This window comes from Bradyrhizobium sp. 1, from assembly GCF_023073315.1.
Classification (GTDB): Bacteria; Pseudomonadota; Alphaproteobacteria; order Rhizobiales; family Xanthobacteraceae; genus Bradyrhizobium.
In genome coordinates, this window is sequence record NZ_JADPJH010000010.1 from 56,664 (window position 1) to 113,093 (window position 56,430).

The following is a 56,430-nucleotide window of genomic DNA, read 5'->3' on the forward strand; positions in this document are numbered from 1 at the left end:
AAATGAAGGCGAGAAGGTTCGCGGATGATGCGCAAGACTTCAGTTATCCTCCTCAGCGCGGCCACGGGTGCTGCGCTGACGCTGTTCGTGACCCAGCCGCGCGCGGTGTTCATGGGCTCCAGCGCGCGAGCCGCGACCGCGGACACCTATCGCCAGCTCAATCTGTTCGGCGACGTCTTCGAGCGCGTGCGCTCCGACTATGTCGAGAAGCCCGACGACACCAAGCTGATCGAATCCGCCATCAGCGGCATGCTCACCGGCCTCGATCCGCATTCGAGCTACATGGACGCGAAGAGCTTCCGCGACATGCAGGTGCAGACCCGCGGTGAGTTCGGCGGTCTCGGCATCGAGGTCACGATGGAAGACGGCCTGATCAAGGTGGTCTCGCCGATCGACGACACGCCCGCCTCGCGCGCCGGCGTCATGGCCAACGACATCATCACCAATCTCGACGACGAAGCGGTGCAGGGCCTGACCCTGAACCAGGCGGTCGAGAAGATGCGCGGCCCCGTCAACACCAAGATCAAGCTCAAGATCATCCGCAAGGGCCAGGACAATCCGATCGACGTCACGCTGGTGCGCGACAACATCCGGGTACGCTCGGTGCGCGCACGCATCGAGGCCGACGACATCGCCTATATCCGCATCACCACCTTCAACGAGCAGACCACCGAAGGCCTGAAGCGGGAGGTCGCCAACCTCTCGAATCAGATCGGCGACAAGCTGAAGGGTTACGTCATCGACCTCCGCAACAATCCGGGCGGCCTGCTCGAGGAAGCGGTCACCGTCTCGGACTCATTCCTTGAGAAGGGCGAGATCGTGTCGACCCGCGGCCGCAATGCCGAGGAAACCCAGCGCCGCACCGCGCATGCGGGCGACCTCACCAAGGGCAAGCCTGTCATCGTGCTCGTCAACGGCGGTTCGGCCTCGGCGTCGGAAATCGTCGCCGGCGCGCTGCAGGACCACAAGCGCGCGACCATCGTCGGCACGCGCTCGTTCGGCAAGGGCTCGGTGCAGACCATCATCCCGCTCGGCTCGGGCAACGGCGCGCTGCGTCTGACCACGGCGCGCTACTACACGCCGTCGGGCAAGTCGATCCAGGCCAAGGGCATCGTGCCCGACATCGAAGTGCTCCAGGACGTGCCGGATGAGCTGAAGTCGCGCACCGACACCAAGGGCGAGGCTTCGCTGCGCGGCCATCTCAAGAACGACGGCGACGAGAAGACCGGCTCGCAGTCCTACGTCCCGCCGGACGCCAAGGACGACAAGGCGCTCAAGCTCGCCGACGATTTGCTCCACGGCATCAAGAACAGCGCCTCCGCAGCGCCAACGCCCGGCAGCGACAACAAGGGTACCACGACCGACAAGCCCAAAGCGGCGAACTAAGTCGGCGCGACCCACGCGATCTCCGGAAAAGGGCGGCTCCTCGAGCCGCCCTTTTTGCTTGGAACCCTGACGCCCCCCGGCCTCTCCCGGCCTGCCGCCGCTTGACCCCGGCGTGGTATCGTCGGCCGCAGTGATTCGGGATCGCGCATGACTGAAACGGCCGATGATCTGAGCACCCCGCTCGGACAGGACAAGCCGCGCCGCAAACGCCGGCTGCGGCTGCCGTTCACGGCCATGCAGCTGCTCGCGACCCTGCTCGGCCTGTTCCTGGTCGCCTTTGCCGGCTTTGCCATCTTCAACAAGGATCCGCTCGGCGGCGAGCCGATGACGCGGCTCGCGATCAGCGAGCCCAAAGCGACGGACGAGAAACCGGCTGCCTCCGGCCACGGCCAGGAGATCAAGCCGGAGAGCAAGCACGAGAGCAAGGAAGCGCCGAAGCAGGCGGGCGACCAGAAGACCGTCACCATGATCGACGGTTCCACCGGCACGCGCCACGACGTGGTGATCGGTGGCGATGCCGCCGACAAGGGCGAGGCGGCGGCCGCTTCCGCTCCGCCGCCGGTCATGGCCGGGATCGACCAAAAACTGCTGGAGAAATCGCGCTACGGCATGATCCCGGTGGTCGCCGGGGACATGAAGCCGTTCAACGTCTATGCGGCGGAGGGCGACCGCGCGAAGGCCGCCAGGATGCCGGTGGTCGCGATCGTGATCGGCGGCCTCGGCGTCGGCGCCGCCAAGACCACCGACGCCATCATGAAGCTGCCGCCGGCGGTGACGCTGGCGTTCACGCCTTATGGCTCCGATCCGGGAAAACTCGCCGAGCGGGCCCGCGCCCAGCGCCACGAGATCTTCCTCCAGATCCCGATGGAGCCCTACGACTTCCCGGACAACGATCCGGGGCCGCAGACGCTGCTGACCTCGCTCACCGCCGACCAGAACATGGACCGCCTGTACTGGCATCTGAGCCGGATGCAGGGCTATGCCGGCCTCACCAATTTCATGGGCGCCCGTTTCATCGCGACGGACGCGGCGATGCAGCCGATCATCCGCGAAGCGGCCAGGCGCGGCCTCGGCTTCTTCGACGACGGTTCCTCGCCCCGCAGCATCGCGTCCCAGGCCGCGGCCAGCGCGGCGATGCCGTTCGGCAAGGGTGACATCGCGATCGACGCGGTTCCGACCCCGACCGAGATCGACCGCGCCCTGAACAAGCTCGAAGCGACGGCCCGCGAGCGCGGCGCGGCCGTGGGCACCGCCTCCGCCCTCCCCGTCTCGATCGAGCGCATCGGCGCCTGGACCAAGACATTGAGCGACCGAGGTATCCTTTTGGTGCCATTGACAACCGCGATGCTGAAATCAAAATCCAGCTAAATCAACGGATTGGTTCGGCACGGGTCCGGCGGGGCCGACGTGCCTGCCAGCAGCACGCAAGAGGTCTGGCGGAATGGCGCGTTACGAGGATCTGCCCTACCGGACCTGCGTCGGCGTGATGCTGATCAACACCAAGGGGCTGGTGTTCATCGGCCGCCGCGCCGGCGGCATCGAGCATGTCGACGACGGCCATGTCTGGCAGATGCCGCAAGGCGGCGTCGATCCCGGCGAGGACAATTGGGCCGCCGCCAAGCGCGAGCTCTACGAGGAAACCAGCGTGCGCTCGGTCGAGCGGCTCGGCGAGGTCCCGGACTGGCTGATCTACGACATCCCCCGCACGATTGCTGGACGCGCCTGGAAGGGCCGCTATCGCGGCCAGCGCCAGAAATGGTTCGCGGTCCGCTTCACCGGCAAGGACAGCGAGATCAATGTCGAGAACCCCGGCGGCGGCCACAAGGCCGAATTCGTCAGCTGGCGCTGGGAGCCGATGAAGAACCTGACCGAGCTGATCATCCCCTTCAAGCGCCCGGTCTATGAGCGCGTGGTGAAGGAATTTTCGTCGCTCGTGGACGACTAAATCAAATTGTCATCCCGGGTTCGGTGCTAAGGCATCGCCTGGACTGACGACGAGAGATCCGCGCGTGACAAATGAAAAGCCCTACCGTCCCAATGTCGGGATCGCCTTGTTCAATGCCGAAGGCCGTGTGCTGATCGGCCACCGCTTCAAGGGTGACGGGCCCGAGATCATCCTGCCCGGCCTCGACTGGCAGATGCCGCAGGGCGGCGTCGACGAGGGCGAGGATCTGCGCGACGCGGCGATGCGCGAGCTCTGGGAAGAGACCAGCGTCAAGAGCGCGAGCTATCTTGGCGAGACGGACTGGCTCACCTACGAGTTCCCGCCTTACGACGGACCGCAGACGCATCGGCTGGCGAAATTCCGCGGCCAACGGCAAAAATGGTTCGCGCTGCGCTTCACCGGCAAGGATGACGAGATCGATCCGCTGACGCCGCGCAACGACCAGCCCGCGGAGTTCGATGCCTGGCGCTGGGAGCGGCTCGACCGCGTTCCCGATGTGGTCGTGCCGTTCCGCCGCGAGGTGTATCAGGCCGTGGCGAAGCAGTTTGCGCCCTTCGCAGCCTGAAACCGCGAAAACAACCCCATGCACAGTAGCGATGGGGTTGAAATCGTTAGAGGATTTTCGTCGGAGATTTGCGTGTGAGGCGGCCGCAACTCTCTCCGTTCCCTCCCCCCTTGCGGGGGAGGGTCAGGGAGAGGGGTGCCACACGAGGATTCTTTCGGACATGCACCGGCCTCGGTGCATGATCAACAACGGGCAGCTCTTCCTGGGCTACCCCTCTCCCTAGCCCTCCCCCGCAAGGGGGGAGGGAACCGACCTCCGTCGGCGCGCTAGTGGAGTCTCATTGCATCAGTTCGTCGGCCCCACCGTAAACGGACCGATCGCGATCACGTGGCAATCGCTGTCGTGCTTGACGCAATCGGCGAGCGCTGTGTTGACCGCGGTCTGCTCATCCGCGGCTTTCAAGCCGAGACCGGGGCGGCCTGCGGTACCGACCGCGACGGCGTTCCAGCCCATGGCATCGCCGAGCTTGCGCACGACCTCGTCGCGGGCGTCGGCCACGATGGAGGCGTTGCTGGCGGCATGGAAGAAGCCGGTGATCCTGAGCAAGGTCGGGATCGGCACGACAAAATTATCGTCGACCGCGACGATCATGCAGGCGACGCCGGCGATCGCGCCGCAGGATTCCAGCGAACGCCGCGCCGCATCGTCGGTTGATGGTGCGCCCAACGTCATGAAGTATTGACCGCCCGGGCCGAGCGCGACCGACCGCGATTTTGCCGCCGGCAGAAACATGTTCTCGAGCCGGATCTTGGCGGGATCGCGCACCATCGGAAAATCCTTCGACACGAAGGCCCGCTCGGTCATGGCATCGTGCCGGAAAAAAGGAGACGACGGCATCGGCGGCTTGCCGTGCGTGTAGACGACATTATTGCCGACCGCATAGAGCTCGCAGCGCCGCGGCGACTGCGCGGCATCGGCGCGCTTCTGGCACTGATCGAGCGCGCCGTTGCGCGCGGCCTCCTCGTTCGGCTGGTTCAATGCCGAGCCGGTGAAGCCGGCGATATTGAGCGCGAAGGCCTTGTAGTCGCCCGAGGCGGAATAATCGCCCGCCAGATAGCTGCGGACGCGCTCGTTGATGAACGGCACGCTGTCGGCAGCAAGCTTGCCTGTGAGCTGCGAAGCGGATGGTGACGACGCGGCCATCGGCGCCTTGGCGAGCTGGGTCGGCGCGAGGCTCGGAGCTGGACTCGGCGCCGCAGCCACCGCCGTCGGCGTCGCGCTCGGTGCGGCACTTGGTGTCGCGGCCGGCGTCACTGCGGCGGTGACCGTCTGCTTGAGCTTGGTGTTGTAGAGGAAGCCGGTGACGACGATGGCAACGACCGAGACGATTGCAACCACCAGCGGCCACATCCACACCGGTGCCGCGGCCATCTTGGAAGCCACCTTCTTCACCTTCGGCGTGGAGTAGGTGCCGTCCTCGCGCCGCATCGCCACCATGTAGGCGTGCACGGGCGTCGGGATGTTCTTGACTTCCTGCGCGCCGATATCGGCGAACTGCACCGACAGCTTGTTGGCGACCTGCTCGTGCACGGCGCGCGAGACGCAGATGCCACCGACCTCCGCGAGCCCCTCCAGCCGCGCGGCGATGTTGACGCCGTCACCCAGCAGATCGCCGTTGCGCTCGACGACATCGCCGATGGTGATGCCGATCCGGAACGACATCTGCCGGCTCGGCGGATAGGCCATGTTGCGGGTTCGCAAGCTCTCCTGGATGTCGATCGCGCAGCGCACCGCATCGACCGCGCTCGGAAATTCGGCGAGCACAGCATCGCCGGCCGTGTTGAAGATGCGTCCGCCGGCCTTCGCGATGAAATCGTCGATGACTTCACGGTAGGACGCCAGACGCCGCAGCGTCTCCTCCTCGTCTTCCGCAACGAGCCTTGAATAGCCGGCAATATCGGCCGCGAAAATCGCTGCGATCTTGCGCTTCATCTGCTACCCGCCCTGGAACTTCATCCGCGGCGGCAGAATGCCGCTATCTCCGGCGCGGTGCAACAAAGTTTCAGCGCCCGCCACTTTCGTGACGAGCGCTGAACTTGTTCAGGAATTTCGAGATCGAGCCCCGGAGCAGTGCGCCGGGGCTTAATGCATAGCCGTGGAGTTGAGCTGCTGCTGGATGCTCTTGTAGTGGTCGAGCCGCTCGATGGCGTGATCGAGCTCGCCGCCTTCGTGCTCCTTCAGACCCTCTTCCATCTCCGAGATCGTCGCGGCGAACTGGGCGCGGTCGAGCTCGGCCAGCGACGTCGCGACGTCGGCGAGCACTGTCAGGCCCTTTTCGGAGACTTCGGCGAGACCGCCGAGCACGATGACCTTCTCGTGGCGGCCAGCGGTGGTGATGGTGAGAATGCCCGGGCGGATCGCAGCCACGACCGGGGCATGTCCGGCCAGCACGCCGAAATCACCCTCGACGCCGGGGATGTCGACCTGGTCGACCTCGCCCGAGAATGCGAGCTTTTCCGGAGAGACGAGATCGAAATGGAAGGTGGCCATGGGAAACCTTGCGAATAGCGAATGGCGAATAGCGAGTTGCGAAAAGGAGCAGCGAAACTATTCGCTACTCCCCATTCGCCATTCGCCCCTTAAGCAGCTTCCGCCGCCAGCTTCTTGCCCTTCTCGATCGCCTCTTCGATGGTGCCGACCATGTAGAAGGCGGCTTCCGGCAAATGGTCATACTTGCCTTCGCAGAGGCCGCGGAATCCCTTGATGGTGTCCGCGAGGTCGACGAACTTGCCGGGCGAGCCGGTGAAGATTTCGGCGACGTGGAACGGCTGCGACAGGAAGCGCTCGATCTTGCGGGCGCGGGCCACCGTCAGCTTGTCCTCTTCCGAAAGCTCGTCCATGCCGAGAATGGCGATGATGTCCTGGAGCGACTTGTAGCGCTGCAGCACCTGCTGGACCTGACGCGCGGTGTCGTAGTGCTCCTGACCGACGACGAGCGGCGAGAGCATGCGCGAGGTCGAGTCGAGCGGGTCCACGGCCGGGTAGATGCCCTTTTCCGAGATCGCGCGGTTCAACACCGTGGTCGCGTCCAAATGCGCGAACGAGGTCGCGGGCGCCGGATCGGTCAAGTCGTCGGCCGGAACGTAGATGGCCTGCACCGAGGTGATCGAGCCCTTCTGCGTGGTCGTGATGCGCTCCTGCAGCGCGCCCATGTCGGTGGCGAGCGTCGGCTGATAACCCACGGCCGACGGAATACGGCCGAGCAGCGCCGACACTTCCGAACCCGCTTGCGTGAAGCGGAAGATGTTGTCGACGAAGAACAGCACGTCCTGGCCCTGGTCGCGGAAATGCTCGGCGACGGTCAGACCGGTGAGGCCGACGCGGGCGCGGGCGCCCGGAGGCTCGTTCATCTGGCCGAACACCAGCGCACACTTCGACTTCACGCTCGGATCCGGATTGTGCGGATCGGCGTTGACCTTGGACTCGATGAACTCGTGATAGAGGTCGTTGCCCTCGCGGGTACGCTCGCCGACGCCTGCGAACACGGAGTAACCGCCGTGCGCCTTCGCGACGTTGTTGATCAGCTCCTGAATCAGCACGGTCTTGCCGACGCCGGCGCCGCCGAACAGGCCGATCTTGCCGCCCTTCGCATACGGAGCAAGAAGATCGACGACCTTGATGCCGGTGACGAGAATTTCAGCTTCGGTCGACTGGTCGGTGTAGCTCGGCGCTTCCTGGTGGATGGCGCGCATGCCTTCGGACTGGATCGGGCCCGCTTCGTCGATCGGCTCGCCGATGACGTTCATGATGCGGCCGAGCGTGCCGGCGCCCACCGGAACCGAGATCGGCTGGCCGGTGTCGGTCACTTCCTGACCGCGGACCAGACCTTCGGTCACGTCCATCGCGATGGTGCGCACGGTGGACTCACCGAGATGCTGCGCAACTTCCAGCACGAGGCGGATGCTGCCGTTCCTGGTTTCCAGCGAATTGAGAATGGCCGGGAGATGGCCCTCGAACTGAACGTCGACGACGGCGCCCATGACCTGGGTGACGCGACCGACCGGGTTAGCTGCTGTAGCCATGAAGCTCTCCTTCGAAATTCTTTACTTGAACGACCGTCGTTAGTTCGTGCGTCAGACCGCCTCGGCGCCGGAGATGATCTCGATCAGCTCCTTGGTGATCTGGGCTTGACGGGTTCGGTTGTAGATTTGGGTTTGCTTGCGGATCATTTCGCCGGCATTGCGGGTGGCGTTGTCCATCGAGCTCATCTGCGCGCCGTAGAACGAAGCGTTGTTTTCCAGCAGCGCACGGAAGATCTGCACCGCGATGTTGCGCGGCAAAAGGCCCGAGAGGAGTTCGTCCTCCTCCGGCTCATATTCGTAGGACGTCGACGGCGCGTTCGCCGCCTTTTCTTCCACCACCAGCGGAATGATCTGCTGCGCGGTCGGGATCTGGGCGATCACCGACTTGAACTGCGCGTAGAACAGCGTGCAGACGTCGAACTCGCCGTTCTCGAAACGCGCCAGAACCTTCCTGGCGATGTCCTCGGCATTGGCGAAGCCGAGCTGACGAACGCTGCGCAGGTCGAGATGCTCGACGATCTGCTTGTCGAACAGACGGCGAAGCTGCTCATAGCCCTTGCGGCCGACGCAGAAGAATTTGACGTCCTTGCCCTGCGCCATCAGCGCCTGGGCGCGCTCGCGCGCGAGGCGCACGATCGAGGAGTTGAAGGCGCCGGACAGGCCGCGCTCGCCGGTGCAAACCAGCAGCAAGTGAACCTGGTCCTTGCCGGTGCCGGCCAGCAGCGTCGGCGCGCCGGGCGAACCCGCGGCAGCGCTGGCGATGTTGGAGATCACCGCGCTCATCTTGTCGGCATAGGGGCGTGCAGCTTCCGCCGCCTGCTGGGCGCGGCGCAACCTGGAGGCGGCGACCATCTGCATGGCCTTGGTGATCTTCTGCGTCGCCTTGGTGGAGGCGATGCGGACCCGCATGTCTTTAAGTGAAGCCATTCTTCGTTCACCCCGACGGTTCGACCCTTGCGATCAAACCGCTAGCTTGTCCCTGTCGTCATGCCCGGGCTTGTCCCGCGCATCCAAATCTTCGTCCCCACGCGGTGAGGCGTGAATGGCCGGGACAAGAAGCCCGGCCATGACGGCTCTCTAATTACGCGAAGCTCTTCGCAAAACCCTCGACAACCGACTTCAGCTTGGCGGCCGAGTCGTCCGAGAGATCGCGGCTGTCGCGGATCGCGTTGAGGATCTCGACGTTCTTGCCGCGCAGCAGCGACAGCAGACCGTCCTCGAACGCGCGCACCTTGTTCACCGGGAGCGGATCGAGATAGCCGTTGGTGCCGGCCCAGATCACGCAGACCTGCTCTTCCATCTTCAGCGGCGCGAATTGCGGCTGCTTCAGGAGTTCGGTCAGGCGCGAGCCGCGATTCAGCAGGCGCTGGGTCGAGGCGTCGAGATCGGAGCCGAACTGCGCGAACGCCGCCATTTCGCGGTACTGCGCGAGCTCGCCCTTGATCTTGCCGGCGACCTTCTTGGTGGCCTTGGTCTGCGCCGACGAACCGACGCGCGACACCGACAGACCGACGTTCACCGCGGGACGGATGCCCTGGAAGAACAGGTCGGTTTCCAGGAAGATCTGACCGTCGGTGATCGAGATGACGTTGGTCGGAATGTAGGCCGACACGTCGTTGGCCTGGGTTTCGATGACCGGCAGCGCCGTCAGCGAGCCCGAGCCCTGGTCCTTGTTCAGCTTCGCCGCGCGTTCGAGCAGGCGGGAATGCAGATAGAACACGTCGCCGGGATAGGCTTCGCGGCCCGGCGGGCGGCGCAGCAGCAGCGACATCTGGCGGTAGGCGACGGCCTGCTTGGACAGATCGTCATAGATGATGACCGCGTGCATGCCGTTGTCGCGGAAATACTCGCCCATGGTGCAGCCGGTGAACGGGGCGATGTACTGCATCGGCGCCGGATCCGACGCGGTGGCGGCGACGATGATCGAGTACTCGAGCGCGCCCTGCTCTTCCAGCACCTTCACGAACTGGGCAACCGTCGAACGCTTCTGGCCGATCGCGACGTAGACGCAATACAGCTTGATGTTCTCGTCGGGCTGCGCGTTGAGCGGCTTCTGGTTCAGGATGGTGTCGAGCGCAATCGCGGTCTTGCCGGTCTGGCGGTCGCCGATGATCAGCTCGCGCTGGCCACGGCCGATCGGGATCAGGGCGTCGATCGCCTTGAGGCCGGTCGCCATCGGCTCGCTCACCGACTTGCGCGGAATGATGCCGGGCGCCTTGACGTCGACGCGCATGCGCTTGTCGGCCTGGATCGGGCCCTTGCCGTCGATCGGGTTGCCGAGCGCGTCGACGACGCGGCCGAGCAGGCCCTTGCCGACCGGCGCGTCCACGATGGCGCGGGTGCGCTTGACGGTCTGGCCTTCCTTGATCTCACGGTCGCCGCCGAAAATAACGATACCGACGTTGTCGGTTTCGAGGTTCAGCGCCATGCCGCGCGTGCCGTTCTCGAACTCGACCATTTCGCCGGCCTGGACGTTGTCCAGACCGTAGACGCGAGCGATACCGTCGCCGACGGACAGCACCTGTCCGACTTCGGAGACTTCAGCTTCCTGGCCGAAATTCTTGATCTGGTCCTTGAGGATCGCGGAAATTTCCGCGGCGCGGATGTCCATCAGCCTGCCTCTTTCATCGCGTGCTTGATCGAATTGAGTTTGGTGCGAAGCGAACTATCGATCATGCGGCTGCCAAGTTTCACCACGAGGCCACCGATGATCGAGGGGTCGACATTCACGTTGAGCGCGACGTCCTTGCCGGTCACCGACTTCAGGGCAACCTTGAGGGCGTCGAGATTCTTGTCCGAAAGCGCTTCCGCCACGGTGACGTCGGCCGTCACCTCACCCTTGAACCGGGCGACCAGGGCGCGGTAGGCGCGGATGACGTCACTCACCGCGAACAGGCGGCGATTGGCGGTCAGGACTTTGAGGAAATTGGCGGAGATGCCAGCGATACCGGCCTTGTCCAGCACGGCCGAGAGGGCCCTGGACTGGACCTCGGCCGAGAACACCGGGCTGCGGACGAGGCGCTTCAGATCGGCGCTCTCGTTCAGCAAGGCCTCGAATTTGGCGAGATCGGCTTTGACCTCGTCGACCACTTTCTGGTCGCGGGCCAGTTCAAACAAGGCCGTTGCATAACGGCCGGACACACCGGAAACGGACGTATCTTCTGCAGCCACAGACGTGCTCTTTTTGCTGTCAAACTCGCAAGGGAAAAACCGTCGCCACAAAGCGGCGCCTAGCGATCCAAGCCCTTGGAATTCAAGCGGGACTTCGATTTTCGGCCGACACGGGAGGTGCCGGGTCCGTTAAAATCGCGGCTTTGCTAACATAGCAGGCGCGCACGTGCAACATGACGCCAAATTAAAGGCACGACGTTCTGTCGCCAGTTCGTCGCACTCCACGACGCTTCGACGATGATCCGATGACGACCTGCCACGCCACGGAATTGCCATGCGCCTGACGGCGCCGTCCCGCCCATTCGTTCCTGCCCTCAGCGCATAGCGGCCATGAACACGGATCGCTGAGGCGTGACCGGAGCGGCTTTGCCGACCTTTCCCGAATACTTACCCAATTCTAAACGCGGGATGTGAGGACTTCGTTCTACAGTATTCGCAAGTAATAGACTGGTTAAAGAAACGTTAAAGCGGAAGATTACGGAACATCGGCTGCAATATCGATGCCAGTAACAAGATATTTCATGACGACACAGAACGGATTTACTGCCCAATTCATGCCTCATTGCCCAACCAAACGCCAACCCGCTCACAAACCTACGGGGGCTCCACTGGCCACATATGTGGCAATACTAGCTTAGGGACCACTAAATGCTGTCTTTGAAGACGCTGGGCTCTGTGACCCGGCCGCGTACGGCGATCGCTTTCGTCGCTGCAACTCTCATCGTCGGTGGAACTGCCACCGAAGCTTCCGCCAAATCCCGGCATCACCACCGGACCTCTCACCATCATCACCGCCACCACGCCCAGGCTGACACCAACACGACCTCCGATTGGCGCAATGCCAACGCGTCGATGACGCCGTCGTCGGGCACGGGCCGCAGCTTCTCCGGCATGGCCTCCTATTACGGCAACGAGTCCGGCAGCCGCACGGCTTCGGGCCAGCGCTTCAACCAGAACGCCATGACCGCAGCGCACCGTTCGCTGCCGTTCGGCACCAAGCTGCGCGTCACCCATGGCGGCTCGAGCGTCGTCGTCACCATCAATGACCGTGGCCCGTTCGTGCGCGGCCGTGTCCTCGACCTCTCCACGGGTGCGGCCCGCGCCATCGGCCTTACCGGTGCCGGCGTCGGCCGCGTCACCGCGGAAGTCGTCTCCTAACGCGCGATCAGCGCCTCACCTGAAAAGCGCAATTCTCGTTGTCGTCCGCATGGACATGTGAGCGGCGAGATCAGCGCGGGTGAAACAAGCCCGCCGTCTTGGGGGACGGCGGGCTTTTTCTCTTCGTCATTGCGAGCGAAGCGAAGCAATCCAGAATCTTTCCGCGGAAGCAATCTGGATTGCTTCGTCGCAAGGGCTCCTCGCAATGACGAGGAGAGAGTGTGGCTTCTACAAAAAGCTCTGCGGGTCCACGTCGACCTCGAGCTTCTGATTGCCCTTCGGCTTCGGGCAGACCGCGAGCCAGTTGCGCAGATAGTCCGACAGGTCGAAACCGCGCGCCGATTTCACCAGGATGCGGAAACGATAACGGCCCTTGATCACGGCGAGCGGGGCTTCCGCCGGGCCCAGCACCACCACGCGCTCGTCGCGCGGTGCGAGCGCAACGAGGCGGCGGCCGAGGCCTTCGGCGCTTGGGCGATCGCCGGCCGAGATGATCAGGCTCGCGAGCCGGCCGAACGGCGGATAGAGCGTGCGCTCGCGCAGATCGATCTCGCTGTCGTAAAAAGCCTCGCGGTCGCAGGCGATCAGCGCCTTCATCACGGGATGATCGGGCTGGTGGGTTTGCAAATAGCCGACGCCGCGGCCCTGCTCGCGCCCGGCACGGCCGATCACCTGGTTGAGCAATTGCCAGGTGCGTTCCGAGGCGCGCGGATCGCCGTTGCTGAGACCCAGATCCGCATCGACCACGCCGACCAGATTGAGCCGCGGGAAATTGTGGCCCTTGGCGACGAGCTGCGTGCCGATGATGATGTCGACGCGGCCTTCCGCGATCTCATTCAGTTCCGAGCGCATCGTCTCGATCGAGGTGATGAGATCGCTCGACAGCACCATGGTGCGCGCTTCCGGGAACAGTGCGGCCGCCTCCTCCTGCAAGCGCTCGACGCCAGGCCCGACCGCGACCAGTGATTCCTCCGCCGCGCAATGCGGGCAGGTTTGCGGGCGCGGCATCGAGAAGCCGCAATGATGGCAGACCAGACGCTGGCGAAAGCGGTGATCGACCAGCCAGGCATCGCAGATGGTGCAGGCGAAGCGATGGCCGCAGGCACGGCACAGCGTCAGCGGCGCATAGCCGCGGCGATTGAGAAACAGCAGCGCCTGCTCGCGCTTTTCGATCGCTTTTCTGATCTCGGAGGCCAGGCGCGGCGAGATATAGCGGCCGCGCGCGGGCGGCTCGCGGCGCATGTCGATGGCCTCGATATGCGGCATGTGTTGGCCGCCGAAGCGCGAAGGCAGCGCGATGCGCTGATAGCGGTTCTTGCGCGCGTTGACCTCGGACTCGACCGAGGGCGTGGCCGACGCCAGCACGATCGGAATTTTTGCGATATGCGCGCGCACCACCGCCATGTCACGCGCGTGGTAATGCACGCCCTCGTCCTGCTTGTAGGCCTGGTCGTGCTCTTCATCGACGATGATGAGGCCGAGATTGCCGTAAGGCAGAAACAGCGCCGAGCGCGCGCCGACCACGACCGGCGCAGTGCCTTCCGAGATCGCCGCCCAATTGCGGGCGCGGGTGCGCGGCGTCAGCTCCGAATGCCATTCGATCGGCCGCACGCCAAAACGTTGCGCGAAGCGGTCGAGGAACTGGCCGGTCAGCGCGATCTCCGGCATCAGGATCAGCGACTGTTTTCCGCGACGGATCGCCTCGGCCACGGCTTCGAAATAGACCTCGGTCTTGCCCGAGCCGGTGACGCCGTCGAGCAGCGCGACGTGGAAGGTGCCGTTAGCGGCAAGCGCGCGCAACGTATCGGCCGCAGCGCGCTGGAGCGGCGAAAAATCCGGCTGGCTGAAATCCGGATCAGGGGCTGGCGGCGGTGGCGGCGGCGGCATCGGCTCGACCGTGAGCGTGCCTTCATCGACGAGGCCGTCGATCACGCCGGCGGAGACACCGGCTTCCCTGGCGGCTTCCGACTTGCCGTGCAGCAGCCGGTCCGACAGCACCTCGATCAGGCGCTGCCGTGCCGGCGTCAGCCGTTTGGGGGGATCGCCGGCCAGGCGCACGCCGGCACGGACCCGCTCGAGGCCGAGATTCTCGCCCATCCGCAGGCACATGCGCAGCACCATGCCGCGCGGGCTTAGCGTGTAATTGGCGACCCAGTCGACCACTGAGCGCAGCTCGGGCTTCAACGGCGGAATGTCGAGCTTTTCGCTGACGTCCTTGAGGCGGTTGTGCAGGCGCGGATCGGGATTGGCGTTTTCCGCCCAGACCACGGCCAGCACCTCGCGGGGCCCTAGCGGCACGCCGATGAGATCGCCCGCCTTCAGCTCCATGCCGCGCGGCACCTTGTAGGAATAAGTCTGGTCGAGCGCGACCGGCACCAGCACGTCGACCATGCGGGTCGCGTTGGCGGGGGTGGTCGCGCTGCGGGACGAATGATCCATGGATGGAGAATCGGAACCTGGGGGCCTTGAGGCTAGCGCCGCAGAGCGGCCTTAGCGAACAGTAAACGGGTGTGATGCGATATACTGTGCGGAATCATTACGTCCAGAGCGCATGAGCAAAGCGGCCGCCCCATTGATCGAGCTCGCCAGCGCCGATCCCTCGATCGCGCTGGAGATGACGCGCTGGCTGTCGCATCTCGGCGCCGAGCGGCGGCTGTCGCCGAAGACGCTGGAGGCTTATAGCCGCGACTTGCGGCAGTGCCTGGATTTCCTTTGCGCCCATTGGGGCGAGCGCGTGACGCTCAAACGTTTCGCATCGCTGGAAGCCACCGATATCCGCGCCTTCATGGCGATGCGCCGTGCCGACGACATTGCCGGCCGTTCACTGATGCGCGCGCTGGCGGGCCTGCGCTCGTTCGGCCGATTTCTGGAACGCGAAGGCAAAGGCAAGGTCGGCGCGTTGTCGGCGATCCGCGCGCCGAAGGTGGCGAAGACCTTGCCGAAGCCGCTGCCGATGGCATCGGCAAAGCGTCTTGCGGATGCCGACGAACGCGCTGGCGAAGACCGCGAGACCTGGATCCTGGCGCGCGATGCCGCGGTGATGGCACTGCTCTATGGATCAGGCCTGCGCATCTCCGAAGCGCTCGGCCTAAAGCGCCGCGAGGTGCCGCGCGCCGGCGAAGGCGACGTGCTGATCGTGACAGGCAAAGGCAACAAGACCCGGATGGTGCCGGTGCTGCAAAACGTGCTGGCGCTGGTCGACGAGTATGTGGGGATGTGCCCGTATCCGCTGCCGGCGGAAGGCCCGATCTTCGTCGGCGCCCGCGGCGGCCCGCTCAGCCCGCGCATCATCCAGCTCGCGATGGAGCGGCTGCGCGGCGCGCTTGGCCTGCCCGACAGCGCCACGCCGCACGCACTCCGGCATTCCTTCGCCACGCATCTGTTGTCACGCGGCGGGGACCTGCGCGCGATCCAGGAATTGCTCGGCCATTCCTCACTCTCGACCACGCAGATCTACACCGGCATCGATTCTGAACGGCTGCTGGAAGTCTACGCCAGCGCCCATCCAAGGCGCTGAAAGAGACGCTGAATTGCCGCCAAATCCTGACATCAAGCTGTCATGGCTTGCGTGCCTCTTGCGCGGCGCCTTCGGTTCGGTCAATCGTTACGGAACCGAGGCAGGAGGGAATCATGAGCGCACATGAAAGCATGGAGCATGCCGAGCATGCCGAGCACGCGTCCGGCTCGAACAAGAAGATCGCGCTGCTGATCGCCGTGCTGGCGCTGTTCCTGGCGATCTCGGAGACGCTCGGCAAGGGCGCCCAGACCGAATCGATCAGCAAGAACGTCGAGGCTTCCAACCTCTGGGCGTTCTTCCAGGCGAAAAGCATCCGCCGTACCGTGGTGCAGACCGCAGCCGACCAGGGCAAGCTGATCCTCGGCGCGGCGAGCGACGAGGCCAACAAGGTGGCCGTGCAGAAGCAGATCGAGGACTGGCAGAAGACCGCGCAGCGCTACCGCTCGGAGCCGGAGACCGGCGAAGGTACCGAGCAGCTCGCCGAAAAGGCCAAGCACGCCGAGCACGAGCGCGATGAGGCGACCGCGAAATACCATCACTTCGAGCTGGCGTCCGCCGCCTTCCAGATCGGCATCGTGCTGGCGTCGGCGACCATCATCACCGGCATGGTCGCGCTCGCTTACATCGCTGGCCTGCTGACGCTGGCCGGCCTTGCGATGACCGTGCTCGGCGCGTGGTGGCCGCATCTGCTGCATCTGCACGGGTAGGGTGTTACGCGCACCGCTGTCATGCCCCGCGAAGGCGGGCATCCAGTACGCCGCAGCCTCTCGATTCAATAACGACTGTCTGTGGAATACTGTGATCGCCCGGACAAGCCGGGCGATCACAGTGAGTGTGTGGCAGGCAGCTAGCGCGCCTCGTGCACGCTTTTGCGAAAACGCTGGATCAAACGCAGCGTGCGGGAGGACCAGCCTTCGCCGTTGCCGGCGATCAGCTCGCGGATGCGCCGCTTGATCGGGTCGACCAGCTCCGCGGCTTTTGCCCGCAGCTTCATCACGAGGGCGTAGAGCCGCTCGAACCAGCCCATCTCCATCAGCTTGTCGCGCGTGACGTCGAACACGAAGGCGGTGACGCCGACGCCGAGCAGCTTTGCGAACAGGATGGTGAAGACCGCGCTGGTCCAGTACTCATGCGTGAGCAGCCACAGGCCGACCAGCTTGAGCGGAAACAGCGGGATGACGGGGACCGCGAACACGATCAGCGTCATGGCCGGCGACAGTGCATCGACGCGCTCCGACAGCCATTGCTTGAACCGGGCGAGCGGGATGATGGCGACAACCCGCGCGACGATCGGCTCGAGATGGTCCCACAGCCAGGCTTCGATCAGGAAGATGATCGCCAGCAGGACCCAGACCGGTTGAAGAAGGCGGCGCAGCATGTGTTTCCCGCCCGATTCGGTGCTGGGCGCGTCCCTACATATGGATGGCCCGTTTGCCGACTGCAAGCGCGGCTTCCTTGACGGCCTCCGAGCGGGTCGGATGGGCGTGGCAGGTGCGCGCGAGATCTTCCGCGCTGCCGCCGAATTCCATGAGAACGCAGGCTTCATGGATCATTTCGCCGGCCTCAATGCCGATAATGTGCACGCCGAGCACGCGATCGGTCTTTGCGTCTGCGAGAATCTTCACAAAGCCGTCGGTGGTCTGGTTGACCTTGGAGCGGCCGTTGGCGGTAAAGGGAAACTTCCCGACGGTATAAGCGACGCCCGCCTGCTTCAGCTCCTCCTCGGTCTTGCCGACGGAGGACACTTCCGGCGTGGTATACACGACGCCTGGGATAACGTCGTAATTCACGTGGCCGGCCTGGCCTGCGATGATCTCCGCAACGGCTACGCCTTCGTCCTCGGCCTTGTGCGCGAGCATGGGGCCGGCGACGACGTCGCCGATGGCATAGACGCCCTTCAGGCTGGTGGCGAAATGCGGATCGATCTGCACGCGACCACGGGGATCGAGCGCGACGCCGGCTTCCTTCAGGCCGAGACCGTCCGTGTAGGGCACGCGGCCGATGCAGACGAGCACGACGTCGGCTTCCAGTGTCTCCGCGGCGCCGCCGGCAGCGGGCTCGATCGTCGCCTTCAGCGTCTTGCCTGAGGTGTCGACCGCGGTGACCTTGGCGCCGAGCTTGAACGCAAAGCCCTGCTTTTCGAGTATGCGCTGGAATTGCTTGGCGATCTCGCCGTCCATGCCGGGCAGGATGCGGTCCAAAAATTCAACGACGACGACTTCGGCGCCGAGACGATGCCAGACCGAACCGAGCTCAAGGCCGATCACGCCGGCGCCGACGATGAGCAACTTGCCGGGGACCTTGTCCAGCGACAGCGCGCCGGTGGACGAGACGATACGCTTCTCGTCGATCTCGATGCCCTTGAGGCGCGCGATGTCCGAGCCGGTGGCGATCACGATGTTCTTGGTCTCGATCAGCTGCGACTTGCCGTCGGCGGAGACTTCGACCTTGCCGGTGCCAAGAATCTTGCCGGTGCCCTTGAGCACGTCGACCTTGTTCTTCTTCATCAGGAACTCGACGCCCTTGACGTTGCCGTCGATGCCCTGCTGCTTGAAGTTCATCATCGCCGGCAATTCGAGCTTCGGCGCCGGGACGCTGATGCCCATCTTGGCGAAGGAATGCCCGGCTTCCTCGAACATCTCGGACGCATGCAGCAGCGCCTTCGACGGCATGCAGCCGACATTGAGACAGGTGCCGCCGAGCGTGGCGTTCTTTTCGACCACAGCGACTTTCATGCCGAGCTGGCTGGCGCGCACCGCGCAGACATAACCGCCAGGTCCGGTGCCGATGACGACGAGATCGTAGGTAGCCATGAGAGAAAGTCCCGTGAGTTTAGCGTGATGAGGATGTGTCAGCGTCCGCGCGGGCCACGTCAGCGTCCGCCGGACACATCGAGCGTAGCTGCGGTTATGTAGGACGCCTCGTCCGACATCAGCCAGACGATGGCGTTGGCAATTTCGTCCGCGGTGCCGACGCGCTTCATCGGCACCATATGGGCCAGGCGATGATGCCGATCGGGCTCACCGCCGGAGGCGTGAATTTCGGTATCGATCAGGCCCGGACGGATGCCCGCGACGCGAATGCCTTCGCTTGCGACCTCGTAACCGAGGCCGATGGTGAAGGAATCGATCGCGCCCTTGGACGCGGCATAATCGACGTAAGTATTGGGCGCGCCGAGCTTGGCAGCAACCGATGACAGATTGACGATGACGCCGCCCTTGCCGCCATGCCTGGTCGACATCCGCTTGACGGCTTCGCGCGCGCAGAGGATCGAGCCGGTGACGTTGACCGCCATCACGCGCTGGATGCGCTCGGCCGACATCTCGTCGACGCGCACGCCGCTCTGGCCGACGATGCCGCCATTGTTGACGAGCGCGCCAAGCGTGCCGAACTTGTCGGCTTGCTTGAACAGTTCGACGATATCGCTTTCCTCGGCGACATCGCATTTCACCGCGATGGCCTTGCCGTTGCTGGCCGCGATCTGCGCGACGACCTCGTCGGCCGCCTGCTTGTTGCTGGCATAGCCGACGACGACGCGGAAGCCGCGCGCGGCGACCGCGAGCGCAGTCGCGCGACCGATGCCGCGGCTGCCGCCGGTGATGACAACGACTTTATCCGTCATGCGCGCCTCCATCTTTCGACAAACGCCGTCGCCCCTACAGGCGACGGCGTCTTCAAGGCATTGGGAATCAGAGGTCCAGCACCAGACGCGCCGGGTCTTCCAGGCTCTCCTTGACGCGAACCAGGAAGGTGACGGCTTCCTTGCCGTCGATGACGCGGTGATCGTAGGACAGCGCCAGATACATCATCGGGCGGACCTCGACCTTGCCGCCGATCGCCATCGGCCGCTCCTGGATCTTGTGCATGCCCAGGATGGCGGACTGCGGCGCGTTCAGGATCGGGGTCGACATCAGCGAGCCATAGATGCCGCCGTTGGTGATGGTGAAGGTGCCGCCCTGCATCTCGTCGATCTTGAGCTGGCCATCACGGGCGCGGCGGCCGAAATCGGCGATGCCCTTCTCGATGTCGGCGATCGACTTGTTGTCGCAGTCGCGCACGACCGGCACGACGAGGCCCTTGTCGGTGCCCACCGCAACGCCGATGTGATAGTAGTTCTTGTAGATCAAATCGGTGCCGTCGATCTCGGCGTTGACGGCCGGGATGTCCTTCAGGGCCTGCACGACGGCCTTGGTGAAGAAGCCCATGAAGCCGAGCTTCGAGCCGTGCTTCTTCTCGAACGCATCCTTGTAGTGGGCACGCAGCGCCATCACGTTGGTCATGTCGACCTCGTTGAAGGTCGTCAGCATGGCCGCGGTGTTCTGCACGTCCTTGAGGCGGCGCGCGATGGTCTGGCGCAGCCGGGTCATCTTGACGCGCTCTTCGCGGGCAGCGTCATCGGCCGGCGAGGCGCTGCGAACCTGCACGGCGGCGGCAGGCTGGTTGACCGGGGTCGGCGCGGAGGCTGCACGCTCGATCGCGGCAAGCATGTCGCCCTTGGTGACGCGGCCGTCCTTGCCGGAGCCCGGAACGGTCGAGGCGTCGACGCCGGTCTCGGCGGACAGCTTGCGCACGGACGGGGCGAGCGGCGCATCGGCCGGCGGCGCCTTCGGAGCCGGCGCGGGAGCCGCAACAGCGGGAGCCGGAGCGGCAGCGGCGGGCTTCGCGGGGGCAGCGGCCGGCTTGGCGCCGGCGGCGCCCTCGGTGATCTGGCCGAGCAGCGCGCCGACCGCGACGGTGGTGCCGTCGGCGGCGATGATCTCGCTCAGCGTGCCGGCGGACGGCGCCGGGACTTCGATGGTGACCTTGTCGGTCTCGAGCTCCACCAAGGGCTCGTCGACGGCAACGGCATCGCCGGCCTTCTTGAACCAGCGGCCGATGGTGGCCTCGGTGACGGATTCGCCGAGGGTCGGCACACGAATTTCAGTCATGGTCTTTTCCTTAAGGAGATCGCCGATGCGGTCATGAATTCCGGGTGTCATCGGCCCGCGAAAAACAGGCCATCCAGCAAGCGGGACGCATCGCATTCACGAGGACGTCGCAACTTGCTGGATGCCCCGCCCTTGTGCGCGATTACGCAGCGGGGCGGGGCATGACGCAGTTAAAAAAGTTCAGCTCAGTGCTTCGTCCAGGAACGCCTTCAACTGCGCCTGATGCTTCGACATCAGACCAGTCGCGGTCGCAGCGGAAGCGGCGCGACCGACGTAACGCGGACGCCGGCTCACACCATTGGCCTGGTTCAGCACCCATTCCAGATAGGGCTCGATGAAGTGCCACGCACCCATGTTGCGCGGCTCTTCCTGGCACCAGATCACTTCCGCCTTCTTGAAGCGGGACAGCTCGGCCACCAGCGCCTTCAGCGGCACCGGATAGAGCTGCTCGACGCGCATCAAATAGATGTCGTCGATGCCACGTTTCTCGCGCTCCTCGTAGAGGTCGTAATAGACCTTGCCCGAGCACAGCACGATGCGGCGGATCTTCTCGTCCGGAACGAGCTTGGTCGCCTCGCTCGGCTGCATCTGGGCGTCATCATACAGGATGCGGTGGAAGGTCGTTCCCTTCGCAAGCTCCTCCAGACGCGACACCGCCCGCTTGTGGCGCAGCAGCGACTTCGGCGTCATCACGATCAGAGGCTTGCGGATCTCGCGATGCAGCTGGCGGCGCAGCACGTGGAAGTAGTTTGCCGGCGTAGTCGGATAGACCACCTGCATGTTGTCTTCGGCGCACATCTGCAGATAACGCTCCAGACGCGCCGAGGAGTGCTCAGGTCCCTGGCCCTCATAGCCGTGCGGCAAAAGGCACACGAGACCGGACATGCGCAGCCATTTGCGCTCGCCCGAGGAGATGAACTGGTCGAACACGACCTGCGCACCGTTGGCGAAGTCGCCGAACTGGGCTTCCCACAGCGTCAGCGTGTTCGGCTCGGCGAGCGAATAGCCGTATTCGAAGCCGAGCACGGCTTCTTCCGACAGCAACGAGTTGATGACCTCGTAATGGCCCTGCTCGTTGCCGAGATGGTTGTACGGCGTGTAGCGGCTCTCGTCCTCCTGGTCGATCAGGACCGAGTGGCGCTGCGAGAAGGTGCCGCGCTCCGAATCCTGTCCGGACAGCCGGACATGGTGGTTCTCGTTGAGCAGCGTGCAGAACGCCAGCGCCTCGCCCGTCGCCCAGTCGATGCCGGCGCCGGTGTCGATCGCCTTCGAGCGGTTCTCGAGGAAACGCTGGATGGTGCGGTGGGCACGGAAGCCGTCCGGCACCTTGGTGATCTTGCGGCCGATATCCTTCAGCGCGGCGATGTCGACGCCGGTCACGCCGCGACGCGCATCTTCTTCCTGATCGGCGATCTTGAAGCCGGCCCATTTGCCGTCGAGCCAGTCGGCCTTGTTGGGCTTGTAGCCGGAGCCGGCTTCGAGCTCGGCATCGAGCCGCGCGCGCCAGTCGGCCTTGGCCTTGTCGACCTCGCCCTCGGTCACCACGCCTTCGCTGATGAGGCGGCGGGCATAGAGCTCCAGCGTCGTGGGGTGAGCCGCGATCTTCTTGTACATCACCGGCTGGGTGAAGGCCGGCTCGTCGCCTTCGTTATGGCCATGCCTGCGGTAGCAGAACATGTCGATGACGACGGGCTTGTGGAACTTCTGCCGGAACTCGGTCGCGACCTTGGCCGCGAACACCACGGCTTCCGGATCGTCGCCGTTGACGTGGAAAATCGGCGCGTCGATCATCTTCGCCACATCAGACGGATACGGCGAGGAGCGCGAGTAACGCGGATAAGTGGTGAAGCCGATCTGGTTGTTGACGATGAAGTGCACGGAGCCGCCGGTGCGGTAGCCCTTCAGGTCCGACAGGCCGAAGCATTCCGCGACCACGCCCTGGCCGGCGAACGCGGCGTCGCCGTGCATCAGCAGCGGCATCACCGAGATGCGCTGGTCCGGCGGATCGCCATGCTGGTCCTGCTTGGCGCGGACCTTGCCGAGCACCACGGGATCGACGATCTCGAGATGCGAGGGGTTCGCGGTCAGCGACAGATGGATACGGTTGCCGTCGAACTCGCGGTCCGAGGACGCGCCGAGGTGATATTTGACGTCGCCGGAGCCTTCGACCGCGTCGGGATTGGCCGAGCCGCCCTTGAACTCGTGGAACAGCGCGCGGTGCGGCTTGCCCATGACCTGGGTGAGCACGTTGAGGCGGCCGCGATGCGGCATGCCGACCACGACTTCCTTCACGCCGAGATTGCCGCCGCGCTTGATGATCTGCTCGAGCGCGGGGATCAGCGATTCAGCGCCGTCGAGACCGAAGCGCTTGGTGCCGGTGAACTTGGTGTCGCAGAATTTTTCGAAACCTTCGGCTTCGACCAGCTTCATCAGGATGGCGCGGCGACCTTCGCGGGTGAACGAGATCTCCTTGTCCAGCCCTTCGATGCGCTCCTGGATCCAGGCCTTCTGCGCAGCGTTGCTGATGTGCATGAACTCGACGCCGAGCGTCTGGCAGTAGGTCCGCTCGCAGAGCGCGGTGATCTCACGCAAGCTGGCATATTCGAGGCCGAGCACGTGATCGAGGAAGATCTTGCGGTCGAAATCGGCTTCGCTGAAACCGTAGGTGCGCGGATCGAGCTCTTCGCGATTGCGAGGGGCTTCGATGCCGAGCGGGTCGAGCTTGGCGTGGAAGTGGCCGCGCATGCGGTAGGAGCGGATCAGCATCAGGGCGCGGACGGAGTCGCGCGTGGCCTGGAGCAGTTCGGCGGACGTAATGCCGGCGCCCTTGTCGCCCCCCTTGGCCTGCGCCTTGGCGGCGATCTTGGCACCGACAGCCTTCTCGACTTCGGCCCAGTTGCCGTCGAGGGCGGAGGTCAGATCGTCCTGCGGGGTCAGCGGCCAGTTGGTCCGCTCCCAGGACGGGCCCTCGGCGTTCTTCCGGACGTCGGCGGGCTGGTCGTTGAGGCTCTTGAAGAACTCCTGCCACTCGGCGTCGACCGAGGACGGGTCCTTCTCGTAGCGGGCATAGATTTCGTCGATATAGGTGGCGTTTGTGCCCTGCAAAAAGGAGGAGAGGGCAAAGGCTGCGTTCGCGTCTTGGCGAGACATACTTGAGTTCCTGGCGATTTTTTCGGTTCGCGCATAACAAACGGCGCTGGCGCTGGGCTCCCCGGCAGAGGCCCAGCGCGACAGGCACCATTTACCCTATTTGCTGCGAAACTTCGCCCGGAAAAGCACGAAGGAGTGAATTAGCCCTTCAATATTTCGGCAAGCGTGTGGCCGAGGCGGGCGGGAGACGGCGAGACTGTAATTCCTGCCGATTTCATCGCGTCGGTCTTGGAACCGGCATCGCCCTTGCCGCCCGAAATGATCGCGCCGGCATGGCCCATGCGGCGGCCGGGAGGTGCGGTCACGCCGGCGATGAAACCGACCATCGGCTTCTTGCGACCGCGTTTGGCTTCGTCCTTGAGGAACTGGGCGGCGTCTTCCTCGGCGGAACCGCCGATCTCGCCGATCATGATGATCGATTCAGTCTTGGGATCGGCCAGCAGCATTTCCAGCACGTCGATGAACTCGGTTCCCTTGACCGGGTCGCCGCCGATGCCGACCGCGGTGGTCTGGCCGAGGCCTTCCTGGGAGGTCTGGAACACGGCTTCGTAAGTGAGCGTGCCGGAGCGGGAGACGATGCCGACGGAGCCGGTCTTGAAGATGTTGGCCGGCATGATGCCGATCTTGCACTCGCCGGCGGTCATGACGCCCGGGCAGTTCGGCCCGATCAGGCGCGACTTGGACGCCGCCAGCGAACGCTTCACGCGCACCATGTCGATGACGGGAATGCCCTCGGTGATGCAGACGATCAGCGGGATCTCGGCGTCGATGGCTTCGCAGATCGCGTCGGCCGCACCCGGCGGCGGCACATAGATCACCGACGCATCGGCACCGGTCTTCTCACGCGCCTCGCGCACGGTGTCGAACACCGGCAGGCCCAGATGCGTCGCGCCGCCTTTGCCCGGCGAGGTGCCGCCGACCATCTTGGTGCCATAGGCAATCGCGGCCTCCGAATGGAAGGTGCCGTTCTTGCCGGTAAAGCCCTGGCAGATGACCTTGGTGTTCTTGTCGATCAGGATGGACATGAGGTCTGCTTTCGCGAACTAACGAGTGAGAGGTCAGTGGATGCGGCGGTAGACGCCGGTGAGCACGTCAGCCCAACCTTCAGCGTCCGGCGAGAACTGGATCTTCAACGAGTAGGAATCCTCATTGATGATTTCGTAGACGTGGCGCGCATTGCCGCGGAGCGAGCCGCGCACCAGCGTCAGGGTCTTGCCGACCCACCCGCCAGAGGCGGGCGAGGGCGGCGTGTAGCCGAGTGAATCGTACCAGAACAATTTGTAGGTCCGGTCGTCACGGTCCCAGGTGAAGATGCCGTGGGTGGCGAAGCTCTGCTTGCCGTCGCGGATCTGGACCGCGTCCTGGATCAGGTAGAATCCATTGAGGTCCATGCGTGCGACGGTGTGCGAGGTGGCCGGGCCGCCGTCGTTCCAGCGCGACGGGAAGACCACCTCTTCGCCATTCCATTCGCCGGCGAACGCGGCGAGACGCGCATGCTCTGCAAGTGGGGATGATGCGGCGAGATGGTCCTGGGTCATGGCCTTAGCCTCCCTTGACGGCCTTCACGATCTTCTGCGCGGCGTCGTCGAGATTGTCGGCGGGCACCACGTTCAGGCCTGATTCACGGATGATCTTCTTGCCCTGCTCGACATTGGTGCCTTCGAGGCGAACCACCAGCGGCACGCTGAGACCGACTTCGCGGACAGCAGCGGTGACGCCTTCGGCGATCACGTCGCACTTCATGATGCCACCGAAGATGTTGACCAGGATGCCCTTCACGCTCGGATCGGCAGTGATGATCTTGAAGGCGGCCGCGACCTTCTCCTTGCTGGCGCTGCCGCCGACGTCGAGGAAGTTCGCCGGCGCCATGCCGTAGAGCTTGATGATGTCCATCGTCGCCATCGCGAGACCGGCGCCGTTGACCATGCAGCCGATATTGCCGTCGAGCGTGACGTAGTTGAGGTCGTACTTGGACGCCTCGATTTCCTTGGCGTCTTCCTCGGTCTCGTCGCGCAGCGCGAGCACTTCGGGATGACGGAACAGGGAGTTGTCGTCGAACGAGACCTTGGCGTCGAGCACGCGGAGCTGGCCCTGCTTGGTCACGACCAGCGGGTTGATCTCCAGCATCGACATGTCCTTGGCGACGAACGCCGTATAGAGCTGCGCGGTGAGCTTCTCGGCCTGCTTGGCGAGATCGCCGGACAGCTTCAGCGCGTTGGCGACGGTGCGGCCGTGATGGCCCATGATGCCGGTCGCGGGATCGACCGAGAAGGTCACGATCTTCTCGGGGTTGTTGTGCGCGACGTCCTCGATGTTGACGCCGCCTTCGGTCGAGACGACGAAGGAGACGCGCGAGGTCTCGCGGTCGACCAGGATCGAGAGATAAAACTCCTTGTCGATGTCGGAGCCGTCCTCGATGTAGAGGCGGTTGACCTGCTTGCCGGCGGGGCCGGTCTGGATCGTCACCAGCGTGGCGCCGAGCATCTGCTTGGCAAACTCGGAGACCTCGGCGGCCGACTTGGCGATGCGGACGCCGCCCTTGTCGCCGGCGGATGCTTCCTTGAACTTGCCCTTGCCGCGGCCGCCGGCGTGGATCTGGCTCTTCACCACATAGACCGGACCGGGGAGCGCCTTGGCAGCGGCATCCGCATCGGCGGGGTTCAGGACGGCTACGCCCTTAGAGATCGCTACGCCGAACTCGCTGAGCAGCGCTTTGGCCTGATATTCATGGATATTCATATGGTCGCTCCCTGAACCCGCGGGCGGTGACCACATGGGCCCACCTCAGTCTTGTGGCTGGCATACCATATACCACAGGAACTGCAACTCGGATTCTTTGACATCGATCTCTGGACTGCGGAATTGCTCGAACTTGCCGGATCTCGCTTGACGCGGGGCCCGGAAATGAAACCGCCGAAGACCGGGTTTCGGTCTTCGGCGGGGATTGGTGTGACCTTAGCGGCCGAGAAGATCGGGGGCGATCTTCTTGCAGGCATCGACCAGGCCCTGCACCGCGCCGACCGACTTGTCGAAGGCCTCGCGGTCCTTGCCGGCGAGCTCGATCTCGACGACGCGCTCGACGCCCTTGGAGCCGATCACGACGGGCACGCCGACATACATGTCCTTCACGCCGTATTCGCCGTTGAGGTAGGCGGCCGAGGCCAGCACGCGCTTCTTGTCACGCAGATAGCTCTCGGCCATCGCGATCGCGGACGCCGCCGGCGCATAGAAGGCCGAGCCGGTCTTGAGCAAATTGACGATCTCGGCGCCGCCGTTGCGGGTGCGGTCGACGATCTCGTCGAGGCGCGCCTGCGAGGTCCAGCCCATCTTGACGAGGTCGGGCAGCGGGATGCCGGCGACGGTGGAGTACTTCACCAGCGGCACCATGGTGTCGCCGTGGCCGCCGAGCACGAAGGCGGTGACGTCTTCGACCGAGACGTTGAACTCGTCGGCCAGGAAGTAGCGGAAGCGCGAGGAATCCAGCACGCCGGCCATGCCGACGACCTTCTTGTGCGGCAGGCCGGAGGCCTTCTGGAGCGCCCAGACCATCGCGTCGAGCGGGTTGGTGATGCAGATGACGAAGGCGTCGGGGGCGTACTTCTTGATGCCGGCGCCGACCTGCTCCATGACCTTGAGGTTGATGGAGAGGAGATCGTCGCGGCTCATGCCGGGCTTGCGCGGCACGCCGGCGGTGACGATGCAGACCTTGGCGTTGTCGAGGGCTTCATAGGAGTTGGCGCCGGTGTAGTGGGCGTCAAAACCGTCGACCGGCGAGGACTGCGCGATGTCGAGCGCCTTGCCCTGCGGCACGCCCTCGGCGATGTCGAACATCACGACGTCGCCCAGTTCTTTCAGGCCGATGAGGTGAGCCAGCGTTCCGCCGATCTGACCGGAGCCAATCAAAGCAATCTTGTCGCGCGCCATGTGAACCTGTCCTCTAGACATCCAGGAGGGAAAACTGAGTGGGTGGTTATCCCTTTCGCTTTCTCCGTTCAAGTCGCCGGATGCCCATTTGTCGGGCTTGCCGCGTATACAAGCGCAATCCGGTCATTCCCCGGTGGGACGAAGGTCGCGAACCCGGGATGCCCCCTTAACAACAGGTTTAGGACTTAAGTCTCCACCAGGCCCTTGGTGGAGCCGCTGGCGGTGGAATCCTTACGGCCGTGAGCCAGCGCCAGATAGGATTCCGAGCTCATCTCGATCAGGCGCGACGCCGTCCGCTTGAACTCCATGGCCTCGTTGCCCTCATGGGCGAGGTAGAGCGAGATCGGGTTGGCATCGGCCGAGGCCATCAGCTTCACGGCATTGTCATAGAGCGTATCGATCAGCGTGATGAAGCGCTTGGCGGAATTGCGCTGGGAGAGGTCCATCACTGGAATATGGTCGACCAGGATGGTGTGATAGTCGTGGGCCAGCCTGAGGTAGTCGGATGCACCCAGCGGCTTCTCGCAGAGATCGGCGAAGGCGAAGCGCGCCACGCCGTGAGCCGAGCACGGCACGTGCAGGATGCGGCCCTTGATCGCGATGTCGCGCGACTTGCATTTGGCGTTGCCTGATATCTTCGACCAGGCGCGGTTGAGCGCTTCGTCGGCATCGCCATCCGCCGGCGTCAGCCACATCGGCACGCCCTGGAGCTTTTCCAGCCGGAAGTCGGTGCGCGCATCGAGCCGCGCGACGTCCATATGGTCGGTGATCTGCTTGATGAAGGGCAGGAACAGCGAACGGTTGAGGCCGCCCTTGTAGAGATCGTCGGGCGCGACGTTGGAGGTTGCGACCACCACGGTGCCGAGCTCGAACAATTTGGCGAACAGGCGCCCCAGGATCATCGCATCCGCGATGTCGGTGACGTGGAATTCGTCGAAGCAGAGCAGCCAGCTCTCCTCGAAGATCGCGTTCGCCGTGAGCACCATGACGTCGCCATCGGCGATCTCGCCGCGCGCGATGCTCTGGCGATAATCGTAGATGCGCTCATGCACATCGGCCATGAATTCGTGGAAATGCGCGCGGCGCTTGTGCTCGACGGTCGAGTGCTGGAAGAACAAATCCATCAGCATGGTCTTGCCGCGACCGACCTCGCCGTGGATGTAGAGCCCGCGCGGCGCCTCGTCCTTGTCGCTGCTGAACAGGCGGGCGAGCAGGCCCTGCTTGCGCTGCGGCTTGTAGTTGGCGAGCCGCTGGTCAAGCGCCGCATAGGCCTCGGCGACCTCGGCCTGCGCAGCATCGGGCTCGATCGCGCCGGACGCGATCTGGGCCTGGTATGCCTCGCGGAATGAGGAATTCGGAGTGGAGAGCATGGCCCTTTACCGCCAGAGATGGGCGGAAATTGCAACCATCTATTGGCGCAACGGCGTATGCGCCCGGCCCTTCGAGGAATGATCGCGCGTAAACACGGACCTCAATGCAGGTGCGTGCTCGACCTGCCAAACGGATCCATTCTTGCGCTTCTCGAGGCTAGAATATACCTATTGAGGAACCAAGGAACCTCGGCATGGCGCTTAGCATCAAGGACCCTGAAACGGAGCAATTGGCGCGGGCTCTGGCGCAATTGACCGGCGAGAACATCACGACCGCGACCAAGCGCGCCATCGAAGAGCGATTGCGCCGGCTCGGCGGTCAAACCCGCAAAGACGCGCTACTGGAAGACATGGCCGAGATCAGGCGACGCTGGAGCGAAATGCGAGTCGTGGATGACCGCACGCCTGAGGAAATTCTCGAATACGACGAGCATGGGTTGCCACGCTGATGGTGATCGATACATCGGCGATCGTGGCAATCGCACTCAATGAAGCCGATGCAGCGAATATCGAGCGATTGATCGTGGACGATCCGATCCGCCTGATCTCAGCGGCAACGGTGCTTGAAGCAACGATGGTGATCGAGACACGGTTAGGTGATGCGGGCGGGCGCGAGTTCGATCTCTGGCTCGTCAAGATCGGCGCCGAGATCGTGGCGGTCGATGCTGGACAAGCCGATGCAGCACGGCGCGCCTGGCGGCGCTACGGGAAAGGGCGGCACGCCGCGTCGCTCAATTATGGGGACTGCTTTTCCTACGCGCTGGCTATGACCCGCAACGAGCCGCTGTTGTTCAAGGGCGAGGACTTCGCGAAGACCGACGTCGCTCGCCCCGGCATGGCGCCGCGATAACGACGCGACGAGCCAAAGCATAATGAAGTCTCACTCACACAACTCGTAGGCGTCCTCGACCACGTAGGGGCCACCGCCCGTCGATGCGCGGGACGAGAACAAGACAAAACGTTCGGCCGTGAACGCCTTGCTCGGAAAATAGCCGCGCATCGAGAGATAGTCGGCGACGTCGCGGTCGGTGGCGTCGTGCAGGCGGGCCAGCGTGACATGCGGGATGAACTTGCGTCCCTCGGGGTCGAGGCCGATCCGCTGCATCAAGCGTTCGAGCTCGGCCTGCAATTCCATCAGCGGCTTGCTCGGCGCGATGGTGGCGACCACCGCGCGCGGCTTGCGGCCGCCAAAACTCTGCAAGCCCTGCACCTTGACCTCGAACGGCTTGCGGTCGACGCGAAACAGCATCGAGGCGATCTCGTTGGCGGACAGGCCGTCGATATCGCCGATGAAGCGCAGGGTGACGTGATAATTTTCGGGATCGATCCAGCGGGCGCCTGGAAGGCCACCTCGCAAATTGGAGAGCGTCTGGCAGACCTCGTCCGGAATTTCCAGACCAGTAAACAAACGCGGCATCGTTTCGCACTCCCGATGCTTGGGCATGATCCCTCAAGGAGAGATCATATCCAAATTTTAGAGCCGGCGACGAATCATCTGTAGCTTGATTCCTATCGCGTTTGTGTGACTCTGCGAAGAGTCGCGCGCCTCACTCCGGTAAAACACTGGGAATTAGGGTTAGCGCTGCCTGCTTTTCATCATCGCTGCTCGCTTATGTTGCGCAAAAATGCCTCCACGGTGGGCATCATGTTGCCGACGATGATGTCGACGCCGGCCGCGGTCGGATGAATGCCGTCGGCCTGGTTGAGCTTGGCGTCAGCCGCGACACCGTCGAGGAAGAACGGATAAAGCGGCACGTCGAATTTTTTCGCCAGATCCGGATAAATCGAATTGAAGCGCGCGGCATAGTCGGCGCCGTAGTTCGGCGGCGCCAGCATGCCACACAGCATCACAGGGATATTGCGCGCCTTGAGACGCTGGACGATGTCGGTCAGCGCGGCGCGCGTCAAATCGGGATCGATGCCGCGCAGCGCGTCGTTGGCGCCGAGCTCGACGATCACCCCTTCGGTTCCGTCAGGGACCGACCAATCGAGCCGGTCGCGGCCGCCGGAGGAGGTGTCGCCGGACACCCCGGCATTGGTCATGTCGACGTCTATGCCTTTGGCCTGCAAGGCTTTTTGAAGTTTGGTGGGGAACGCCTGCTGGGCCGGAAGGCCGAGGCCGGCGCTTAAGGAATCGCCGAGAACGACAAGTTTGAGCGGTTTTGTCGCGTCCGCCCAAGCCGGGTTCACAACCGTCATCAAAGCGAGCATCAACACGGCTATGTGCATGAAGAATCCGTAACGCCTCTCGACCGCGCGTACGGAGTTGCCATATGACCGGACCATGGACACTCGCATCGAATCCTCTTCGCTCACCGCCTCGGCGGACACCATCGCCATCTCCAACGTCAATCTGTCATTGGGCACGGGGGCGGCACGCGTTCACATCCTCAAGGATATCAGCTTGCGGGTCGGCTCGGGCGAGACGATCGGCCTGATCGGCCCGTCAGGCTCGGGCAAATCCACGCTGCTGATGGTGATGGCGGGGCTGGAGCGTCCTGATAGCGGAGAGGTGGTGGTGTCAGGCACGCCTTTCAATGCCCTCGACGAAGACGCGCTGGCCCGCTTCCGCGGCCGCCAGGTCGGCATCGTCTTCCAGTCCTTCCACCTGATCCCGACCATGACCGCGCTGGAGAACGTCGCGGTGCCGCTCGAGCTTGCCGGCAATCCGGATGCTGCGAAGCGCGCGGCGCAGGAGCTGCAATCGGTCGGGCTCGGCGATCGCCTGCATCACTATCCGACGCAGCTCTCCGGCGGCGAGCAGCAGCGCGTCGCGCTCGCGCGCGCGCTGGCGCCCGACCCCGCCATCCTCGTCGCGGACGAGCCGACCGGCAATCTCGACGAGACCACCGGAAAGCAGATCGTCGATCTGCTGTTTAGCAAGCATACCGAGCGCGGCATGACCTTAGTGCTGGTGACGCACGATTCCTCGCTGGCGCATCGCTGCGATCGCGTCATCCGCCTGCGCTCGGGCCGCATCGACACGCAGTCTGCTCCCGCATGAGCTCGGCAGTCGAACCGTTCGCGAAGCCCAACGGCGTCGCGCTGGCGCTGCGTTATGCGCTGCGCGAATTACGCGGCGGCCTGCGCGGCTTCTATGTCTTCATTGCCTGCATCGCGCTCGGCGTGATGGCGATTGCCGGCGTCGGCTCGGTGTCGGCAAGCCTGAGCGACGGTCTCGCCCGCGAGGGCCGCACGCTGCTTGGCGGCGACGTCTCGTTCGTATTGTTCCAGCGCGAGGCCAAGCCCGAGGAAGTCGCCTTCCTGCGTTCGCGCGGCACCGTCTCGACCGCGGCAACCCTGCGCGGCATGGCGCGCTCGGCCGACGGCCAGCTCGCGCTGGTCGAGATGAAGGCGGTCGACGACACCTATCCGATGCTCGGCCAATTGACGCTGGCGCCACAGCTGGCGATGTCCGATCTGCTCGCGGAGCGCGACGGCGCGTTCGGCGCCGCCGCCGATCCGACGCTGCTGGCGCGAATGTCGCTCAAGACCGGCGACCGCGTCACCGTCGGGTCTGCGACCTTCCAGATCCGCAGCACGGTCGAGGCCGAGCCCGACAAGCTCGCCGGCGGCATCGGTTTTGGTCCGCGTTTCCTGATCAGCGAGGCGGGCCTGAAGGCCACCGGACTGATCCAGCCCGGCAGCCTGGTGCGCTGGGTCTACCGGGTGAAGCTGCCTGATATCGGCAACAGCGAGCGCGCCACTGAGGCCTTCATCGCGGACTCGCGTAACGCTGCGCCGCAGGCCGGCTGGGAAGTCCGCAGCCGCTCCAATGCCTCGCCGCAGCTCGAGCGCAATATCAGCCGCTTCACACAGTTTTTGACCTTGGTCGGCCTTGCCGCGCTGCTGGTCGGCGGCGTCGGCGTCGCCAACGCCGTGAGGAGCCATATCGACCGCAGGCTCGAGGTGATCGCGGCCCTCAAGGCCGTCGGCGCGACGGGCCGCGACGTGTTCGGCATCTATCTCGCGCAGGTTCTTCTGCTGGCCGCGATCGGTTCGGTGATCGGGCTCGCACTCGGCGCCGCCATGCCCTTCGCCATCGTCGGCTTGTTCGGAAAACTGTTGCCGCTGCCGGTGGTGCCGGCCGTGCATGCCGATGAACTCGCGCTCTCCTTCGTCTATGGCCTGCTTACCGCGCTCGCCTTCGGCCTGTGGCCGCTCGGGCGCGTGCACGACGTGCCGGTGGCCGCGCTGTTCCGTGACACCATCAGCTCCGAGTGGCACCGGCCGCGCTGGAGCTATCTCGTGTTCATGGCCGTCGTGGTCGCCCTGCTGATCGCGGTGGTGATCGGATTGTCTTTCGACAAGCGCATCGCTGCGGTGTTCGTGGCCTCATCCGTCGTCGTGTTCGCGCTGCTGCGCGGCATCGCTGTCCTGCTCATGACGATCGCGCGGCGGCTGCCACGGTCGCGGCTGCCGATGCTGCGGCTGGCGGTCGCCAACATCCACCGGCCCGGCGCGCTGACGCCCTCGGTCGTGCTGTCGCTGGGCCTGGGCTTGGCCGTGCTCGTCACCATCACCCAGATCGACGGCAATCTGCGCCGGCAGTTCCTGGCCGCGCTGCCCGAGCACGCGCCGTCGTTCTTCTTCATCGACATCCCGAGCACGCAGTCCGCACCGTTCGACGATTATTTGCGCCAGATCGCCCCTGGCGCGAAGGTCGAGGACGTGCCGATGCTGCGCGGGCGCATCGTCGGAGCGCGAGGCGTGCGCGCCGAGGACATCAAGCCCACCACCGATGCCGAATGGGTGCTGCAAAGCGACCGCGGCCTGACCTATACCGCCGAGCTCCCGAAAGGCTCCAAGGTGGTCGAGGGCGAATGGTGGAGCGCCGACTATTCGGGCCCGCCGCTGGTCTCGATGGAGAAGAAGATCGCCGACGGCCTCGGTCTCAAGGTCGGGGACGAGGTCGTGGTCAATGTGCTCGGGCGCGACATCCCCGCCAAGATCGGCAATCTGCGCACCATCGACTGGCAGGGACTCGGCATCAATTTCGTCCTCGTTTTCTCACCGAACGCCTTCAAGGGCGCGCCGCATACCCATATCGCGACGCTGACGGAGAGCGGCGGCACTGCCGAGGCCGACGGCAAGATCATCAAGCAGGTCGCCGACGCCTATCCGATGGTAACCAGCGTGCGCGTGCGCGAGGTCATGGAGACGGTCGGCGCGGTCGTGACCAATCTGGCGCTGGCGATCCGCGGCGCCAGCGCGATCACCCTGATCTCGGCGATCCTGGTGCTGGGCGGGGCGCTCGCCGCCGGCCACCGCCACCGGGTCTACGATGCGGTGATCCTCAAGACCCTGGGCGCGACGCGGCTGCGGCTGCTCGGCGCCTATGCCCTCGAATACCTTTTGATCGGGCTGGCCACCGCGGTGTTCGGCGTGATCGCCGGCAGCATCGCCGCCTGGATGATCGTGACGCGGCTGATGACGCTGAGTTTCGTCTGGCAGGCCGGCAGCGCGGCCGGCGTGGTCGTGGCCGCCCTGATCGTCACCGTCGGGCTCGGGCTCGCCGGCACGCTGCTGGCGTTGAACAAAAAGCCCGCCACGGTGTTGCGCAATTTGTGACAAAAGGTAGCGGCCAGCCGCGCGGGAGCGGAATCGCACGATTCCTGCGATTAACCACGTCCGCTCGTCTGGATTGCAGCCAAGGGCGACATTCAGCCGCGCGTGGACGGTTGCAGCTAATGTGTTAGTTTCCCACATATCGAGTGGGTTCGGAGCCCGGATTGTTAGCCAAAATTTAGTCGGCAGACAGCGGTATCCGAGATAGAATTTGACGAACCGGCGGCATGGCGACCCTCATGCCGGACCGGGCCAACCAACGGGAATTCGACCATGTCGGACCTAGACCGCAATTACGCTTCTCCTTTCGGCAGGGCCGCCGGGCGTGTTGACGCCGCGACGGTCGACGCCGGCCTGCGCGCCTACATGCTGCGCATCTACAATTACATGAGCATCGGCCTGGCCATCACCGGCCTGGCCGCGCTCGGTGTCTACATGGCTGCCGTGACTGATGTTCCGACCCCGGAAGCGGTCCGCGTCGGCAAGCTGTTCCTGACGCCGTTCGGCTACGCGATGTTCGTCAGCCCCCTGAAGTGGCTGTTCATGCTCGCGCCGCTCGCCATGGTGTTCGTGATCTCGGCGGGCATCAACCGTCTCGCTCCCTCGACCGCCCAGATCCTGTTCTGGGTGTTCGCGGCGCTGATGGGCGTCTCGCTGTCCTCGATCTTCCTGGTGTTCACGCACACCTCGATCGTCCGGGTGTTCTTCATCACCGCGGCGACCTTCGGTGCGCTCAGTCTCTACGGCTACACCACCAAGCGTGATCTGACCGGAATGGGCTCGTTCCTGTTCATGGGCCTGATCGGCATCATCATCGCGAGCCTGGTGAACCTGTTCCTGGCGAGTTCGGTGCTGCAGTTCGTGGTGTCCGTGGTCGGCGTGCTGGTGTTCGCGGGCCTCACCGCCTGGGATACGCAGCGGCTGAAGAACGACTACATCTACGGCTACGCATCGGCCGGCGGTGACATCGCAGAGCGTGCGGCCATCACCGGCGCCCTGTCGCTGTACCTGAACTTCATCAACCTGTTCACGCTGCTCCTGCAGCTCCTCGGCCAGCGCGACTAAGCAATACGCACGAGAGAACGGACACGAGCCCCGGCCGAAAGGCCGGGGTTTTTGTTTGGGCCTGGGTGCAGCCACAAACGCCGTCATTGCGAGGAGCTCTCGCGACGAAGCAATCCAGAGTCCCTCCGCGGAGGCATTTCTGGATTGCTTCGCTGCGCGCGCAATGACGGGTGGGGCAACACCGGACCCTCTTCCAGCCGTCCCGGGAACGCTCTAATCTCACCGCCATGTCCGCACCCGATATCAGGCCCACGCTTGAGGCCGACCTTCCCGCCATCACCGCCATCTACCAGCAGGCCGTCCGCGAGGGCACGGCGACGTTCGAGCTGGACCCGCCCGACCTTGCCGAAATGACGCGGCGCTATCGCACGCTGGTCGACGGCGGCTATCCCTATTTCGTCGCCATGCTCGAGGGACGCGTGGCCGGCTACGCCTATGCCGGCGCCTACCGGCCGCGGCCGGCCTATCGCTTCACGGTCGAGAACTCGATCTATCTCGATCCGAGCTTCCATCGCCGCGGCATCGGCTCGTTGCTGCTGGAACGGCTGATCACCGAATGCGAGGCGCGCGGCTTCCGCCAGATGATCGCGGTGATCGGCGATTCCGCCAATGCCGGCTCGATCGGCGTGCACACCCGCGGCGGCTTCAAGATGATCGGCACGCATCCCAATGTCGGGCTGAAATTCGGCCGCTGGCTCGATACGGTGATGATGCAGCGGGATCTTGGCGAGGGCGCGAAGAGCGTGCCGACAAAATAGGTCTCGTAGGGTGGGTTAGCCCCGCGGATTACGCGAAGCGCAAACCGCTAGGCGTAACCCACCTCTTGTGTTTCCGGGTCGACAGAAGTGGTGGGTTACGCCGAGCGACTGCGCTTCGCGCAGCGCGGGGCTAACCCACCCTACGGCACCGTTCGTACGGCTACACCACCGCCAGCTTGCGATCGATGACCAGCAGCACGCGCTCGAGCTCGTGGCCGCGGCGCAGGATCAGGCCGGTCGCCGAGATCACGCTGTACATGCCCTGCTTGCGCGCGAGCCGCGGATCCTTCTCGATGCGATAGATCGGCACTTCCGAGGCGCGGCGGAAGACCGAGAACACGGCGCGGTCCTTCAGGAAGTCGATGGCATAGTCGCGCCACTCGCCGTCGGCGACCATGCGGCCGTAGAGGTTGAGAATGCGGTGCAGCTCGAGCCGGTTGAACGTCACCCGGCTCAGTTGCGCCGTCGCAGCGGCGGGGTGCGCCGCCGCGCGCTGCCCGCTCGGATCGGCATCCTCCGACAGACTCATGGAACGCCTCCTGTCGCATGATCGCGTCCGCGAAAACCGTCCCCGGGGAAACGCGGATCATGACGTTTGCATGATTGCGCCAACCGCCCGCGACCGCAAGAGGTTCCCAACTCAACCTGCCGAAGGCAGGGCGCATCACCGCGCACGCAGGAGTAGAACTCTCTCGTGGAACTCTCTCGTGGAACCCTCTCGCGGCAAACCGTCACGGGATCGTTAGCAGGAATCATAGTATCGCCGCTTTTCTGCCAAGCGCCTGCCGCCCTGCATTGCGACAAGACATGCGTGCGTTGACCCGGTCCTTTCGGTTCCGGATTCCTCAGCCCCCAGCCCCCCGGGGCCGGACAGGATCGGGTCTGTACGCATGACAAGGAGGGCCAACGCAAGTTGGTCCTTTTTTGTTTGTGCCGGAATGTTTCCCGCCTCTCTCCGCCACGCCCTGTACTCTCTCCCCTCATCCTGAGGAGACGCGCGCAAAGGCGCGCTCCTCACCATGAGGAATTGGAGCGAGCGTGATGCTGGAGAGAAAATCGAATCAGTGCAGCGACGTGTAGGCAGCGCCGAGCATCGGGCCCGGCTTCTCGCGGCTACCGTCCTGGACATAAACCACTGCGCCGTCGACGCCGTCGCGCGTGAGGTTTTCCAGCGGCACCGTCCAGCTTTCAGGACGGCCGTTCCAGTCGCCGACCTTGAGCAGGTTGCGCACGACGTTGTGATAGGTGAGTTGCTGTCCGCGGTTTTCGCCACGGCCGACCGTGATCGGCACCGATTTCGTGATCGAGCAGATCCAGACCTCACCGTGCGAGATCGCAGGCTCCTTGCTTGCGGCCACCGAGACGTTGATCTGCTTGCCCGAAAGCGACATCGTCACCGGCACGCTCATCACGCCGGCGCTGTTGTCGGTCTTGCCGATCGCGTTCTCGATTCCGGTACGGTCGCTGCCGATGACATGCGCCGAGCCGTTGACCACGACTTGTGGCGTGTAGACCTCGCGGTCGCCGCGCATGCGCGAATAGGCGCGCTGCCGCGCCGAGAAGCGCGAATCCGCCAGCGTGTCCTTCCAGCCGAGATAATCCCAATAGTCGATCGGCATGCTCAGCGCGATGATCGAGGGATCGCTGGAGAGGTCGCCGATGACCTTGTCGGCGGGCGGGCAGGACGAGCAGCCCTGCGAGGTGAAGAGCTCGACCACGGCGCGGGGATCAGCTTCGGCGGGACGGATGACGGCGACGATCGCGCAGATGCCGAGTGCTCCCGACCAGAAGGTACCGGACCAGCGCGAAACCAAATGGGAAGGCATCATTCCAGTCATGTCGAACGTCACACCTCGCACGCGTGGGGGGAAATCCTATCGCCTGATGGTCACCGTAATCTTACGGGCATCGTACATTCAACCGTCCAGGGCGAGGTTTTCCGCCGGCCGGGCCCTTCCGAAGCGTGCCGAAACGCGCGAAGGCGGCCCTGTGATAGGCCGCCTTCGTTTAACCTTCTACTCACGTCGCGGTGAGCCACCGTTCACAAATTCGCGCTTAGGCCGCGAGCTTGCGCAGCACGTAGTGCAGAATACCGCCGTTCCGGTAGTACTCGAGCTCGTCCAGCGTATCGATGCGGCAAAGCAGCGAAACGCGCTGCAACGAACCGTCGCCGGAGACGATTTCCGCGGTCAGCTTCTGGCGCGGCTTGAGATCGCCGACGAGACCACGCAGCGTGACCTTCTCGTCGCCCTTCAGGCCGAGCGACGACCAGGAGGTGCCGTCCTCGAAGGTCAGCGGCAGCACGCCCATACCGACCAGGTTGGAGCGATGGATGCGCTCGAAGCTCTGGCAGATCACGGCGCGCACGCCGAGCAGACGCGTACCCTTCGCAGCCCAGTCGCGCGAGGAGCCGTTGCCGTATTCAGCGCCGGCGAACACCACCAGCGGCACCTGCTCCTGCTGGTACTTCATCGCGGCGTCGTAGATCGACATCTGCTCGCCGTCGGGCCAGTGTTTTGTCAGGCCGCCTTCGGGGATATTTCCATCCGCGCCCTTGAGCATGAAGTTCTTGATGCGGATGTTGGCGAAGGTGCCGCGCATCATCACTTCATGGTTGCCGCGGCGCGTGCCGTACTGGTTGAAGTCGGCGGGGCGCACCTGGTGCTCGCTGAGGTACTTGCCCGCGGGCGAGGTGAGCTTGATCGAACCGGCCGGCGAGATGTGGTCGGTGGTGATCTTGTCGCCGAACATGGCGAGGATGCGCGCCTCGACGATATCGGTGACCGGCTCCGGCTCCTTCTTCATGCCTTCGAAATAGGGCGGGTTCTGCACATAGGTCGAAGACATGTTCCAGCGATAGGTCTCGCTCTCGACCGTCTTGATCTTGCGCCAGTTGATGTCGCCCTTGAACACGTCGGCATACTTCTTCTTGAAGATCGCCGCGGTCACGAACTTCTTCATGAAGGCGTTGATCTCTTTCGTCGTCGGCCAAATGTCCTTGAGGTACACCGGCTTGCCGTCCTTGCCTTCGCCGAGCGGCTCGACGGCGAGGTTCTTGGTGACGCTCCCCGCGAGCGCATGGGCAACAACCAGCGGCGGCGAGGCCAGATAATTCGCCTGCACGTCGGGCGAGACGCGGCCTTCGAAGTTGCGGTTACCGGAGAGCACGGCAGCGGCGACGATGCCGTTGTCGTTGATCGACTTCGAGATCTCCTCCGGCAGCGGACCGGAATTGCCGATGCAGGTGGTGCAGCCGAAGCCGACCAGATTGAAGCCGACCTTGTCGAGATCGGCCTGGAGACCGGAATCAGCGAGATAGGCCGCGACCACCTGGCTACCCGGGGCAAGCGAGGTCTTCACCCACGGTTTTGCCTTCAGGCCCTTCGCGGCGGCGTTGCGCGCCAACAGACCCGCGCCGATCAGCACGCTCGGGTTCGAGGTGTTGGTGCAAGACGTAATTGCGGCGATGACGACGTCGCCATGGCCGATCTCGAAATTCTTGCCTTCGACGGCGAAGCGCTTGTTGGGCTCCTCGGTCTTCTTGTATTCGGTGCCGAGCGCGAGCGAAAAACCTTCGGCGACCGACGGGAGTGCGATGCGGCCTTCGGGACGCTTCGGGCCGGCCATCGACGGCACGACGTCGCCGAGGTCGAGCGTCAGCAATTCCGTGAACACCGGATCGGCCGACTTGGCGGTGCGGAACAGCCCTTGCGCCTTGGCATAGGCCTGCACCAGTGCGACGCGCGCCGGAGCGCGGCCGGAGGTCTTGAGATAATCGAGCGCAGCGGCATCGACCGGGAAGAAGCCGCAGGTCGCGCCATATTCGGGCGCCATGTTGGCGATGGTCGCCTTGTCGGCGACGGAGAGATTGTCGAGGCCGGGACCGAAGAACTCGACGAACTTGCCGACCACGCCGAGCTTGCGCAGCATCTGCGTGACTGTCAGCACGAGGTCGGTGGCGGTGACGCCTTCCTTCATTGCGCCCTTCAGCTTGAAGCCGACGACGGTCGGCAGCAACATCGACAGTGGCTGGCCGAGCATGCAGGCTTCCGCCTCGATGCCGCCGACGCCCCAGCCGAGCACGGCGAGGCCGTTGACCATGGTGGTGTGGGAATCGGTGCCGACGAGCGAGTCGGGATAGGCGACCTCGAAGGTGCCGGTCTTCTTGCCGACCGTCATCTTCTCCTTCTTGGTCCAGACCGTCTGCGAGAGATATTCGAGATTGACCTGGTGGCAGATGCCGGTGCCGGGCGGCACGACGGAGAAGTTCGAGAACGCCTTCTGGCCCCACTTCAGGAACTCGTAGCGCTCCTGATTCTGCTTGTATTCCTCGGTGACGTTCTTGCCGAAGGCCTTGTTGTCACCGAAGAAGTTCACGATCACGGAGTGGTCGATGACGAGATCGACCGGCACCAGCGGGTTGATCTTCTCGGCATCGCCGCCGAGCTTCTGCATCGCGTTGCGCATCGCGGCGAGATCGACCACCGCGGGAACGCCGGTGAAATCCTGCATCAGCACGCGGGCCGGGCGGAACGCGATCTCATGCTCCAGCGACTTCTTGCGCAGCCACTTCGAGAACGCGACGATGTCTTCCTTCTTGACCGTGCGGCCGTCCTCGTTGCGGAGGAGATTTTCGAGCAGCACCTTCATCGAATAGGGGAGTTTCGAAATTCCCTTCAGACCATTCTTCTCGGCCGTGGGCAGGCTGTAATACACGTAGGTCTTGGCGCCGACCTTGAGGGTCTTTTTGCATTTGAAGCTGTCGAGCGAGGTCATGCTAGGAAATCCCAATTGTTAGTTATACCCGGCAAGGGGTATTTTAACACCGTCAGCGAATCCGGCTGGGTCGCTTGCAGGGGCGGGTTGAGTGTGCTGCATCAAGTAGTTCCCGGCTTATAGAAGCTTTCTAACCGCGCCGCCACAGCCGCAATCGTACCGCAGCAATTCGCGAGCCAAAAATTCCCATGCGCTACCCCAAGTTTTCCTGAGGCCTGGCTTTGAGCGGGTTGAACCAAGGCAAGATGCAGCTGTCCGGACGCGGGGTCGTTTGCGTGCGGGGTGGGCGCGAGGTGTTTTCCGGGCTCGATTTCGAGGCGGTCTCAGGCGAGGCCGTGGCGGTCGTCGGCCGCAACGGCTCGGGCAAGACCTCGCTGCTGCGGCTGATCGCAGGCCTGCTCATTCCGGCTGGCGGGACAATCGCGCTCGATGGAGGCGATGGCGAGCTGACGTTGCCGGAGCAGTGCCACTATCTCGGCCATCGCGATGCCCTGAAGCCGGCGCTGAGTGTGGCTGAAAATCTGTCATTCTGGGCTGATTTTCTGGGCGGCGAGCGCAGTGATACCGCCGAGAGCCTCGCCACCGTCGGGCTCGACCACGCCACCGATCTGCCCGCGGGCTTCCTGTCGGCCGGCCAACGCCGCCGGCTCTCGCTGGCCCGCCTGCTGACCGTCCGCCGCCCGGTCTGGCTGCTGGACGAGCCGACCAATGCGCTGGATGTCGCCGGCCAGGACATGTTTGGCGGCCTGATGCGCGAGCATCTCAGCCGAGGGGGGATGATCGTGGCGGCGACCCACGCGCCGCTGGGAATCGATTCGCGGGAGCTGCGGATCGGGGGAATGGCATGATTCCGATGGACCCTCAGCTTTCCAAGCGGCAAAGCGCCGCTCTCTCCGTTCCCTCCCCCCTTGTGGGCCAGGGAGGGGGGTACCGCGGGCGACACTCTTTCGGATCAAGCGCTGGGGAAATAGGCGCTCTGTTGCTGGCGACCCGCACCCGACAATCATCCGTCCCGGGGCTACCCCCCTCCCCTGCCCTCCCCCACAAGGGGGGAGGGAGCACAGTTCGCCCGGGGCTAGTCGCAGGCGCAGACGCGTATTCCTTGGAAAGGGCCCACCCATGACCGCCCTGTCCGCCCTCATCCGCCGGGACATCCGGATCGCCCTTCGCGTCGGCGGCGGGGCGCTGATTGGCGTGCTGTTCTTCCTGACCGTCGTTGTCCTGATGCCCTTCGCCGTGGGGCCGGATCTGGCGCTGCTGTCGCGGCTGGGGCCCGCGATCCTGTGGCTTGGCGCGCTGCTGGCGAGCCTGCTCACGCTGGACCGGCTGTTCATGGCCGACCATGAGGACGGCTCGCTCGACCTGATCACGATGAGCCGGACGCCACTGGAACTCGCCTGCGCGGCCAAGGCACTGGCGCACTGGCTGGCCGCCGGCCTGCCACTGATTGTCGCAACCCCGGTGCTGGGCCTGCTGCTCAACCTCGACATGGTCTCAACCGGCGCGGTGGCGCTGACGCTTTTGGCCGGCACCCCCGCGCTGACGTTTACCGGCATGATCGGCGCGGCGCTGGCGGTCACGCTGCACCGGGGCGGGCTGTTAATGGCGGTGCTGGTGCTGCCGCTGTCGATTCCGGTGCTGATTTTCGGCGTCGCCGCCTCGCAGGCCGTGATCGTCGGACCCATGAATTTCGGCGCGCCGTTCTCGATCCTGTGCGCGCTGTCGCTGGTCAGCCTCGTGGTCGGCCCTTTCGCCGCGGCGGCGAGCCTGAAGCACGGGCTCGACTGAGATGGGTTCGACTCGCCTTGACCCCGATCAACTTTCGCTGCGCGCTTTTATGCTGATTGCGTGAGCAGCCCACGGTGATTATCAGAATACCATGACGCTGATCGACCTCGCCAATCCGACCCGGTTCCTCGCGCTGAGTGCGCGGGTGCTGCCGTGGCTTGCGGCTGCGACTGTCATCGTGCTCACGATCGGCCTCTACCAATCGGCCACCGCGCCCGACGACTATCAGCAGGGCGCGACCGTCAAAATCATGTTCATCCACGTGCCCAACGCCTGGCTGTCGATGTTCGTCTGGGGCGTGATGAGCATCGCCTCATTGGGCACGCTGGTGTGGCGCCATCCGCTCGCCGACGTCGCCGCGAAAGCGGCTGCTCCGATCGGCGCCGCGTTCACCTTCCTCGCGCTGCTGACGGGCTCGCTGTGGGGCCGGCCGATGTGGGGCACCTATTGGGAATGGGACGCGCGGCTGACTTCGGTGCTGATCCTGTTCCTGATGTATCTCGGCTTGATGGCGCTGTGGCGCGCGGTCGACGATCCCTCGCGCGCGGCGCGCGCCGCCGCAGTGCTGACGCTGGTCGGCGCGATCAATTTGCCGATCATCAAATTCTCGGTCGATTGGTGGAACACGCTGCACCAGCCGGCCTCGGTGATGCGCATGGGCGGCTCGACCCTCGACAAATCGTTCCTGATTCCGCTGCTGGTGATGGCGGTCGCATTCACGCTGCTGTTCGTTACGCTGCACATCGCGGCGATGCGCAACGAGATTTTGCGCCGGCGCGTGCGGTCCCTGCAAATGATGCAGGCGAGCCAGAAAGCCGCATGACGATGTCGCTCGGTCCCTACGCGTCCTTCATCGTGACGTCCTACGCGGCCGCGGCGCTCGTGGTCGTGATCCTGATCGGCTGGATCGTGCTCGACTATCGCAGCCAGACGCAGCGCCTGCGCGAGCTCGACCGCAGCGGCGTCACCCGCCGCTCTAGCCGAAGTGCTGTGGACACACCATGAGCGATCAATCGACCTCCGCATCGCCGCAACGCCGCACCTTCCTGATGGTGCTGCCGCTGCTCGCCTTCATTGCGCTGGCGCTGTTGTTCTGGTTCCGGCTCGGCAGCGGCGATCCCTCGCGGATTCCCTCCGCGTTGATCGGTCGGCCCGTGCCGCAGACGACACTGCCGCCGCTCGAGGGATTGCAGGCTGACAATGCGCAGGTGCCGGGGCTCGATCCGGCCGCGTTCAAGGGCAAGGTCAGCCTGGTCAATGTCTGGGCGTCCTGGTGCGTGCCGTGCCACGACGAGGCGCCACTGCTGACGGAGCTCGCCAAGGATAAACGCTTTGAGATGGTCGGCATCAACTACAAGGATGCGCCCGACAATGCGCGGCGCTTCCTGGGGCGCTACGGCAACCCGTTCGACCGTGTCGGCGTCGACGCCAACGGCCGCGCCTCGATCGAATGGGGCGTCTATGGCGTGCCGGAGACGTTTGTCGTCGGCCCCGAGGGCACCATCGTCTACAAGCTGGTCGGGCCGATCACGCCGGAGATCTATCGGACGGTGTTGCTGCCGCAGATGGCGAAGGCGTTGAAGCCGGGGAGCTAGCTCCGCTCTCGTGCCCCGGACGCTGCGCAGCGCGTAAGCGGTGCGCTGCAGAGCCGGGGCCCATGTCACAGCGCAACGGGTTGCCTCCCGGGTCCCGGCTCTGCGCAGCAGCGTTTCACGCCGCAGCGCGTCCGGGACACGAGACCGTCACCCCTTCCGCACATCCCCCGCCTCGGCCTCGCTCGCTTCCAGCGACGCCGGCTCGATCCCATAGCGCTTGGTCAGCGGCATCTGGGCAATCGCAAAGATCATCGTGATCGGCGTCACGCCGAACACCTTGAAGTTCACCCAGAAATCGGTGCTCTGGGTACGCCAGACGATCTCGTTCAGCACCGCCATGCCGGCGAAGAACAACGCCCAGCGCAGGGTGAGGATGCGCCAGCCCTGCGGCGTCAGATTGAACATCTGGTCGAACATCACAGCGATGAAGGAGCGGCCGAACAACAGGCCCCCGCCGAGGATCGCGGCGAACAGACCGTAGATGATGGTCGGCTTGAGCTTGATGAAGGTCTCGTCGTGCAGCACCAGCGTCAGCGTGCCAAACACCAGCACGATCACACCTGTCACGATCGCCATGATCGGGATATGGCGCGTCACCACGTACGAGACGATCATCGCCGCCACGATCGCGACCATGAAGGCGCCGGTTGCGGCGAACAGATTGAACTTCGCGTTCACGAAGAAAAACACGAGCAGCGGACCGAGCTCGGTCGCGAGCTTGAACAACGGATGCGGCTGGGTCTTGTCCATACTCAACTTTCGATTCCGGCAATGGCGCGAGCGAAATCGCGCGCGGTGAACGGCGCGAGATCGTCGACGCCTTCGCCGACGCCGATGAAATGCACCGGCAGTTTGAATTTCTCCGCGAGCGCCACCAGGATGCCGCCGCGCGCGGTGCCGTCGAGCTTGGTCATCACGAGGCCGGTGACACCCGCCGTGCGATGGAAGGCCTCGACCTGCGACAACGCGTTCTGGCCCACGGTCGCATCGAGCACAAGCAGCACCGCATGCGGCGCAGTCGCGTCCACCTTGCGGATCACGCGGACGACCTTTTCGAGCTCGTTCATCAGCTCGGCCTTGTTCTGCAGGCGGCCGGCGGTGTCGATCAGGAGCACGTCGACGGACTGCTCCTTCGCGGCCGTCAGCGCGTTGAAGGCGAGGCTCGCCGAATCCGAGCCTTGCGCACCCGCGATGACCGGGGTCTTCGTGCGCTCGCCCCAGACCTTGAGCTGCTCAATGGCTGCGGCGCGAAACGTGTCGCCGGCGGCGAGCATCACCTTGCGGCCTTCGGAGGCAAATTTTTGCGAGAGTTTTCCGATGGTGGTGGTCTTGCCGGAGCCGTTGACGCCGACCACGAGGATGACGAACGGCTTCTTCCCGGCGTCGATCTCGAGCGGCTTTGCCACCGGCGACAGCACCTTCTCGACCTCGGTCGCGACGACGTCTTTCACCTCGTCCGCCGAGATCGCCTTGTCGTAGCGCCCGGTGCCGACGGCATCCGCAATCCGCACCGCGACGGAGGTGCCGAGGTCGGCGCGCAGCAGCACGTCCTCGATATCGTCGAGCATGGCCCGATCGAGCTTGCGCTTGGTGACGAGGTCGGCGACCGCGGTCCCGAGCGAGGACGAGGTGCGCTTCAGCCCGTCGGACAGGCGGCGCCACCAGCTCAGCTTGGGGGGATCTGACGTGGTATCGTTCATGATGGCGGTGTGTTAGCCGTTCCGGCCCGTAAACGAAAGTCTTGACCGAAAGTCCTGCAATTGCTCGATGTTCCCGCATTGACCGCCGACGAGATCATGGCCCGCGTGCTCCATCGCGACGGGCTGATGCTGATCATCGACAAGCCGTCGGGCCTGCCGGTGCATCGCGGTCCCAAGGGCGGCGCCAATCTGGAGGATTCCTTCGGCGCGCTGTGTTTCGGCCTGCCGCGGCCGCCGGTGCTGGCCCACCGGCTGGACAAGGACACCTCAGGTTGCCTCATCCTCGGCCGCCATCGCAAGGCCACGGCCTCGCTCGGCCTGCTGTTCAAGCACGGCAAGATCGGCAAGACCTACTGGACCGTGGTCGAAGGCGGCCCCACCGAGGACGAAGGCACCATCGACATGCCCCTCGGCCGGCTCAATGCCGAACGCGGCTGGTGGCAGAAGCCAGACCCGGAGGGCCAGAAGGCCGTCACCAACTGGAAGGTGATGGGCCGGGGTGATGGCGTGACCTGGCTCGCCATGGAACCGGTGACCGGGCGGACCCATCAATTGCGGGTGCATTCCTCCGCGACCGGCTGGCCGATCTTCGGCGATAACATTTACGGCAACGGCCCGCGCTTCGGCGAGCCGAAGCTGCACCTGCATTCCCGGGAGATCGTGGTGCCGATCTCCCGGAACAAGGAGCCGATCCGCGTGGTCGCGCCGGCCCCGCCCCACATGCACGAAAAACTCCGCGCCTGCGGTTGGAATGGGGAATAGCCCTGTCCGTCCCTCATGGTGAGGAGCGCGAAGCGCGTCTCGAACCATGAAGGCCCGGATATCGCGGCCATTCTTCGAGACGCCCGCTTCGCGGGCTCCTCAGGATCAGGAGAAGCGAGGCTTGGTTTACGAAACGTTCAGGGCTCGTCTCTAATGATAGCAGTTGCTTAGAACAAGCTTCCGCAATCCGCTCAGGACGAGCAACGCGTCATGTCCACGGCCGAGCTATCCATCATCGACGAAGTCGAATCCGCCATTCGACATGGCTCGGCGGAAAAGGGCCTCGAAACCGCCCGGCGCGTCACCGACCTCTTCCTGTCCTCCGCCGGAAGTTTTGACGACGAGCAGATCGCGCTGTTCGACGACGTGCTCGAGCGCCTGATCGGCACCATCGAGCTGCGCGCCATAGCCGACATGGGTGCGCGCGTCGCGCTGGCCGAGATCAGCGCGCAGCTCGCGCCGGTCGCGCAGGCACCGCCCTCCGTCATCCGCCGCCTCGCCAACAATGACGAGATCCGCATCGCCGGTCCCGTACTGCAGGAATCCGCCCGCCTCGACGATGGCGAGCTGGTGAAGATCGCATTGTCCAAGGGCGAGCCACATCTGCTCGCAGTCGCCGGCCGCTGGTGGCTGAAGGAGATCGTCACCGACGCGCTGCTGGCACGGCGCTATCCCAGCGTCAGCCGGCGGCTTGCCGCCAATCCCGGCGCGCGCGTGTCCGGAAATGGATTCGCCGTCATCGTCGGGCAGGCCGAAAGCGACCCAGAGCTTGCCGTCAGCGTCGGCGTCCGCGTCGACCTGCCATCAGACCTGCGCCGCCAATTGCTGCGCTCGGCGACGGATGCGGTTCGTACGCGATTGCTGTCGCGCGCGCCACCCGATCTATTCGACGAAATCCAGAGCTCCATCGCCGCCGTCACCGTCGGCGTCGAGCGCGAGATGTCGGGTGTCCGCGATTTCGAGGGCGCCAAGCGGGCGATTGCGAATCTCAAGGCGGTCGGCCAGCTCAGCGAAGCCACGCTGTTCGGCTTTGCCCGGCAGCGGCGCTACGAAGAGGCCGTCGCGGCACTGGCGGCGCTGTCCGGATCGACCGTCGAGGTGATTCGTCCGCTGATGCAGAGCCTGCGCGAGGACGGCCTGCTGGTGCCGTGCAAGGCGGCGCAGCTCAGCTGGGAAACCGCCGCCGCCGTGCTCGAAAGCCGTTTTGCGACGGGGGCGATGAAGCCGGCGGATCTCGCGAGGGCGCAGGGGCATTACGCAAGGATGACACCGGAGAATGCGCGGCGGACGCTGCGGTTCTGGCAGGTGCGGGCGTTGTAACTCTTCCCCTCTCCCCTTGCGGGAGAAGGGAAGAGAGCACCTGTTACGCGGTCAGCCGCTCGCCATCACTGCCAGCAATCATCAACGGCACGACACTCCCCACACGCTCGCCGCCAATCGCGACCGACAGATAGTGTTCCGTGCGTCCCTGGCCTTCACTCTCGATCAGCACATCGCGCGTCGCGCCGATCTCGGTGTTCAGCCGCCGCTGCAAGGCCGCTTCGCCGACGGCACGCAGCCGCTTCGCGCGTTCCTTGATCGCACCGCCCGCCACCTGCGGCATCCGCGCGGCCGGCGTGCCGGGGCGCGGCGAATAGGGAAAGACGTGCAGGAACGTGAGCCCGCATTCCTCGACCAGATCGAGCGAGCGCGAAAACATCTCGTCCGTCTCGGTCGGGAAGCCGGCGATGATATCCGCGCCGAAGGCGATGTCCGGGCGCAAGCGACGGACCTGGTCGCAGAACGCGATCGCATCGCCGCGCGAATGCCGCCGCTTCATGCGCTTCAAAATCATGTCGTCGCCGGATTGCAGCGACAGATGCAGATGCGGCATCAGCCGGGCATCGTCGGCGATGGCGTCGAGCAGATCGCTGTCCGCCTCGATCGAATCGATCGAGGAGATGCGCAGGCGTTTTAGCTCCGGCACGTGGCGCAAAATCTGTTTCGTCAGCATGCCGAGCTTTGGCGCCCCCGGCAGGTCGGCGCCATAACTGGTGAGGTCGACGCCGGTCAGCACGATCTCGGCATGGCCGCGCTCGGCCAGCGTCCGCACCTGCTCGACCACCGCCCCCATCGGCACCGAGCGTGAATTGCCACGGCCATAGGGGATGATGCAGAAGGTGCAGCGATGGTCGCAGCCGTTCTGCACCTGCACGAACACGCGCGGCAGGCCGCCGGCAAAACCGTCGATCAGATGCGGCGCCATCTCCTTGACCGCCATGATGTCGCTGACGGCGATCTTTTCGCTGGCGCCAAGGTCGAAAGCGCTGCGCGTCTCCTGCCACGCCGAGGCGCGCATCTTGTCGTCATTGCCGATGACGCGATCGACCTCGGCCATCTCGGCGAACATCGCGCTTTGCGTCTGTGCCGCGCAGCCGGTGACGACAATGCGGGCTTCCGGCCGCTCGCGCTTCAATTTGCGGATCGACTGGCGCGCCTGCGCCACCGCCTCGTTGGTGACGGCGCAGCTGTTGATGACGATGGTGTCGGACAGGCCCGCGCCCTCCGCCTTGCGGCGGATCACCTCGGCCTCGAACGCGTTGAGGCGGCAGCCGAAGGTGACGATGTCGACAGACATTACCCGACCGGCGCGAACAGCGCCGGATCGAAATTGCCTTCGTATTCGAAGGTCGCGGTGCCCGTCATCAGCACATGGTCGTCGCGCTCGCGCCATTCGATGCCAAGCTTGCCGCCCGGCAGCGTGATCTCGACCTTGCGTTCGGCGCGCTTCAAGCGTGCAGCCGCAACCGCTGTCGCACAGGCCGCCGAGCCGCAGGCCCGGGTCAGACCCGCGCCGCGTTCCCAGGTGCGCATCGTGATGTGCTCGCGATCGACGATATGGGCGAGCGTGATGTTGGCCCGATCGGGGAAGATCGGATGATTTTCGAGCAGCGGACCGAAGCGACCGAGATCGTAGGCGTTGACATCGTCGACCCAGAACACCGCATGCGGATTGCCCATGCTCACTGCCGAGGGCGAATGCAGGATCGGATTATCGATCGGCCCGATCTGCAATTCGATGTAGCGGGTGTCGCGAAACTCCTCCGCCAGCGGGATATCCTGCCAGCCGAATTTTGGCGCGCCCATGTCGACGGTGTAGAGATCGGGCGCAGGGCCCTGCCAGGCATTGAGCAAGCCGGCCGCGGTCTCGAACGTCGCATTGGTCTGGCCGGTCTTCTCAAAAATGCGGCGAACCACGCAACGCATGCCGTTGCCGCAGGCGCCGGCCTCCGAACCGTCATTGTTGTAGATGCTGATGAAGGCTTCGGTGCCGTCGAACCGCGGCTTCTGGAGCACCATCAGCTGGTCGTAGGGCACGCCGCCCTGTGCCGACGCCACGGCACGGGCATCGGCCGGCGTCACCGGCGCAGCGGAATCGCGCATGTCGACAACGACGATCTCGTTGCCGATGCCGTTCATCTTGGCAAATGCGTGGTTGGCCAGCGCGCTCATGAAAATTCCCGAATTTCGCCTGCCTTATATGGCGATCCTTGCCGGCTTGGCCAGTGATTTGCCGCCGATGGCCAAGACGCTGCCAAGACGCCGCCATGACGCATCTGTCATGGGACGAATTCGGCGCTCGCGTGTTAGAACGGCGCAGTTCGCGCGAACCGGGATGCGCGGTCGGGTTAAGGCCTTGGTGGGCAAGGTCTGGGGAGAATAAAATGAATAGTTTCCGTCGTCTCGCTCTGGCCGCGCTGATCCCGGCAGCGGCCTTGTCGCTTGGACTGTCCGGCGTTCTGGCGCAGACCCCGAGCCCGGCACCGGCTGCGTCCGCCAGTCCCTCGCCGGCTCCCTCGGCTTCGCCTGCCCCGGCGGCAAGTGCCTCGCCAGCCCCCGTGGCAACCCCCTCGCCTGCAGCGAGCGCCTCGCCCGCGCCTGCAGCGTCGCCCTCACCCGCGGCCAGCGCCTCGCCCAGCCCGACGGCCCCGCCGCCCGCCGCGGCCGCAACCCCGGCCCCGGTGCAGACCGCCGATCCCTTTGGCCAGGAGACCACGCTCGAGTCGAAGAAGGTCGTGATGGTCAAGGGCACCGCCAATTGGGATTCAGCCTTCGACACGCTGGTCGACGCCTTCAAGGCGCTGAACACGCTGCTGGACAAGCAGGGCATCAAGCACGCCGGCAATTCGATGATCGTCTACACCTCGACCGACGACACCGGCTTCACCTTCCTCGCCGAGATCCCGGTCGACCAGGACCCGCAGAAGCTGCCCAAGGACATGAGCATCGGCAAATCGCCGGAGGGCAAGGCGCTGAAATTCGTCCATCGCGGCTCCTACGACAACATGGACAACACCTATGAGGCGATCACCAATCACCTCGACGACAAGCGACTGGAAGCCAAGGACACTTTTATCGAGGAGTACCTCACCGATCCGCTCAAGACGGCTGAGGACAAGCTCGTGATCAATGTTTTCGTGCCGCTGAAGTGAGACCGATGAAAAAGCCTGCCGTACTCTTTACGTCCCTTGTTGGTTTCCTTGCCGCCGCTTGCGCCGCCACGCTGCTGGCAACGCCCGTGCGCGCCGATGATTTTCCGTCCGCCATTTCGGTGAGCGGCGAGGCCACGATCTCGGCAGCGCCCGACCTCGCGCAGATCGATGCCGGCGTCGCCAACGACGCCAAATCGGCGAAGGAAGCGTCCGACGCCAACAACGCCGCGATGGGCAAGGTGCTGCAGGCGCTGAAGGGCGCCGGCCTCGCCGAGAAGGATTATCAGACCTCGCGGCTGTCGCTGCAGCCGCAATACGGCCAGAATAAATCCACCGGCGCCACGCCCGTGGTCGGCTTCCGCGCCTCCAACCGCGTCACCGTGAAGATTCGCGATGTGACCAAGGTGGCCGGCATCATCGACACGCTGGTCGGCGCCGGCGCCAACGATATCGGCAACATCACGTTCGAGGTGACACAGGAGTCGAAGCTGCTCGACGGCGCACGCGAGCAGGCGGTGGCGGACGCCCGCCGCAAGGCGGAAGTCTACGCCAGGGCCACCGGCGTCACGTTGGGTGCGCCACTCAGCATCTCCGAAGGCAGCGCCCCGGTGCCGTTGTTCAAGGGCCGCATGGCCGCTGCTCCAATGGCTGCAGGCGGCGCCGCCGTTGCACCGGGCGAGGAAACGCTGTCGGTGACGGTGAATGTGAGCTGGGCGATCAAGGCCAAAGAGCAATAAGTCTCGTGTCCCGGACGCGCTGCAGCGCGTAGCGATGCTGCGCAGAGCCGGGACCCAGAAATCGACACGGCAGACTCTCGCGACATGGGCCCCGGCTCTGCAGCGCACCGTCGCGCCGGATGATGCTTCGCATCGCCGGGGAGACGCTGCGCTGCGTCCGGGGCACGAGCGGTGTGTGCGGAGAGAACTAAATCTCCACCACCTGCCCCGGCTTCATCGCGACGAACCGCTGCTGCGGAATGTTGGCGGCATCCAGCGCCTCGACCAGCGCCTTCGCCGGCGCATCGATCGGCTCATCCGTCAGCTGGAACGTGCCGTGATGATGCCCGAGCGCTTGTTGCGCGCCGCAATCGGCCAGCGCCTTCACGGCATCTTCCGGGTTCATGTGCTGGTCGCGCATGAACCAGCGCGGCTCGTAGGCGCCGATGGGGAGGATCGCCAGACGTAACGGCCCATGCTTCTCGGCGACGCGGCGAAAATGCCTGCCATCGCCATAGCCGGAATCGCATACGACGTAGATTTTCCCGGCCGGCGTCTCCAGCACAAAACTCGCCCACAGCGCCTTGTTGCGATCGAACATGCCGCGCGCGGTCCAGTGCCGCGTCGGGACCAGCGTCGCGGCCACGCCGCCGCCGAGCTCGACGCGGTCGTGCCAGTCGAAGGCTTCCACCTTGATGGTGGAATCGGCGCTGCGCATCGTCACGTCGTTGCCGAGCGGCGTGACCACGCGCGGGGCAAAATTCTTGGCGAGCCGCGACAGCGTCGCGATATCAAGATGATCGTAGTGCCCGTGCGAGACCAGCACGACATCGATCTTCGGCAAATGATCGAAGGAAATGCCGGGGTCGTTGTGCCGCTTCGGCCCGGCAAAACTGACGGGCGAAACCCGCGACGACCAGACGGGATCGACCAGGATGTTGAGGCCGCCGGCCTGGATCAGCCAGCTGGCATGGCCGACAAAGGAGAGCCGCACCTTGTCGCCGTCGACGCGCGCCGGCGGGGTATCGGCATGGGGGCTCGGCGCCCACTCCGGCCACGTCGCGCGCTGCCGCTTGCCGCCGAACTGCCAGCGCAGCACCTCTCGCAGCGATCTCGGCGGCGACCCGTCGGGATCGAAGAAGGTCAGGCCGTCGAAATGGTCGGAGACCGGACCGTCATAGGTTTTCATGCGGGAGATCCAGAGGGAGGGCACGCCGACCAGCGCGCCGGCCCCGGCAAGCAGTCCAAAAAGACGGCGGCGGGTGATCGGCACGGGCGGGCTTCAGGGATGGTGGGAGCGGCAGAACATTACTTCCTATATGGGCAGGGCCTGAGCAAAAGGAACCCGCCGCCAAAAATGCTCTGTTTTCAAGGCCTTACCTTGGAAACGGCGCCCCGGCATCCGAACTTTCCTTGACTTTTGGGCGGGAGCGGCGTTTAACCCCGCCACTTTCTCGGAAAGGCTTTCTTTTCGACCCGCCCACTGGCCCTCGAGGCCAGAGGCCAACGCCCGACAGCGCTGTGCGCCCTCGGGCGTAAAAGTGTTTGGATTTCTGCTCCTCGCCCCGCTCTTGCGGGGAGAGGTGAAAAAGGACAACGGCATTGTTCGACAATCTGTCGGAACGGCTTGGTGGCATTCTCGATCGTCTGACGGGGCGCGGTGCGCTGACCGAAAAGGACGTCGATGCCGCAATGCGCGAGGTGCGTCGCGCGCTGCTGGAAGCCGACGTCGCGCTGGAAGTGGTGAACAGTTTCACCGAGCGCGTCCGCGAGCAGGCGATCGGTGCCACCGTCGTCAAGTCGGTCACGCCCGGCCAGATGGTGGTCAAGATCGTCCATGACGAGCTGATCAACACGCTCGGCGCCGAGAGCCAGACCATCGACGTCAATTCCGTGCCGCCGGTGCCGATCATGATGGTCGGCCTGCAAGGTTCCGGCAAAACCACCACCACCGCAAAGCTCGCCCGCCGGCTGGTCCAGCGCGACAAGCGCAAGGTGCTGATGGCCTCGCTCGACATCTATCGCCCGGCCGCGATGGAGCAGCTGGCCGTTCTCGGCCGCGACCTCGACATTCCGACGCTGCCGATCGTCGCGGGCCAGCTGCCGCCGCAGATTGCGAAGCGCGCGCTGGAAGCCGGCAAGCTCGGCGGCTACGACGTCGTGCTGCTCGACACCGCCGGCCGCACCACGCTCGACGAAGAGATGATGGCGGAAGCAGCTGCGATCAAAGCGGCTGCGAACCCGCATGAAGTGCTGCTGGTCGCCGACAGCCTCACCGGCCAGGACGCCGTCAATCTCGCCCGCGCCTTCGACGAGCGCGTCGGCCTCACCGGCATCGTGCTGACGCGAGTCGACGGCGACGGCCGCGGCGGCGCCGCGCTATCGATGCGCGCGGTCACCGGCAAGCCGATCAAGCTGCTCGGCACCGGTGAAAAGACCGATGCGCTGGAAGATTTCCATCCCGATCGTATCGCCGGCCGCATCCTCGGCATGGGCGACGTGGTCTCGCTGGTCGAACGTGCCGCCGCCAATATCGACGCCGAAAAGGCCGCGCGCACCGCCGAGCGCATGCGCAAGGGTCAGTTCGACCTCAACGACATGCGCGAGCAGCTGTCGCAGATGGCCAACATGGGCGGCATCAGCGGCCTGATGGGCATGATGCCCGGCATCGCCAAGATGAAGAACCAGATCGCGGCCGCCGGGATCGACGACAAGATTTTGAAACGCCAGGTCGCGGTGATCGATTCCATGACGCGCGACGAGCGCCGTCATCCCGACCTGCTCAAGGCCAGCCGTAAGAAGCGTATCGCTGCGGGCTCCGGCCAGAGCGTCGAGCAGGTCAACAAGCTGCTCAAGATGCACCGGAACATGGCCGACATGATGAAGGCCATGGGCTCGGGCAAGCGCGGCCCGCTCGCCGGCATCGCGCAGGCGATGGGCTTTGGCGGCGGCATGAAGCCGCCCTCGCCGGAAGAGATGAAGGCGTTGCAGGAAAAGATGCAGGGCGGCGGCGGACAAGGTCTGCCCAGCCTGCCGAAGGATTTGCCGGCCGGTCTTCGCACCGGTCTGCCGAACGTCCCCGGACTGACCGGGCTCAGCGGCAAGCCGATGCTGCCGGGTCTCGGCGGTTTCCCGGGCAAGAAAAAATGAGGAATTCGTCGCGGGGGATCGCAAGCATCTCGCGCAACGCGGAATACCAATCAACCGAACAAACTGTACTTTAAAGGAGAACTTAGATGTCCGTCGTTATCCGCCTCGCCCGCGCAGGCACCAAGAAGCGTCCCGTCTATCACGTCGTCGTCGCCGACTCCCGCTTTCCGCGCGATGGCCGCTTCATCGAGCGTCTCGGCTATTTCAACCCGCTGCTGCCGAAGGACAACGAGACCCGCCTGAAGCTCGACATGGACAAGGTGAAGGCCTGGCTCGCCAAGGGCGCGCAGCCGTCCGACCGCGTGTCGCGTTTCCTCGACGCCGCCGGCGTCAAGAAGCGCGAAGCGCGCAACAACCCGGAAAAGGCCGTGCCGCGCAAGGAGCGCAAGGCGCAGGCCGAAGCCGCCGCGAAGGGTTAAGGCTAGATCATGTCGGCGCTGGTCTGCGTCGCGCGGATCGGCGCCGCGCATGGGGTGCGCGGTGCGGTCAAATTGTGGACCTTCACCGAGGATCCCTTTGCCGTCAGGCACTACGGCCCGCTGCTGTCCAAGGACGGCAAGCGCCAGTTCGAGGTCGCGACGGCGCGCGAGGCCAAGGATCATCTGGTCGCGACGTTCAAGGGCGTCACGACCCGCGATGAGGCCGAGCGCCTCAACGGTATCGAGCTCTATGTCGCGCGCGAAAAACTGCCCGCGACGGATGAGGACGAATATTACCACACCGATCTGATCGGGCTTGCCGCCGTCACCACCGACGGCGACGCGCTCGGCCGCGTGCTCGCGATCCACAATTTCGGCGCCGGCAACATCATCGAGATCACGCCCCTCAAGGGCCCGACGCTGCTGCTGCCGTTCACCAACGCGGTGGTGCCGGCGGTCGATGTCGCCGGCGGTCGCGTGGTGATCGCGCTGCCGCAGGAGGTCGAGGGTGACCGCGACGAGGAC

Annotated in this window: 53 protein-coding genes (2 of these 53 running past the window's edge); 26 read left to right on the forward strand and 27 right to left on the reverse strand. The window is 64.7% G+C overall.

Going from position 1 to position 56,430, the window contains the following annotated elements:
- The 5 genes from IVB29_RS02860 to IVB29_RS02880 all read left to right on the forward strand — a co-directional run.
- Window positions 1-28: the final stretch of a peptidoglycan DD-metalloendopeptidase family protein gene (locus IVB29_RS02860; RefSeq protein ID WP_247501884.1), read on the forward strand. The gene continues 1,304 nt to the left of window position 1, outside the view; 28 of the gene's 1,332 nt are visible here — the last part of the coding sequence; its start codon lies beyond the left edge, outside the window; it ends in the stop codon at window positions 26-28.
- Complete coding sequence (locus IVB29_RS02865; protein WP_247501885.1) at window positions 25-1,386, forward strand: S41 family peptidase; 1,362 nt, start codon at window positions 25-27, stop codon at window positions 1,384-1,386. The genes IVB29_RS02860 and IVB29_RS02865 overlap by 4 nt, the downstream gene beginning before the upstream one ends.
- A 147-nt stretch (window positions 1,387-1,533) precedes the next feature.
- Window positions 1,534-2,754: a divergent polysaccharide deacetylase family protein gene (locus tag IVB29_RS02870; RefSeq protein WP_247501886.1), complete on the forward strand. Its 1,221-nt coding sequence runs from the start codon at window positions 1,534-1,536 to the stop codon at window positions 2,752-2,754.
- Between the two features lie 73 nt (window positions 2,755-2,827).
- Entirely contained in the window at window positions 2,828-3,331 is a 504-nt protein-coding gene (locus IVB29_RS02875; RefSeq protein ID WP_247501887.1) for an RNA pyrophosphohydrolase, read from the forward strand.
- A 64-nt stretch (window positions 3,332-3,395) separates the two neighbouring features.
- Window positions 3,396-3,896 carry an RNA pyrophosphohydrolase gene (locus IVB29_RS02880; protein WP_247501888.1) on the forward strand — a complete coding sequence of 167 codons (501 nt, stop codon included), beginning with the start codon at window positions 3,396-3,398 and terminating at the stop codon, window positions 3,894-3,896.
- 285 nt (window positions 3,897-4,181) lie between these two features.
- Here IVB29_RS02880 and IVB29_RS02885 read toward each other — a convergent pair whose 3' ends face one another.
- From IVB29_RS02885 to IVB29_RS02910, 6 genes are all read right to left on the reverse strand, one after another.
- Window positions 4,182-5,828, reverse strand: a complete 1,647-nt coding sequence (locus IVB29_RS02885; protein ID WP_247501889.1) for an adenylate/guanylate cyclase domain-containing protein — start codon at window positions 5,826-5,828, stop codon at window positions 4,182-4,184.
- Between the two features lie 150 nt (window positions 5,829-5,978).
- Window positions 5,979-6,386, reverse strand: a complete 408-nt coding sequence (locus tag IVB29_RS02890; protein ID WP_247501890.1) for a F0F1 ATP synthase subunit epsilon — start codon at window positions 6,384-6,386, stop codon at window positions 5,979-5,981.
- A gap of 89 nt (window positions 6,387-6,475) precedes the next feature.
- Entirely contained in the window at window positions 6,476-7,918 is a 1,443-nt protein-coding gene (gene atpD / locus IVB29_RS02895; protein ID WP_247501891.1) for a F0F1 ATP synthase subunit beta, read from the reverse strand.
- Window positions 7,919-7,969: 51 nt separating this feature from the next.
- The gene (locus tag IVB29_RS02900) at window positions 7,970-8,845 is read right to left on the reverse strand and encodes a F0F1 ATP synthase subunit gamma (RefSeq protein ID WP_247501892.1); all 876 of its coding nucleotides are present in this window, start codon (window positions 8,843-8,845) and stop codon (window positions 7,970-7,972) included.
- Between the two features lie 154 nt (window positions 8,846-8,999).
- A complete protein-coding gene (gene atpA / locus IVB29_RS02905; RefSeq protein ID WP_247501893.1) occupies window positions 9,000-10,529 on the reverse strand; it encodes a F0F1 ATP synthase subunit alpha in 1,530 nt (509 codons plus the stop codon).
- Complete coding sequence (locus IVB29_RS02910) at window positions 10,529-11,089, reverse strand: F0F1 ATP synthase subunit delta (protein WP_247501894.1); 561 nt, start codon at window positions 11,087-11,089, stop codon at window positions 10,529-10,531. The genes atpA and IVB29_RS02910 overlap by 1 nt, the downstream gene beginning before the upstream one ends.
- Before the next feature lie 648 nt (window positions 11,090-11,737).
- Between IVB29_RS02910 and IVB29_RS02915 the strand changes: the two genes are divergently transcribed.
- Window positions 11,738-12,247 (forward strand): septal ring lytic transglycosylase RlpA family protein, encoded by a 510-nt coding sequence (locus IVB29_RS02915; RefSeq protein WP_247501895.1) that lies wholly within the window; start codon window positions 11,738-11,740, stop codon window positions 12,245-12,247.
- Between the two features lie 228 nt (window positions 12,248-12,475).
- On the opposite strand, the gene IVB29_RS02920 is transcribed toward IVB29_RS02915, so the two are convergent.
- Entirely contained in the window at window positions 12,476-14,686 is a 2,211-nt protein-coding gene (locus tag IVB29_RS02920) for a primosomal protein N' (RefSeq protein ID WP_247501896.1), read from the reverse strand.
- A gap of 112 nt (window positions 14,687-14,798) precedes the next feature.
- On the opposite strand from IVB29_RS02920, the gene IVB29_RS02925 reads away from it, so the two are divergent.
- Both IVB29_RS02925 and IVB29_RS02930 read left to right on the forward strand, forming a co-directional pair.
- On the forward strand, window positions 14,799-15,764 hold the full coding sequence (locus IVB29_RS02925; RefSeq protein ID WP_247501897.1) for a tyrosine recombinase XerC: 966 nt from the start codon (window positions 14,799-14,801) through the stop codon (window positions 15,762-15,764).
- A 113-nt stretch (window positions 15,765-15,877) separates the two neighbouring features.
- A complete protein-coding gene (locus IVB29_RS02930) occupies window positions 15,878-16,471 on the forward strand; it encodes a DUF4337 domain-containing protein (protein ID WP_247501898.1) in 594 nt (197 codons plus the stop codon).
- Window positions 16,472-16,611: 140 nt separating this feature from the next.
- On the opposite strand, the gene IVB29_RS02935 is transcribed toward IVB29_RS02930, so the two are convergent.
- The 10 genes from IVB29_RS02935 to zapE form a co-directional block, all read right to left on the reverse strand.
- Complete coding sequence (locus IVB29_RS02935) at window positions 16,612-17,142, reverse strand: hypothetical protein (protein WP_247501899.1); 531 nt, start codon at window positions 17,140-17,142, stop codon at window positions 16,612-16,614.
- Window positions 17,143-17,176: 34 nt separating this feature from the next.
- Window positions 17,177-18,577 carry a dihydrolipoyl dehydrogenase gene (gene lpdA / locus IVB29_RS02940; RefSeq protein ID WP_247501900.1) on the reverse strand — a complete coding sequence of 467 codons (1,401 nt, stop codon included), beginning with the start codon at window positions 18,575-18,577 and terminating at the stop codon, window positions 17,177-17,179.
- Window positions 18,578-18,636: 59 nt separating this feature from the next.
- A complete protein-coding gene (locus IVB29_RS02945) occupies window positions 18,637-19,386 on the reverse strand; it encodes an SDR family oxidoreductase (protein ID WP_247501901.1) in 750 nt (249 codons plus the stop codon).
- Between the two features lie 67 nt (window positions 19,387-19,453).
- On the reverse strand, window positions 19,454-20,692 hold the full coding sequence (gene odhB / locus IVB29_RS02950) for a 2-oxoglutarate dehydrogenase complex dihydrolipoyllysine-residue succinyltransferase (protein WP_247501902.1): 1,239 nt from the start codon (window positions 20,690-20,692) through the stop codon (window positions 19,454-19,456).
- Between the two features lie 180 nt (window positions 20,693-20,872).
- On the reverse strand, window positions 20,873-23,842 hold the full coding sequence (locus tag IVB29_RS02955) for a 2-oxoglutarate dehydrogenase E1 component (RefSeq protein WP_247501903.1): 2,970 nt from the start codon (window positions 23,840-23,842) through the stop codon (window positions 20,873-20,875).
- A 140-nt stretch (window positions 23,843-23,982) separates the two neighbouring features.
- Window positions 23,983-24,867, reverse strand: coding sequence for a succinate--CoA ligase subunit alpha (sucD, locus tag IVB29_RS02960; protein ID WP_247501904.1), 885 nt, complete (start codon window positions 24,865-24,867; stop codon window positions 23,983-23,985).
- A gap of 33 nt (window positions 24,868-24,900) precedes the next feature.
- On the reverse strand, window positions 24,901-25,380 hold the full coding sequence (locus IVB29_RS02965; protein WP_247501905.1) for a DUF1579 family protein: 480 nt from the start codon (window positions 25,378-25,380) through the stop codon (window positions 24,901-24,903).
- A gap of 4 nt (window positions 25,381-25,384) precedes the next feature.
- Window positions 25,385-26,581, reverse strand: a complete 1,197-nt coding sequence (sucC, locus tag IVB29_RS02970; protein WP_247501906.1) for an ADP-forming succinate--CoA ligase subunit beta — start codon at window positions 26,579-26,581, stop codon at window positions 25,385-25,387.
- Between the two features lie 216 nt (window positions 26,582-26,797).
- Window positions 26,798-27,766, reverse strand: a complete 969-nt coding sequence (gene mdh / locus IVB29_RS02975; protein ID WP_027533317.1) for a malate dehydrogenase — start codon at window positions 27,764-27,766, stop codon at window positions 26,798-26,800.
- A 185-nt stretch (window positions 27,767-27,951) separates the two neighbouring features.
- Entirely contained in the window at window positions 27,952-29,136 is a 1,185-nt protein-coding gene (gene zapE, locus IVB29_RS02980) for a cell division protein ZapE (protein WP_247501907.1), read from the reverse strand.
- A gap of 194 nt (window positions 29,137-29,330) precedes the next feature.
- Between zapE and IVB29_RS02985 the strand changes: the two genes are divergently transcribed.
- Window positions 29,331-29,585 carry a type II toxin-antitoxin system VapB family antitoxin gene (locus IVB29_RS02985; protein ID WP_247501908.1) on the forward strand — a complete coding sequence of 85 codons (255 nt, stop codon included), beginning with the start codon at window positions 29,331-29,333 and terminating at the stop codon, window positions 29,583-29,585.
- Window positions 29,585-29,986 (forward strand): type II toxin-antitoxin system VapC family toxin, encoded by a 402-nt coding sequence (locus IVB29_RS02990; RefSeq protein ID WP_247501909.1) that lies wholly within the window; start codon window positions 29,585-29,587, stop codon window positions 29,984-29,986. Before IVB29_RS02985 ends, IVB29_RS02990 begins: the two co-directional genes overlap by 1 nt.
- Window positions 29,987-30,016: 30 nt before the next feature.
- Here IVB29_RS02990 and thpR read toward each other — a convergent pair whose 3' ends face one another.
- Window positions 30,017-30,553, reverse strand: a complete 537-nt coding sequence (thpR, locus tag IVB29_RS02995) for an RNA 2',3'-cyclic phosphodiesterase (protein ID WP_247501910.1) — start codon at window positions 30,551-30,553, stop codon at window positions 30,017-30,019.
- Between the two features lie 179 nt (window positions 30,554-30,732).
- The gene (locus IVB29_RS03000; protein ID WP_247502338.1) at window positions 30,733-31,365 is read right to left on the reverse strand and encodes an arylesterase; all 633 of its coding nucleotides are present in this window, start codon (window positions 31,363-31,365) and stop codon (window positions 30,733-30,735) included.
- Window positions 31,366-31,420: 55 nt separating this feature from the next.
- Between IVB29_RS03000 and IVB29_RS03005 the strand changes: the two genes are divergently transcribed.
- The 4 genes from IVB29_RS03005 (at window position 31,421) to IVB29_RS03020 (ending at window position 36,527) form a co-directional block, all read left to right on the forward strand.
- Window positions 31,421-32,140: an ABC transporter ATP-binding protein gene (locus IVB29_RS03005; protein ID WP_247501911.1), complete on the forward strand. Its 720-nt coding sequence runs from the start codon at window positions 31,421-31,423 to the stop codon at window positions 32,138-32,140.
- Window positions 32,137-34,707, forward strand: coding sequence for an FtsX-like permease family protein (locus IVB29_RS03010; RefSeq protein ID WP_247501912.1), 2,571 nt, complete (start codon window positions 32,137-32,139; stop codon window positions 34,705-34,707). Before IVB29_RS03005 ends, IVB29_RS03010 begins: the two co-directional genes overlap by 4 nt.
- Before the next feature lie 270 nt (window positions 34,708-34,977).
- Window positions 34,978-35,769 (forward strand): Bax inhibitor-1/YccA family protein, encoded by a 792-nt coding sequence (locus IVB29_RS03015; RefSeq protein WP_247501913.1) that lies wholly within the window; start codon window positions 34,978-34,980, stop codon window positions 35,767-35,769.
- Window positions 35,770-35,939: 170 nt separating this feature from the next.
- A complete protein-coding gene (locus tag IVB29_RS03020) occupies window positions 35,940-36,527 on the forward strand; it encodes an N-acetyltransferase family protein (protein WP_346731265.1) in 588 nt (195 codons plus the stop codon).
- 160 nt (window positions 36,528-36,687) lie between these two features.
- On the opposite strand, the gene IVB29_RS03025 is transcribed toward IVB29_RS03020, so the two are convergent.
- The 3 genes from IVB29_RS03025 to acnA form a co-directional block, all read right to left on the reverse strand.
- Window positions 36,688-37,056, reverse strand: a complete 369-nt coding sequence (locus IVB29_RS03025; protein WP_247501915.1) for a DUF2794 domain-containing protein — start codon at window positions 37,054-37,056, stop codon at window positions 36,688-36,690.
- 532 nt (window positions 37,057-37,588) lie between these two features.
- Window positions 37,589-38,365 (reverse strand): DUF1223 domain-containing protein, encoded by a 777-nt coding sequence (locus IVB29_RS03030; RefSeq protein WP_247501916.1) that lies wholly within the window; start codon window positions 38,363-38,365, stop codon window positions 37,589-37,591.
- A gap of 217 nt (window positions 38,366-38,582) precedes the next feature.
- A complete protein-coding gene (gene acnA, locus IVB29_RS03035) occupies window positions 38,583-41,303 on the reverse strand; it encodes an aconitate hydratase AcnA (protein ID WP_247501917.1) in 2,721 nt (906 codons plus the stop codon).
- A 245-nt stretch (window positions 41,304-41,548) separates the two neighbouring features.
- Between acnA and ccmA the strand changes: the two genes are divergently transcribed.
- The 5 genes from ccmA (at window position 41,549) to IVB29_RS03060 (ending at window position 44,686) form a co-directional block, all read left to right on the forward strand.
- Window positions 41,549-42,151 carry a heme ABC exporter ATP-binding protein CcmA gene (ccmA, locus tag IVB29_RS03040; protein WP_247502339.1) on the forward strand — a complete coding sequence of 201 codons (603 nt, stop codon included), beginning with the start codon at window positions 41,549-41,551 and terminating at the stop codon, window positions 42,149-42,151.
- A gap of 271 nt (window positions 42,152-42,422) precedes the next feature.
- A complete protein-coding gene (gene ccmB, locus IVB29_RS03045) occupies window positions 42,423-43,091 on the forward strand; it encodes a heme exporter protein CcmB (protein WP_247501918.1) in 669 nt (222 codons plus the stop codon).
- Between the two features lie 91 nt (window positions 43,092-43,182).
- Window positions 43,183-43,914 carry a heme ABC transporter permease gene (locus IVB29_RS03050; RefSeq protein WP_247501919.1) on the forward strand — a complete coding sequence of 244 codons (732 nt, stop codon included), beginning with the start codon at window positions 43,183-43,185 and terminating at the stop codon, window positions 43,912-43,914.
- Window positions 43,911-44,096, forward strand: a complete 186-nt coding sequence (gene ccmD, locus IVB29_RS03055) for a heme exporter protein CcmD (protein ID WP_247501920.1) — start codon at window positions 43,911-43,913, stop codon at window positions 44,094-44,096. The genes IVB29_RS03050 and ccmD overlap by 4 nt, the downstream gene beginning before the upstream one ends.
- Window positions 44,093-44,686: a DsbE family thiol:disulfide interchange protein gene (locus tag IVB29_RS03060; protein ID WP_247501921.1), complete on the forward strand. Its 594-nt coding sequence runs from the start codon at window positions 44,093-44,095 to the stop codon at window positions 44,684-44,686. Before ccmD ends, IVB29_RS03060 begins: the two co-directional genes overlap by 4 nt.
- A gap of 147 nt (window positions 44,687-44,833) precedes the next feature.
- Here the strand turns inward: IVB29_RS03060 and IVB29_RS03065 are convergent, their stop codons facing one another.
- Together IVB29_RS03065 and ftsY are read right to left on the reverse strand one after the other, a co-directional pair.
- Window positions 44,834-45,436, reverse strand: a complete 603-nt coding sequence (locus IVB29_RS03065) for a septation protein A (RefSeq protein ID WP_247501922.1) — start codon at window positions 45,434-45,436, stop codon at window positions 44,834-44,836.
- Between the two features lie 2 nt (window positions 45,437-45,438).
- A complete protein-coding gene (gene ftsY, locus IVB29_RS03070; RefSeq protein ID WP_247501923.1) occupies window positions 45,439-46,386 on the reverse strand; it encodes a signal recognition particle-docking protein FtsY in 948 nt (315 codons plus the stop codon).
- Window positions 46,387-46,446: 60 nt separating this feature from the next.
- On the opposite strand from ftsY, the gene IVB29_RS03075 reads away from it, so the two are divergent.
- Together IVB29_RS03075 and IVB29_RS03080 are read left to right on the forward strand one after the other, a co-directional pair.
- Window positions 46,447-47,148: an RNA pseudouridine synthase gene (locus IVB29_RS03075; RefSeq protein WP_247501924.1), complete on the forward strand. Its 702-nt coding sequence runs from the start codon at window positions 46,447-46,449 to the stop codon at window positions 47,146-47,148.
- A gap of 210 nt (window positions 47,149-47,358) precedes the next feature.
- On the forward strand, window positions 47,359-48,468 hold the full coding sequence (locus tag IVB29_RS03080) for a DUF2336 domain-containing protein (protein ID WP_247501925.1): 1,110 nt from the start codon (window positions 47,359-47,361) through the stop codon (window positions 48,466-48,468).
- A 43-nt stretch (window positions 48,469-48,511) separates the two neighbouring features.
- On the opposite strand, the gene mtaB is transcribed toward IVB29_RS03080, so the two are convergent.
- Window positions 48,512-49,765 (reverse strand): tRNA (N(6)-L-threonylcarbamoyladenosine(37)-C(2))-methylthiotransferase MtaB, encoded by a 1,254-nt coding sequence (gene mtaB, locus IVB29_RS03085; protein WP_247501926.1) that lies wholly within the window; start codon window positions 49,763-49,765, stop codon window positions 48,512-48,514.
- A complete protein-coding gene (gene dapF / locus IVB29_RS03090; RefSeq protein WP_247501927.1) occupies window positions 49,765-50,640 on the reverse strand; it encodes a diaminopimelate epimerase in 876 nt (291 codons plus the stop codon). Before dapF ends, mtaB begins: the two co-directional genes overlap by 1 nt.
- A gap of 212 nt (window positions 50,641-50,852) precedes the next feature.
- On the opposite strand from dapF, the gene IVB29_RS03095 reads away from it, so the two are divergent.
- Window positions 50,853-51,620 (forward strand): GyrI-like domain-containing protein, encoded by a 768-nt coding sequence (locus tag IVB29_RS03095; RefSeq protein ID WP_247501928.1) that lies wholly within the window; start codon window positions 50,853-50,855, stop codon window positions 51,618-51,620.
- Window positions 51,621-51,625: 5 nt separating this feature from the next.
- Complete coding sequence (locus IVB29_RS03100) at window positions 51,626-52,357, forward strand: SIMPL domain-containing protein (RefSeq protein WP_247501929.1); 732 nt, start codon at window positions 51,626-51,628, stop codon at window positions 52,355-52,357.
- Window positions 52,358-52,544: 187 nt separating this feature from the next.
- Here IVB29_RS03100 and IVB29_RS03105 read toward each other — a convergent pair whose 3' ends face one another.
- Window positions 52,545-53,609 (reverse strand): MBL fold metallo-hydrolase, encoded by a 1,065-nt coding sequence (locus IVB29_RS03105; RefSeq protein WP_247501930.1) that lies wholly within the window; start codon window positions 53,607-53,609, stop codon window positions 52,545-52,547.
- 329 nt (window positions 53,610-53,938) lie between these two features.
- Between IVB29_RS03105 and ffh the strand changes: the two genes are divergently transcribed.
- The 3 genes from ffh to rimM form a co-directional block, all read left to right on the forward strand.
- Window positions 53,939-55,486 carry a signal recognition particle protein gene (gene ffh / locus IVB29_RS03110; RefSeq protein ID WP_247501931.1) on the forward strand — a complete coding sequence of 516 codons (1,548 nt, stop codon included), beginning with the start codon at window positions 53,939-53,941 and terminating at the stop codon, window positions 55,484-55,486.
- A gap of 86 nt (window positions 55,487-55,572) precedes the next feature.
- The gene (rpsP, locus tag IVB29_RS03115) at window positions 55,573-55,905 is read left to right on the forward strand and encodes a 30S ribosomal protein S16 (protein ID WP_014438992.1); all 333 of its coding nucleotides are present in this window, start codon (window positions 55,573-55,575) and stop codon (window positions 55,903-55,905) included.
- Between the two features lie 6 nt (window positions 55,906-55,911).
- Window positions 55,912-56,430: the 5' portion of a ribosome maturation factor RimM gene (gene rimM / locus IVB29_RS03120; protein WP_247502340.1), read on the forward strand. It continues 18 nt past the right edge of the window; only the first 519 of its 537 coding nucleotides appear in the window; the start codon lies at window positions 55,912-55,914; its stop codon lies beyond the right edge, outside the window.

What these genes read in the sequence shown, in the direction of transcription:
- IVB29_RS02865 (WP_247501885.1), top strand. Translation starts at nt 25, where the DNA reads ATGATGCGCAAGACTTCAGTTATCCTCCTCAGCGCGGCCACGGGTGCT.
- IVB29_RS02870 (WP_247501886.1), top strand. Translation starts at nt 1,534, where the DNA reads ATGACTGAAACGGCCGATGATCTGAGCACCCCGCTCGGACAGGACAAG.
- IVB29_RS02875 (WP_247501887.1), top strand. Translation starts at nt 2,828, where the DNA reads ATGGCGCGTTACGAGGATCTGCCCTACCGGACCTGCGTCGGCGTGATG.
- IVB29_RS02885 (WP_247501889.1), bottom strand. Translation starts at nt 5,828, where the DNA reads ATGAAGCGCAAGATCGCAGCGATTTTCGCGGCCGATATTGCCGGCTAT.
- IVB29_RS02890 (WP_247501890.1), bottom strand. Translation starts at nt 6,386, where the DNA reads ATGGCCACCTTCCATTTCGATCTCGTCTCTCCGGAAAAGCTCGCATTC.
- atpD (WP_247501891.1), bottom strand. Translation starts at nt 7,918, where the DNA reads ATGGCTACAGCAGCTAACCCGGTCGGTCGCGTCACCCAGGTCATGGGC.
- IVB29_RS02900 (WP_247501892.1), bottom strand. Translation starts at nt 8,845, where the DNA reads ATGGCTTCACTTAAAGACATGCGGGTCCGCATCGCCTCCACCAAGGCG.
- atpA (WP_247501893.1), bottom strand. Translation starts at nt 10,529, where the DNA reads ATGGACATCCGCGCCGCGGAAATTTCCGCGATCCTCAAGGACCAGATC.
- IVB29_RS02915 (WP_247501895.1), top strand. Translation starts at nt 11,738, where the DNA reads ATGCTGTCTTTGAAGACGCTGGGCTCTGTGACCCGGCCGCGTACGGCG.
- IVB29_RS02920 (WP_247501896.1), bottom strand. Translation starts at nt 14,686, where the DNA reads ATGGATCATTCGTCCCGCAGCGCGACCACCCCCGCCAACGCGACCCGC.
- IVB29_RS02925 (WP_247501897.1), top strand. Translation starts at nt 14,799, where the DNA reads ATGAGCAAAGCGGCCGCCCCATTGATCGAGCTCGCCAGCGCCGATCCC.
- IVB29_RS02930 (WP_247501898.1), top strand. Translation starts at nt 15,878, where the DNA reads ATGAGCGCACATGAAAGCATGGAGCATGCCGAGCATGCCGAGCACGCG.
- IVB29_RS02935 (WP_247501899.1), bottom strand. Translation starts at nt 17,142, where the DNA reads ATGCTGCGCCGCCTTCTTCAACCGGTCTGGGTCCTGCTGGCGATCATC.
- lpdA (WP_247501900.1), bottom strand. Translation starts at nt 18,577, where the DNA reads ATGGCTACCTACGATCTCGTCGTCATCGGCACCGGACCTGGCGGTTAT.
- IVB29_RS02945 (WP_247501901.1), bottom strand. Translation starts at nt 19,386, where the DNA reads ATGACGGATAAAGTCGTTGTCATCACCGGCGGCAGCCGCGGCATCGGT.
- odhB (WP_247501902.1), bottom strand. Translation starts at nt 20,692, where the DNA reads ATGACTGAAATTCGTGTGCCGACCCTCGGCGAATCCGTCACCGAGGCC.
- IVB29_RS02955 (WP_247501903.1), bottom strand. Translation starts at nt 23,842, where the DNA reads ATGTCTCGCCAAGACGCGAACGCAGCCTTTGCCCTCTCCTCCTTTTTG.
- sucD (WP_247501904.1), bottom strand. Translation starts at nt 24,867, where the DNA reads ATGTCCATCCTGATCGACAAGAACACCAAGGTCATCTGCCAGGGCTTT.
- IVB29_RS02965 (WP_247501905.1), bottom strand. Translation starts at nt 25,380, where the DNA reads ATGACCCAGGACCATCTCGCCGCATCATCCCCACTTGCAGAGCATGCG.
- sucC (WP_247501906.1), bottom strand. Translation starts at nt 26,581, where the DNA reads ATGAATATCCATGAATATCAGGCCAAAGCGCTGCTCAGCGAGTTCGGC.
- mdh (WP_027533317.1), bottom strand. Translation starts at nt 27,766, where the DNA reads ATGGCGCGCGACAAGATTGCTTTGATTGGCTCCGGTCAGATCGGCGGA.
- zapE (WP_247501907.1), bottom strand. Translation starts at nt 29,136, where the DNA reads ATGCTCTCCACTCCGAATTCCTCATTCCGCGAGGCATACCAGGCCCAG.
- IVB29_RS02985 (WP_247501908.1), top strand. Translation starts at nt 29,331, where the DNA reads ATGGCGCTTAGCATCAAGGACCCTGAAACGGAGCAATTGGCGCGGGCT.
- IVB29_RS02990 (WP_247501909.1), top strand. Translation starts at nt 29,585, where the DNA reads ATGGTGATCGATACATCGGCGATCGTGGCAATCGCACTCAATGAAGCC.
- thpR (WP_247501910.1), bottom strand. Translation starts at nt 30,553, where the DNA reads ATGCCGCGTTTGTTTACTGGTCTGGAAATTCCGGACGAGGTCTGCCAG.
- IVB29_RS03000 (WP_247502338.1), bottom strand. Translation starts at nt 31,365, where the DNA reads ATGCACATAGCCGTGTTGATGCTCGCTTTGATGACGGTTGTGAACCCG.
- IVB29_RS03005 (WP_247501911.1), top strand. Translation starts at nt 31,421, where the DNA reads ATGGACACTCGCATCGAATCCTCTTCGCTCACCGCCTCGGCGGACACC.
- IVB29_RS03010 (WP_247501912.1), top strand. Translation starts at nt 32,137, where the DNA reads ATGAGCTCGGCAGTCGAACCGTTCGCGAAGCCCAACGGCGTCGCGCTG.
- IVB29_RS03015 (WP_247501913.1), top strand. Translation starts at nt 34,978, where the DNA reads ATGTCGGACCTAGACCGCAATTACGCTTCTCCTTTCGGCAGGGCCGCC.
- IVB29_RS03025 (WP_247501915.1), bottom strand. Translation starts at nt 37,056, where the DNA reads ATGAGTCTGTCGGAGGATGCCGATCCGAGCGGGCAGCGCGCGGCGGCG.
- IVB29_RS03030 (WP_247501916.1), bottom strand. Translation starts at nt 38,365, where the DNA reads ATGACTGGAATGATGCCTTCCCATTTGGTTTCGCGCTGGTCCGGTACC.
- acnA (WP_247501917.1), bottom strand. Translation starts at nt 41,303, where the DNA reads ATGACCTCGCTCGACAGCTTCAAATGCAAAAAGACCCTCAAGGTCGGC.
- ccmA (WP_247502339.1), top strand. Translation starts at nt 41,549, where the DNA reads ATGCAGCTGTCCGGACGCGGGGTCGTTTGCGTGCGGGGTGGGCGCGAG.
- ccmB (WP_247501918.1), top strand. Translation starts at nt 42,423, where the DNA reads ATGACCGCCCTGTCCGCCCTCATCCGCCGGGACATCCGGATCGCCCTT.
- IVB29_RS03050 (WP_247501919.1), top strand. Translation starts at nt 43,183, where the DNA reads ATGACGCTGATCGACCTCGCCAATCCGACCCGGTTCCTCGCGCTGAGT.
- ccmD (WP_247501920.1), top strand. Translation starts at nt 43,911, where the DNA reads ATGACGATGTCGCTCGGTCCCTACGCGTCCTTCATCGTGACGTCCTAC.
- IVB29_RS03060 (WP_247501921.1), top strand. Translation starts at nt 44,093, where the DNA reads ATGAGCGATCAATCGACCTCCGCATCGCCGCAACGCCGCACCTTCCTG.
- IVB29_RS03065 (WP_247501922.1), bottom strand. Translation starts at nt 45,436, where the DNA reads ATGGACAAGACCCAGCCGCATCCGTTGTTCAAGCTCGCGACCGAGCTC.
- ftsY (WP_247501923.1), bottom strand. Translation starts at nt 46,386, where the DNA reads ATGAACGATACCACGTCAGATCCCCCCAAGCTGAGCTGGTGGCGCCGC.
- IVB29_RS03080 (WP_247501925.1), top strand. Translation starts at nt 47,359, where the DNA reads ATGTCCACGGCCGAGCTATCCATCATCGACGAAGTCGAATCCGCCATT.
- mtaB (WP_247501926.1), bottom strand. Translation starts at nt 49,765, where the DNA reads ATGTCTGTCGACATCGTCACCTTCGGCTGCCGCCTCAACGCGTTCGAG.
- dapF (WP_247501927.1), bottom strand. Translation starts at nt 50,640, where the DNA reads ATGAGCGCGCTGGCCAACCACGCATTTGCCAAGATGAACGGCATCGGC.
- IVB29_RS03095 (WP_247501928.1), top strand. Translation starts at nt 50,853, where the DNA reads ATGAATAGTTTCCGTCGTCTCGCTCTGGCCGCGCTGATCCCGGCAGCG.
- IVB29_RS03100 (WP_247501929.1), top strand. Translation starts at nt 51,626, where the DNA reads ATGAAAAAGCCTGCCGTACTCTTTACGTCCCTTGTTGGTTTCCTTGCC.
- rpsP (WP_014438992.1), top strand. Translation starts at nt 55,573, where the DNA reads ATGTCCGTCGTTATCCGCCTCGCCCGCGCAGGCACCAAGAAGCGTCCC.